The following is a 57,671-nucleotide window of genomic DNA, read 5'->3' as shown; positions in this document are numbered from 1 at the left end:
AAGGTCTGTAGTTAACATTCCTGGTAAATGTTTTTTATTTGGGTCATATGGATCGGGAACTGTAGGTTCTGCATTTTTTGCCACCCATTGATAAGCACCAGCAGGACTTTTAGTTAATTCCCATTCATATTCAAAAAGGTGTTTGAAGAAATCATGACCCCACTTTGTAGGAGTTGTAGTCCAAGTCAATTCTGGACCTCCGGTTAAAGTATCTGGACCTTTGCCGGATTTATATTTGTATTTCCATCCCAAACCTTGTTCTTCAATATCAGCAGCTTCGGGCTCAGGTCCCATTAATTTTGGGTCTCCTTGACCATGAGCTTTTCCAAAAGTATGACCACCGGCAATAAGTGCAACTGTTTCTTCGTCGTTCATTCCCATTTTTGCAAAAATATCACGAATATCTTTAGCTGCAGCCACAGGGTCTGGATTTCCACCAGGTCCTTCTGGATTAACATAAATTAATCCCATTTGAACAGCAGCAAGTGGATTTTCAAGTTCTCTATTTTCAGAATAACGTTTATCATCACTTAGCCATTTAGTTTCTGAACCCCAATAAATACTTTCATCTGGTTCCCATGCATCCTCGCGTCCGCCGCCAAATCCAAATGTTTTAAAACCCATCGATTCCATTGCGACATTTCCAGCAAGAATCATCAAATCTGCCCAAGAAATTTTATTTCCATACTTTTGTTTAATGGGCCAGAGTAATCTTCGAGCTTTATCAAGATTTGCATTATCAGGCCAGCTGTTTAATGGTGCAAATCTTTGCAGCCCGCCATTAGCACCGCCTCTGCCATCAGCCATTCGGTATGTACCCGCACTATGCCAAGCCATACGAATAAATAAAGGTCCATAATGACCAAAATCGGCAGGCCACCAATCCTGAGATTGTGTCATTAATTCTTGTAAATCTTTTTTAAGTGCATAATAATCAAGACTCTTAAAAGCTTCTCTGTAATTAAAATCTTTATCCATTGGATTGGATAAGGAAGAATTTTGCCTGAGTATATTTAACTTCAGGCGATTGGGCCACCAGTCTTCATTTTTTGTTCCCATTGTCCCCGGTTTTGGTATATGTACTGGACATTTGCTTCCGTTGTTGCTCATGTTTTACCTCTTTAATGATTAGATTAATAAATTTTTTATCCCTCTATTTTCAATTAACTTTATTACAATTATCACATAAATTATATTATAAATCAAATTGATTATCTTTATATGCTTATAAATAATTTTTATAAGAAATATGACACTTACTCAGCTTGAATACATAGTAGCAGTAGAAAAATTCGGTAACTTTTCAGAAGCAGCTCAAAGCTGTTTTGTTACTCAACCTACTTTGAGTATGCAAATCCAAAAACTTGAAGAAGAACTTGGTGCAATAATTTTTAAAAGAGATAAACATCCAATCGTTCCAACCGAAATCGGAAAAAAAATTATTGAGCAGGCAAAACATATTCTTAAAGAAAAAGAAAAGCTTCATATAATTCTCCAAATCGAACGAGGAGAATTTATTGGTTCATTGCGTGTTGCAATTATCCCTACAATTTCTTCTTACTTACTTCCAATGTTCTTAAAAAATTTTATAAAAAAATATCCAGATGTTGAATTGATAATTGATGAAGTAACAACAGATGAAGTTATTGCAGGTTTAGAAAAATCTTATTTTGATATTGGAATAATTGCACTTCGTTCTAGCAGTGAAAATTTATTAACAGAAACATTGTATTATGAACCATTCGTAGCTTTTCTTCCTCCCAACCACAGACTCATGAAAAAAAAGAAGTTGGACCAAACAGATTTAGATGTAAACGATATTCTTCTTTTAAAAGAAGGACATTGTTTGCGTGAACAAACACTTTCTATTTGCAGAACCAGCGAGAGCTCTTGGATTGAAAAAAGCAATAAAGTTGTTTTTGAAAGCGGCAATCTCGATACTTTGATTAAATTAGTTGAACAACGTTTTGGAATGACACTTCTACCTTATCTTGCAATTCAATATATCAAGGATAAAAGAAAGCTTAATCAAATTAAAGAGTTTAATCAGCCTGTGCCTAAAAGAGAAGTTGGATTTATTTATTCAAATACTTTCATTAAAAAACATCTTTTGAATGCTCTCAAAGAAGAAATTTTGAAAGTTATTCCTGATGAACTAAAACAAAATAAAGATGGGATGATAATTCATTAATTATCATCCCAAATCAAATTTACAATCTGAAAAAATACTTTATTTCTGTGTTTGCACAGTTTCAAAATAGTCTTGAATTAATCTGATACTTTCTTTTGCTGCAGCATTTATGTATTCTGCTGTTTCTCCCATAGACTGACGATTTGTTGCATCCATCTGCATTAATCTTAATCCTAATTGAGTCTGAAAGCTGTTCAATGCTATAACAATTTGACTCATATCTCCCATAATTTTATGAATTCTTTCTATTGGTCTAAATAGAAACAGCGAAACTAAATCTGCTATTCCAAAACCGCCCGCTATTAAAGCTTCAAGCTCTTTGATGTTTTCATCATAGGCTGCATAAAAAGGAACACTCAATAAAATAATGCCAATTGCAAACATTATTACAGACAATACCACAATTACCCAGTAGGTAACTGCAAGTTTTCTTCGTAAACTTTTCAAGTCAATTTTACCATCAATCATTGAACCCTGAAGATGACGCACAATAAATTCATTTGCTTTGCGACGCTGCTCTGCGTCCATTGTAACAATTTCACTTGCTACTTCTGTCATATTTCACCTCTTTTTTTATTAAACAAATAATTTTGAAAGCGGTGCAATTAATTTGCTGATTTCAATTGCTACATCACCTAAATCCTGAATACGCTTTTTTAATTCTGCTTGAGATAAATTAACCCGTGAAGCTTCTTTAACAATCGTGATTAAATTCTCGTATGTTTCAAGATCAGTTGCATCTGGAGTTATTTTATCAATTTCTTCTTTGGATAAACCAAGTAATTGTTTCAACTCTTCCTTGTATTTTCCTTCAAAGGCTTCTCTGTTTTCTTTGAGCTTTTGTTTAACTCTTTTTCGAAAATCATCAAGATTTTTACTCATTGATGCCTCCAGATTATTTAATTATATCACCAAACAGTTTATCAAACTGTTCAATTATTTTTTCAGTGTTTTCTTTTTTTGATTTTATTTTTTCAGTCAGTTTAGAAACAGCTTCCGAAAATGTTGAGAGTTTTGTGCTTATATTTTGTTGAAGATTTCCCAAGTTCATTTTCAACAATATTTCATTTTGAACATCTTTTACTTTTAAGACAGATGCAAGATGAGCTGTGACAATCGAATTTGCATATATTATTCTATTATATGCATCAATTAAATTTTGTTTTATCGAATCCCTTTGATGCAAAAGAGGTTTCAATTTTGAATTTCTGTAATCATCAATTTCATAATGCAGTTCTTCAAGAATGATTTTCGTTTTTTCTAAGTCAATTTCTTTTTCACCTTTTGAATTTTCTTTTAACAATTCATTTCCAAATTCATCCATAATTCTATCGGTTTGATATGGCACATAAACTTCATCAATAAACCTATTAACATCAGAAATTAATCGATTATAAAACACATCTAATAATTCAAGATGAGCTTTTTGCATCGCAGAAATATCTCTTCCAACAGTAACTGAAAGTTCAATCGATTCCTTCGGTATTGATGCACAAGCGGTAATAAGAAACACTGAGGAGAGAATTAAAGAAACATAAAATGAAATTTTTTCTTTACTCATTTTGACCCTCTAAATTCAATTGTGAATAAGTAAGAAAAGAACTTTTGGGAGGAAGCGCATTAATTTTTTGAATAAAATTAAAGAGAATCTGTTTTGTAATCAATAAATATTTTAAAAGGTTTCTTTACAATTATTTAACAAAATATTATTAACAACTATCATAAAAATGAAGTAATTTTAGTTTAGGGTGTATGAACTTTTGGAAAAAATATTGGGAGAAAATATAGATGGCTTATCAATTAATTAAAAAATCGGAATTTGACAGAGTAAGAAATTTCAATGGAAAGTGGGATTTAAAATTAAAACTGTTTGCTGATATGTGTCGTTTTAACACTTTTGTTGCAGTTAAAAAAGCAGGCTCAGGACATCTTGGCTCATCATTCAGTGCTATGGATATTATCACATACCTCTATCTAAATGAATTAAATATTCTCGAAGTTGGCATTAACAGCGAAGAAAGAGATATCTATTTTTCATCGAAAGGACATGATGTTCCTGGACTTTATTCACTCTTCTATGCATTAGGAATACTGCCTGAAGAAAAATTATTAATGCTCAGAAGATTAAATGGACTTGATGGACATCCTGATGTTCGCATTCCTGGTATTGAAGCGTGCACAGGTTCACTCGGAATGGGAATTTCAAAAGGAAAAGGAATGGCATGGGCAAAAAAATATAAAAATAAGTGCGGACATGTTTATGTTATGACTGGTGATGGAGAATTTCAAGAAGGTCAAATTTGGGAATCAATTCAATCAGCTGCACATCAAAAAATTTCTAATTTAACTGTAATAATGGACCATAACAAATATCAAACTGATATGCTAGTAGAAGATGTTAACAACATAGAAGATGTTGTAATGAAAGTAAGTTCATTTGGTTGGCATGTAGTAAGAATTAATGGTCATGATTACGAAGAATTAAAAAATACTTTCTCAAATCTTAAATATGTAACAGACAAGCCCAAAATGATTATTGCCGATACAATTAAAGGCAAAGGTATTTCTTTTATGGAAAAACCTTTTACCGAAACAATCTCTGGAAAAACTTATTACAGATGGCATAGTGGTGCTCCTGATGATGAAAATTTCACAAAAGGAATTATCGAATTAACAACATCAATAAATAATCTTGCAAAAGAACTCGGCATTGAAGCTATTGAAATTCCAGATAATCAAGTTGAAGGAAAGATTTCAACAAAGGCAGATAAAGAATTTGTGACAGATGCTTTTGGCGATGCACTTGTTGAACTTGCAAAAACAAATGAAAAAATAATTGTACTTGACGGCGACCTTTCTGCAGATTGTAAACTTAGAAAGTTTGAATATACTTTTCCTGAGAGATTTATTGAAAATGGAATTGCAGAACAAGATATGGTTTCAATGGCTGGAGGATTAGCAAGAATGGGATTACTGCCTGTCGTAAATTCTTTTGCAAGTTTTCTTGCTGCAAGAGCTAACGAACAAATTTATAATAATGCATGTGAGAAAACAAAAATAATTTATGCCTGTCATTTTGCTGGATTAATTCCTGCCGGACCCGGGAAATCGCATCAAAGTGTTCGTGATATATCATTATTTGGTGCTTTACCCAATGTTACCATAATTCAACCTTGTAATTCTTATGAAACAAAGAAAACTCTTCAATATTGTGTTAATGAAGCAAAAGAAAATTGTGTAATCCGTTTAGCAATAGGTCCATCACCCGAGACAATTCAACTGCCTGATGATTATGAATTTATTCCAGGAATTGGAACCGAACTAACTGATGGAAAAGATGCAATCATTTTTGCTTATGGACCTGTAATGCTGCATGAAGCTTTAACTGCTCATAGAATTTTGAAAAAAGTTAACTATGGATTAAAAGTTGTAAATATGCCCTGGTTAAATAAAATTGATTTAGACTGGATTGAAAGCATTACAAAAAGTTATAAAAATATTTTTGTATTGGAAGACCATTCAATCACTGGCGGTTTAGGAGATAGAATTTTAGAAGCACTTGCAGATGTTCATCATTTTCAGGGAAAAAGATTTGACATCATTGGACTTGATGATTATCCTGAATGTGGCACACCTCAGGAGGTATTGCAATATCATGGCTTGGATGGAATGTCAATAGCAAAAAGAATTTCTAATATTGACAATCTTGATAGCATTATTCAGGAAGAAGAAAAAAATTACAATGATTCATCGCCACAATGATTAAAAATTTCCCATTTTCTAAAAACTAAATAATAACATTTATCATAATTGATAAACACAAAATTATTTTACATTAAAAATGCAATTTTATTTTGGCAAAATTCTTGAAATAACATTGAGACAGTATTAATAAAAAATTATGGAGAAAAAAATGGTAATTACTGATGATTGCATAAGCTGCTCTGCCTGTGTTGATGAATGTGAAAACAATGCAATTTACAATGCAGGAGAAGAATATACGGTAAATGGTGAAACACGCCCGCCAATTTCTGAAGAACATACATTTATTGCACCTGAATTATGCAATAATTGTAAGTCATGTGTAGAAGTATGTGCTGTTGATGCAATTGTAGAGCAATAATATATTGCCCCCTCTATAAAAAAACCCGATTCAAATAAATGAATCGGGTTTTTTATTTATTAGATTAGACTTAATTTGCTTGTTCTAAATAAGGTTTGATTTTCGACATCAAATGATATTTTGGAACTGCACCAATTACAGCATCAACCATTCTTCCATTTTTGAAGATTCCAAGTGTAGGAATGCTCATAATACCGTATTGAGCTGCAACCCCATAATTTTCATCTGTATTAACTTTTACAACTTTTAATTTACCTGCATTTTCCTTAGCAATTTCTTCAACAATTGGTGCTACCATTCGACAAGGGCCACACCAAGGTGCCCAGAAATCTACAAGCACTGGAAGTTCTGATTCTAAAACTTCTTTTTGGAAATTAAAATCTGTTCCTTCAATAATATTGTTATTCATCTATAAACTCCTTTAATTTTTGCTGCTGATATGATGCAGCAATTTACATAAAGGATTCAAAATGAATATAACAGATTATGAATTTATTAACTGCTAAAATGCTAAAAATAAACTGGAAAAATTTTACACTTAATTGAATTACTGATTGTGAAATAAATTATAAATTTTTACTTAACCAACATTAATTTTATACTTTTGCTATACTTATTTGCTTTTATCGTGCAGATATAGATTTTTATAAGAGGGTGACATAAAGCATTTACTGATTCATCAGCAGACCCAACTGCCCATAAATTTGTTGGGCTGCTTCCACACAGGCTAACATATAAAACAGATTTGGCGGAGAGGAAATTGTATCTACACTCCACACATAATCCCTTCTTCCTGGCTGTGGTTCGGTTATTCCTTCTCCGCAGGAATTAATTATTACTATAACTATTATTGAAACTGCAAGGATGATTTTTTTCATTTGAATTGCCCTCAGCGCTCTTTTGTTTACTACTTACAAAATCTTTTTCCTTGTTATAATAATTAATGAAAAAAAATCAACTCTTATTTGAAATTTTATGCAATAAAGAAAAGTATGTTGTTATTTTATTAAATTAATTTTGATTTAGAATTTTTATAACCTCATTATGAATTGTGCCGCCTGTTGCTACAATGCTGTTCCCTTTCAAAGGATTATTTCCATAATAATCTGTTATTGTGCCGCCGGCTCCATTTATTACAGGTATTAATGCTGTTAAATCCCATTGACTCATAATTGGGTCAATCATTATATCAGCATAACCTGTTGCAACAAGATAATAACCATAACAATCACCCCAGGTTCTAAAAAGTTTTACTCTTCTAATTAAATTATTCAAGCCAGTTAGACTGCGATATTTCTCAAAGTTGTTATAGTCTGTAATGAGAAGCACCGCAGCAGAAACATCTTCACATTTTCTTACATTAACTTTATTCCCATTTAATTCTGCTGATGTATTATCTCCAATTAAAAATTCATCAAGAACAGGCAAATTAATTGCACCTAAAATTGGTTCATCGTTTTTAAGCAATGCAATCAAAGTTCCGAATAATGGTGTTCCACATATAAAACTTTTTGTTCCATCAATTGGATCGAGTATCCACTTATATTCTGCATCAGGATTATAATCGCCAAATTCTTCTCCAATTATACCATGGTCAGGAAATTCGCGCATGATTAATTGACGCATAATCTCTTCTGATTTTTTATCTGCAATTGTAACTGGTGATGAATCATCTTTTGTTTCAATAATTATTTCTTTGCGGTAATATTCTTTTATAATTTTTTTGCTTTCATCTGCTAAAAGCTTTACAAATTTTTTTAAGTATGATAGTTCATTCATTCTGCAACTCTTTATTTTTTCTAATTAATCAAATTACAATTCAAAATTATAGAATTATTTTTCTTATCCAAAACTCTTTATTTTAGCAGCACAAAAAATTAAAAATATGAATATCGTACAAGCAAACAGCGAAACAATAGCAAAAGCAGCCGAGATAATTCGCAATGGTGGTCTAGTTGCTTTTCCTACAGAAACAGTTTATGGTTTAGGTGCAGATGGATTAAATCCAATTGCAGTTGCAAAAATTTTTGAAGCAAAGAAAAGGCCTGCTTTTAACCCTCTTATCCTACATATATCACAAAAAGGATGGATAAAAAAATATGCAATTTATGATGATGAGAGAATCGATAAATTAATCGAAAAATTCTGGCCTGGTCCGCTTACTCTTGTTCTTCCCAAAACTGATGTTGTTCCTGACATTGTAACATCAGGAAATCCAACTGTTGCAATACGAATGCCCAATCATAAAGTTGCATTAGAATTAATTGAAAAAAGTAAAACTCCTATTGCAGCACCAAGTGCAAACAAATTTGGTCATTTAAGCCCCACTCAAGCTGAGCATGTTAAAAAAAGTCTTGGAGACAAAGTCGATTTAATTCTTGACGGCGGAAAATGTAACATAGGTTTAGAATCAACCATTATTCAGTTTGATGGAGGAAATTTTTATTTGCTGCGTCCTGGCGGTTTATCGAAAGAAGAAATTGAAGATACAATTAAATGCAGACTGCTCTTAAATTTAGAATCAACTAAACCTACAGCACCCGGACAACTTCCATTTCATTACTCGCCTGTTAAACCAATATTATTTTTGAATGAGGAAAATCTAAAGAAATATACTAACAAAAAAATTGGGGTTCTTTATTTTAATGAAGAAAAATTTCAATACAACTTTGCATCGGTTAAAATTTTATCACCATCAAAAGATTTAAGAGAAGCTGCAGCTAATTTATTTAAATCTCTGCATGAATTTGAAAAAGAAGAAATCGATGTAATTTTAGTTGAACCAATTAAAGAAGAAGGATTGGGATTGGCTATTATGGATAGACTCAAGAAGGCAATAAAAAAATATTCAGATAAGATTTAAAAATATTGTATATTTAAACTGAAACTTATATTTCTTTTAGGGTGCATTAAAAAAATATGAATACCAGCCGAAATCATAGTAATCGAAAAAATAAAAATCCCCACAAAACTAATTTTTTTGAATCCAAAGAAAACATTAAACTTCTAATACACGCCATAAATTCAGTTCATGAATGCATAAGTGTAACAGATTTAAATCATAATACAATTTTTGTTAATCAAACTTTTCTCGATACTTATGGATATACGCTTGAAGAAATTCTTGGGAAGAATACAGAAATTCTCCGCTCAGAAAAAAATGACCCAAAAGTTCTTAAAGAAATAAACGAAGCCACACAAAAAGGCGGATGGCATGGAAGGCTTATAAATAAAAGAAAAGATGGAAGTGAGTTTGTTATTGAACTCAGCACATCCGTAGTAAGAAATGAAAAAGGCGAACCGATTGCCTATGTTGGCTTGAGCAAAGACATAACAGAACTTGTTGAAACAGAAGAAAAATTACGCGAAGCCGAAAAAAAGTATAAAGAACTTTTTCTGGAAATTAAAGATGTTGTATATGAAAGCACAATTGAAGGAAAATTTGTTGAACTTAATCCTTCGGGAATGGAATTTCTTGGTATTAAATCTTTAGAAGAACTTAACAACATTAATATAATTTCTGACCTATATGTTAATCCCGAAGACAGAGAAAGATTCAAAAATGAATTAATCAAAAATGGTTTTGTAAAAGATTTTGAAATTGAGATAAAAAAATTAAATGGTGAAATTGCTGTTGTAAGAGAAACTTCTGTAGCCGTAAAAAATAAAGATGGAGAAATCATCGGTTACCGCGGAATTTTAAGAGATGTTACTGAAAGAAAAAAACAAGAGGCTCAGCTGAAAGAATTAATTCAAAAATTAGAAACACTCAATCAAGAATTAAAGAACTCAAATGCAGCCAAAGACAAATTTTTCTCTATAATTGCTCATGATTTAAGAAGTCCATTCAGTTCGCTTTTAAGTTTTTCTGAATTTTTATATCAGGATATTGAAGAATTAAGCAAAGATGAAATAAAATCTTTTGCAGAAAATATTAATGAAGCAGCAAAAACTGTATTTTCACTGCTTGAAAATTTATTGCAGTGGTCACGAATTCAAATAGGAACTATATCCTTCAATCCGAAAAATTTTCTTATTCACAATACAGCAAGTAAAGCTATTAATCTTCTTTTACACAATGCAGCTATTAAAAATATAGAGATAACAAATAAGATTAATAAAGAACATACTGTTTATGCAGATGAAGATATGATTTTTTCTGTACTTCAAAATTTGCTTTCCAATGCAATCAAGTTCACAGATGAAAAAGGAAAGATAATTTTTAATTCAGAAGAAAAAGATGGAATAATTGAAGTATCGATAAGCGATACAGGGATTGGCATGGATGAAAATGACATAGAAAAATTATTTAGGATTGACATACCATTTACTAAAAGTGGAACAAAAAATGAAAAAGGAAGCGGTTTGGGATTAATTCTTTGTAAAGAAATGATTGAAAAAAACGGCGGAAGAATATGGGTAAAAAGCAAACCTGGCAAAGGAACAACATTTACATTTTCACTTCCAAAAAACAAAGTCGACCAATCATAATTTCATGAATCATACTAATCAAATCACAACAATAATTTTAATCTTCTTTGAATCATAAAATTGAGGTTTCATATGCAAAAAGAATTGATACTCGAAAAAATAGAACAGGCATCAAAACTACTTTCAGAAAAAGAAATTGATATGTGGCTAATTTATGTTCGAGAAACAGGAAACATTAAAGATCCGATGATGGATATTCTGGTTGGAACTAATGCAACATGGCAATCGGCATTTATAATTACAAAAGATGGAAACACACATGCAATTATTGGTTCACTTGAATATGAAAACATGAAAGCTGTTGGAACTTATAAAAATATTCATCCTTATTTGAAATCGATTAAAGAAAAGTTGCTGGAAGTTTTAGACCTGATTAAACCAAATAAAATTGCAATTAATTATTCAAAAAATTCAAGTCTTGCAGATGGTTTAACTTATGGATTATATCTCGATTTATTAGATAATCTTAAAGAAACTGATTATATAAACAAGCTCGTTTCTTCAGAGGAACTTGTAGCAGCTCTTCGCGGAAGAAAAACTGCAAAAGAATTAGAACTAATTAAAGAAGCGATTAAAGAAACATTAAAAATTTTTGATGAAGTTAGCAGCTACATGAAACCAGGAATGACAGAAAAACAAATTGCATCTTTTGTTCATGACCTTGTAAAAGAAAGAGGATTTGAACTTGCATGGGATAAAGAATATTGTCCTTCTGTTTTTTCAGGACCAGATACTGCAGGAGCTCACTCTGGTCCTACTGACAGAATTATTCAGCATGGACATGTTGTTAACATGGACTTCGGATTAAAAATAAATGGATATTGTTCTGATTTGCAAAGAACATGGTATGTATTAAAGCCAAACGAAAATAATCCTCCTGATGAAGTTCAAAAAGGATTTGATGTTATAAAAGAATCAATTACAAAAGCAGCTAACGAATTGAAAGCAGGCAAAAAAGGCTGGGAGATTGATGAAGTTGCAAGAAATTATATTCAGATAAACGGCTACAGTGAATTTCCTCATGGGCTTGGACATCAAGTAGGTCGTTCTGTTCATGATGGAGGTGCGCTTTTAGGACCAAAGTGGGAAAGATATGGAAATCTTCCTATGCTTGAAATTGAAGAAGGAAATGTTTTTACAATTGAACCAAGATTGACAATTGAGAATTATGGAATTGCAACAATTGAAGAAATGGTTTATGTAACAAAAGATGGATGCGAATTTTTATCTAACAGACAAAATGAAATTTATTTGATTCGATAATTATTGCTTATCAAGTTTCCGATTCAGAATAATTATTATTCGATAAGATGTATAAGCAAAAAATGGTGCGGCAATTACATCAATTGTGTAATGAACGTGCTGAATCAAAACAAATAATCCAACTAAAACTGTTGAAATCAGAAAAATAATTTTTAGTTTTCTGTTTTTTGCAGCGAGAAAAAAGACAAACATAGTGGCTGTATGACCAGAAAAGAAAAGGTCTCTTAATAAAGTATTTCCCCCGCCAAAGAATTCAACAAAAGGGTCTTTAAGAGGAATAATTGTAACAGGAGCATTCAACGGCAGAAGAAAAATTGTTATTAATCTTAAAAGAGCTGTTAAACTATAAGATTGAATTGCAATAAGAAAATTGTCTGGATGAAAAGTAAGATGAACCAAAATAACTACTACTCCAGAATAAATCAGAACAAAAGTTAACCAGGTTATATCAATAGGTTTAAATAAACTTAAAATCGGATCGTTGAAAGAAAAACCGGTGCGGGTTTCGTTATATTCAAGAAATTTTGCAAGTGATAATAAAACTATTAAAAGCAAAAAAGATGAAACGAAAAATTTCGTTCTAAAATTTTTATCTATAAGTTTCGGCTGCCATATATTTTTTAAGTTTCCCAATCTGCTCAATTAATAATTATCAAATTTTTATTAACACAAATAAATAAAAAACTCTGCACATCTGTGTATTAAACACATGATGTGCAGTAAAAATTTGTCTAATTTCTTTGTAAATAATTATCCCCATCTTAATGATTTTTCTGCCACTGGGCATGATAAAATATATTTTCTCAAATCACTTAATTTTGCTGTAGCAAGTGCAATACATGAATCTGCAGCTCCATAATATAATCTAACATCATCACCATCTATAATCCAGCCGCAAGGAAATACGACATCATCAACATCACCTTCTTTTTCATAATGTTCTCTTGGACCAAAAATCCATTCATCACTTCTGCGCAGTACTTTGGTTGGGTCTTCTAAATCTAACAATACAAGACCAAGTCGATAAATTACTCCGCTTGCAGTTTTCTTTACACCATGATATAAAACCAGCCATCCTTCAGGAATTTGAATTGGAGGAGGCGACAAACCAATTTTATTTGCATCCCACCATGCACCTTCTCTTGCTCTAATCAAAATTCTATGTTCTCCCCAATGAATTAAATCTGGTGAAAACGAAATCCATATATGAGCTGCAGAGTAAGGAGTAGAAATTATGGGGCGATGCAGCATTGCCCATCGATTACCAAATTTTACAGGGAACAATGCTGCATCTTTATCTTCTGGAGGCAGAACAGCACCAATTCTTTCGAATGTTTTAAAATCTTCTGTCATTGCAAGAGAAACTAAAGGTCCGCCATGAGAATAAGCTGTATATGTAATTGCATATTTTTTCAATTCATCAAGATAAGTTATACGTGGATCTTCAATTCCCCAGATTTCTTCTGGATAATTAATCGGGTCTGGAGGCAAAGTTGGTTTTGAATCAATATCCCAATTTGTTTTTCCATCTTTGCTTCGAGCCACAGTAAGGTGTGATATTCCTCTTAAATCTTCTACACGAATAAGTAAAATTGTCTCTCCATTTACTGATACTGCCCCACAATTAAATACAGAATTAGCAGGATATGGTATGTCATAAATTGTTATTATTGGATTTCCTTCGTATCTATGAAATAATTCATGAGAAGAATTACTCATAACATCACTCCATTTTTTATATAATTTTCGAAGTATTATTCATAATTTTTTACATGTTCATAAGATTTAATCAGGTTTTCAACTCTATAAACTTCAGCAAGAGAAAGCAAGAATGATAAAGTAGATTCAGCACCTTCATTCATATTTACTCTGTCAACATGAAGAGCATCGTAGCAGCCGCCGCTTACAGGGTCATACAAAGCCAAACCTAAATCATTTCTGCCTAAAAACCATTCGAATGCAATTCTTGCTTTATTGTACCAATAATAATCTTCTGTAACTTGAAATGCATCCATACAAGCTGAAACAGTTTCATAAGCTGCTATTGGCTGTTGGTCAAAATCTGCTTTTGAACCATTGCGATTATACCAGCCATCTGAACCAATTGGTCTGAAATAACCTGCTTCTGTTGTTTGAAGTTCAACCAGCCATTTCAAAGATTCAATACCAATATCAAATGCCTTTTGATTATGAGAATAATTTCCTGTTAAAATTAGTGCTTGCGAAAGTCTTGCATTATCATAAACCAGATAATCTTCAAACCATTTCCATTGTTCATTTGAATTTCTTTCATAAAGTTCAATAAGTCTTTGAGTTAAATTTTCTTGAATCTGAATTGCAACTCTATCGCCACTCATCTTTTGCAGATATTCATAAATTCCGATTAAGCCAAATGCCCAAGCGCGAGGAGATGTAAGTTCAGTTAAAATTGGTAATGCTTTATTAAATAATTGAGTTGCCCACATTTGCAAATCTCGTTTTCTTGACCTATTGACACATGTTCCAAGTGCCCAAAGCGCTCTTCCTTGTGAATCATCAGAGCCAGCATCTTCTTTCCATTTTCTGTTAAAATCCATAAAGTTTCTAAATCTATTTTTCTTTTCATTAAATGAATAAAGAATAAATGCAGCGTACTTTTTAGCTAGTGATTCTATTTGTTCATCCATTAAACCAATTTCTTCAAGCAATATTGTTAAAAGAAAAGCTCGAGCATTATCATCAAGACAGTAACCTTCAGTGTATAATGGAATTGTAAATTTTGCATGTTGAATTATTCCAGTTGAATCAGTCATATTAAATAAATGATTGAATTTGAACTCGGGCAGCTCCATGCTCTGTTCATTCAAAGTTTTTACAGAAGAAATATTTTGCAGCTTTTCAAGTCGTTGACTTCTTGCTTTCTGAAATGATTCGACATATAAGTGAGCAATGTTATTCCATACCATTTCTCTTCCAAGCATATAAGCTTTTTTTCTCATTGCATGGCGTCTCGGTTCATCCTGAAGTAATTTAATAATCTCATCTGCTATTGCGTTTGAATCTGCAAAGGGAACAATTACACCACGATTATCATTAAGTAATTCTTCTGCATGCCAGTATGGTGTAGAAATAACTGCTTTACCACATCCGAAAGAATATGACAAAGTACCAGAAGTTATTTGAGCTTTATTTAAGTATGGTGTTATATAAATATCTGCAGCACCAATAAATTCTTTTAATTCTTCTGAATCTACAAACCGGTTATAGAATATTACATTTTTCTTGATACCTAAATCATGAGCTAATCTTTCAAGACTCATTCTATAAGATTCGCCATATTCTTTAACAATATTTGGATGAGTTGCACCAAGAACAATATAAACAAGATTCGGGAAAACAGATAATACTTTTGGCAAAGCTTTTAAAACATATTCAATTCCTTTATTAGGTGATAACAAACCAAAAGTTAAAATTACATATTTGCCTTCAACATTAAATCTGTCTTTATAAAAATTTGGGTCGACAAAAGGCATATCAGGAATGCCATGGGGTATTACATCAATAATTTCTTCAGGAGCATTATAAATTTCTTTAAGAAATGTTTTCCCTTTTTCTGTCATAGTTATTAAACGAGTTGAATAAGAAATTAATTCTTTCATTACTCTTCTCTGGTCTGGATTAGGTTCATTCAAAATTGTATGAAGTGTTGTTACCACAGGCATTCTTAAATTACGCAGAAAAGCTAAAATATGACTTCCTTCCACACCGCCAAAAATTCCATATTCATGCTGAAGACAAACAACATCAATGTTATTGAAGTTAAGAAAGTCAGCTGCTTTCTGATAAGTATTAATATCCTGTTTATTAATTACAAATCTAACTTCGGATGGATATTCAAAGTCCTGATCTCTATCGTTCAGAGCCAGAACTATACAATCTGTTTGAGGATATTGATTATTAACTGCATTTCTTAAATCAAATGTAAAGGTAGCAATTCCACATTTACGGGGTGGATAATTTCCAACAAACGCAATTTTCTTGAGTTTCTGTAATTCAGCCATAAATCAACTCCTCTTTTAGTTTAACAAATTTGAAAAGATAAATTAGGCATGAAAAAAATATTGGGCAGCGTTTTTAAAATTTAACATATTCCATGGTTCCCAAAATTTCTCCACACTTTAAATTTTATTTGGAAATAAAAATTTTATTCTGCTATAACAAATAAAATTTTTGATTTTTTATTCGATAATAATTTGAACAAATCTAAACAGTATTCGGGAAATACATGGACGTTCAAAAAAATATTAAAATTCTCCTTGTAGAAGATGCTGGTGTAATGCGCCAGATGGAAATCAAAACACTCAATGCACTTGGATTTAATAACATTATTGAAGCTGAAAATGGAAATAGTGCAATAAAAATTCTGCAGAATGACCCATCGGTTGAACTTATCATCAGTGACTGGAATATGCCTGAAATGGATGGATTTGAGCTTCTTAAGTGGGTAAGAAGTAATGAAAATACTAAAAATATTCCTTTCTTAATGGCAACAGGAAGAGGAGAAAAAAAAGAAGTTGAAAAAGCAAACGAGGCTGGCGTAAGCAGTTTTATTTCAAAACCTTTTAATAAAGATGAACTTCTTGAAAAAATTAATGAAGCCTTTGGCATCAAAGTTCAGGAAGAAATAAAAACTCGTTCTTTAGATTCAAGAATTACAAAAACAGGGAAAGCATTAATAAAAGCTATTCATATTCAGATTACAGACCACTTAACACTTGGTGTTCTAAAATATTTAATTAAAAAAGGGGAACTAAATCCAAAACATTTTGAATTGGAAACAGAATGTCTGCCAAGCTGGAACGCAGTTGCCAAAGCTCTTGAAAATGGTTCTGCTGATGCTGCCTTTATTCTTGCTCCGCTGGCTATGGACTTATACAATTATGGTGTTCCTTTGAGATTAATTTTATTTGCACATAAAAATGGAAGTATTTGTGTAAGAAACAAAACTGGAGATGATGAAAAAGGAATAGAATTCTTCAAAGGAAAATCATTTTATATTCCTCATACTATGTCAATTCATAACATGCTTGCACATGCATTTTTCAAGAATGTTGGATTAAATCCTGGAGTAACTGGGCAAAAAAATGTTGATGTAGAATTTGAAGTTGTAGCACCAATCAAAATGCCTGAATTTTTATCTGGTAATCCTGATGCATGTGGATATCTTGTTGCAGAACCAATCGGCACAAAAGCAATTGCAACTGGAATTGCTGAATTGGAATTTTTATCAAGTGAGCTATGGGAAAATCATCCTTGCTGTGTTCTGGCAATGCAGGCTGATTTCATCGAACGCTTTCCTGAAGCTGTTAAAGAATTTACAGAAATGCTTGTTTATTCTGGAAAATTTATTTCTCAAAAGCCAGCTCTTGCCGCAGAAATTGCTGTTGAATTTTTAGATCCTAAAAAAGAACTTGGGCTTACAGTTCCAATTCTCAAAAATGTTTTAACCGAACCAAAAGGAATTAAAACAAATAATCTTTATCCAGTAATTAAAGACCTTGATTTTATTCAGCATTATATGCATGATAAAATGGGAATTGGTACAATAATCGACTTAAATAAATTTGTAGATAAGCGTTTTGCAGATGCTGCTTGTTCTGATAAAGATAAAGCTGAGGCAAGAAGTTATATTAGTGAAATTGACCTTGCAAACAATGCAAGAAAAATTATAAATAAAGAAGAAACAACTTTAACAGAAGGCAAAACAAAAGCTCTGTTAAATATGGAAGGAAAATATCTAAAGTTTTCTTTAGGAACAGAACATTACGGCATCGAAATCCTAAAAATTATTGAAATTATTAGAATGATAAATATTACACCTGTTCCAAATACTCCCAAATATGTAAAAGGTGTAATAAATTTAAGAGGAAACATTGTACCTGTTGTTGATTTACGACTAAAACTTAATATGCCCGAAAAAGAATACGATCCAAAAACAAGAATTGTAATTGTGGAAGATAAAATTGATGGATTGCAGGTAAGAGTAGGTTTAATTGTAGATGAAGTTGAGGCAGTTTATGATGTTAAAGCTTCTGAAATTGAAGAACCGCCCGATTTTGGAAAAGACAATCAAGATGAATATATACTCGCACTTGCAAAAACAGATACTGTAATTTTCATTCTGCTAAATTTATCTGTAATATTAAAACCAGAGAACAAAAGAAAAAACTAATTCAAAAAGATCTGTCATATATTCAATCATTTTCATTATAATTGAGTATTCAATTATGAATATTCTTTATGCATCCAATCATACATGTTTTTATTGGCAGTTTATTGTTAAGTATTGCACATGCTTTAATTCCAAGTCACTGGTTGCCGCTAATTGCAATTGGCAGAACAGAAAAATGGAGTGAAAAGGAATTACTAACAATTACAACAATAACGAGCATCTCCCATATATCAAGCACAATTATAATTGGAATTATAATTGGATTTGCTGGCTATAAATTGTCCGAGTCTTATTTTTTCATTACAAAAATTATAGCACCGGCAATCTTAATTGCACTAAGCATAATTTATTTTTACTTAGAATACAGACACAATAAAATAAGAACATCTCATCATAAGCATCATCACATTGATATTGAAACGATTATTCAGAAAAAGAAAAATAAGAAATCAATAATTCTGTCCCTGGTAGTTGCAATGTTTTTTTCTCCATGTCTTGAAATTGAAATTTATTATCTAACAGCCAGCCAATTAGGATGGACTGGAATATTCGTAGTTTCAGCAGTTTATTTTATTGTAACTGTCGCTGGCATGTTATTTCTTGTTTATTTAGCTTCGAAAGGAATAAGCAAATTAAAATGGAATTTTCTTGAACATCATGATAAATTAATTACAGGATTAGTCCTTTTCGTTGTTGGTTTATTAGCTTTATTTATTGAATACTAAAATCATTTCATCTTTCTGATTCTTATCTCACAATCTTTTTTGTCTTTCAGTAATTCCAGCAATTCATTCAAATCGCTGTTACCATAATGATAGGGATAAAATATTTTGGGATTAATCATTCTAACTGCATCTGCTGTCATTTGTGGAGTCATTGTATAAGGCAAATTCATGGGAAGAAATGCAATGTCAATATTTTTTAATTCCTTCATTTCAGGAATGTTTTCAGTATCTCCTGCAACATAAACTCTTTTATTACCAAATGTAATTACATAACCATTGCATTCTCCTTTTACATGGAATGGATTTCCATCATTATTTTTATGAACGATATTATAAGCAGGAACAGCCTCAATTTTAATTCCTTTAACAAATTTTTCTTCACCATTTCTGATAACATTACCAGAATTCAATTGTTTATAACATAATTCGGTACACAGCAATTCTGTATCCTTTTTCGTTATTGTATCAATTGCTTTTTTATCAAGATGGTCGCCGTGATGATGTGTAATTAAAATAATATCAGCTTTAGGTAGTTTTGAATAATCTGCATATCTTCCAACTGGGTCTACATGAATTACTAAATCATTAAAATTAAACATCAATGTGCCGTGACCTATGAAAGTAATTATTAAATCTCCTTTTGATGTTTTTATTGTGTCTTTTTCAAAATTATTTTGTGCAGTTATAAAGTTTTCGATGCTGAAAATTAAGATTAACAAAAAAATTTTCTTAATCATTTTACCCTCTATAATTATTTTGAGTTAAATTTAATAGGCAATTGAATTGTAAAAATTGTTCCAAGCATATCGTTTGAAACGAAAGTAACTTTTCCTTTCAAGTATTGTTCTATGATTAGTTTGACGCTGTAAAGACCCAAGCCTCTGCCCTTAGCTCCCTTTGTGCTGAATGAACGCTGAAACAATTGCAGCTGCACATTTTCAGGTATTACTTGATTGTTATGAACATTGAAGTATACAAATTCATGATTGCAGTAAGAAAATATTTTTACTGTATCACCTTCACCTGAAGCTTCGAGAGCATTTTTAATTAAGTTGCCAATAGACCTTAACAACAATGTTCTGTCACTTTCAAAAACATTGCATTCTGCAGGATATTCAACAACAATATTTTTATTTATTGCAAGTTCATGATTTTTATAAACTTCGTGCACTGCTTTAAGAAAATCGATTGTAGAAATTTCTTTTATGTCGACTCCTAATTTTCCATCCTCTGCATTTCTCAAGTCTCTTTGAGAAATTATTTCATTAAGAAGCTGCTGAGCTGCTTCGTTAAGTGCTTTTATTAATTCTTTTTTTCCTTCATCATCTTTTTCATCGGTTAAAAGTTTTATAATGCCGTCAATTGCACTTGCTGTATTTAAAATATCATGGAAGAAAATTCTTTCGAGTGCTTCTTTTCGTTTGAGACTTGAAATATCTTTCACTGCAAACAAAGTAAATTCAGAGTCCTTAAATGTTATTGGTTGAGTATTAACCAGAAATTCATAAGAAAATTCTTTTCCATTTAAGATAGCTGTAATTTTACATTCCTCTTCGGATGGAATTTTATTTTCATTTGTAAATTTTATTGCCTTTGCTGCACCGCATTCTCTGCAAAATTGAGAAGTGCCGCAGCCTGCCGGCATCGCATAACTATGAATGCAATTTAATGCCTCGCCAATTCTCATTCCTAAAAGTTTATTTGCATCAGAAATTTTAAATGTTTCAACTGCTTTTTTATTAAAAGCAACAATCTGACGGTTTTTATTTATTATCACAGCTAATTCAGGAAAGCCTTCAAGAATCTGGCTTATAAGTGGATTAAGATGAAATATCAAATAGTCTTTGATTATATCATCTGCGCTTGAGCGCTCAGGCGTATCAAAGTAAGTTTTAATTTCCTGGTTTTCCATCATCTCTTAAAATAATACCTTGCTCCAATTGCCAAATCTAAATTTAATTCTGTTGCTGGGAAAAGGTTAAAGACAGGAACAAACTCTATAAAAACATCAATAGGTAAATTATCACTCAGCCAAACTGCGCCAATCACACCTCGAGCACCGAGTGAATTATCTTCATTTTCAATGAAACGCATTCTAACACCAAAACCATAATAAATTGGAATTTTATAATTTGATTTTATCAAATCATAATTATGATATAAATAATCCGCATGTAAAGATACGGCATTGTGTTTTTTTACAAAAGAATAAGCTAATCCACCATCAAAAGCATTTTTATTATTTAACCAGTATTTTGCGCTAAAACCTGTTGGTTCGCCTATCATTATTCCTAATCCAAAACCTTTATCTTGTGCAAAAGTATTATTTAATACAAATAGAACTGAAATAAGAAAATATATTTTCTTCATATTTCCACAAAATCCATTTTTTTTGATGCAAGAATTAATAAAAATTATCATAAAAAGGAAGAACAATTTAACCCTGTCTTCAATAAAATAATTAATCAATTATTGTTAAATTTCAGCACATAAATTTAAAAAGAGGAACAAATGAACAGCACTTCATCAATTGAAGAATTAGTCAAAGAATACTCGGATAAATTTGATTATAATAAAAAGGAAACTGTAATTATTCTGGCTGCAGGTCATGGCAAAAGAATTAAATCGCAGACATCAAAAATGCTTCATAAAATTTGGGAAATTCCAACCGTAGAACGCGTATACAATGCATGTGCAAAAGGCTTGCCGGAATCAAATATTATTGTTGTTGTTGGAATTAAAGCAGAAGATGTAATCAAAACCGTGGGCAAAAAAGATTCTTTAATTTATGTATATCAAGAAGTTCAAAATGGAACTGGACATGCAGTTCAAACTGCACTTAAAAATATTGACGCTTCAAAGTATGATGGTACTGTTTATGTTTTCCCTGGGGATATGGGATTAATTGATGCAGAAACTGTTCAGTTCTTCAAAGAAGAGTTTGAAAAATCAAATTCTGATATGATAGTTCTTACCGGAATTTATGAAGGTGATATTCAAAATAATTACTACGGAAGAATAATCAGAGTTAAAGAGAAAGATGCAAAAGGAAATAGAGTTCTTAAGTTAAAAGGAAATGTAATTGAAATTCTTGAATACAAAGATATTCTCAACCTTGATGACAAAAAGAAATATAAAATTAAATACAGAGGAAAAGAATTTACTTACACAAAAAAAGAATTGCTCGAAAACAGAGAATTCAACAGTGGTGTTTATGCATTTAAATTTAAGCCCCTTGCTGAGTTAATAAATAAATTAGAAAGCAATAATGTTCAGAATGAAATTTATTTGACTGATTTAATTGGATTGTTCAATAAACATAATTATTCTGTTGCAGCAATAAGTCCAAAGCAGCAATATGTTTTGATGGGATTTAATAATAAATCAGTTCTAAAAGAAATGGATGCTATTGCAAGAAAGATTGCTTATGAAAAATTAAAAGACATAATTCTAATTGATGACCCTGATGATTTTTTTATAGATGATAATGTAATAGAAGATATTTTAAGAATGGACAAACTTGGCGAACCTCTCGACATCAAAATCGGCAAAGGTGTTTACATTGGTAAAGGTGCAAAACTTAACTACAATCTTCACCTGATGAAAAATGTTTACATCTCAGGCAATATAAATTTTGGCAAAAATGTAACAGTTAGAGAAAATGCACATCTATCATGCTTCACAAATCAAACACTTATAATTGGAAATAATGTTGAAATCTTCTGGGGAGATGTTATCAAAGGAAATGTAACAATTGGGAATAACTGTTCTATTGAATCTGGTGTTAGAATTACTGGAAGCGATGAATTTCCTGTAAAAATAAATAATAATGTAACAATAAAAGGAGTTACTTATATATTTGGTTCTATAATAGATGAAAATATTTTTATTGAACATTCTGTATTAATTAAAAAACTTATTCAGAAGCCATCAGATTTTACGGGAGATAAATTTAAGGTAAGATTTTATTTGCCAGAAACTGAAGGAAGAGAAGCAATTAAGGATTTAATACAAAATTAAAAAAGGGCTGCTAAAAATTTTTTTTGCAACCCTTAAATTTTAAAAATGATGTGATTATTTTTCTGCAGATAAACTGTTTACATATTTTGTAATTGCAGATTTCTTTCTTGCAGCGGTATTTTTATGAATTCTTCCTTTAGCTGCTTGTTTATCCAGCGTTGCAACAGCTTCTCTTAAATATTTTTCTGCAAGTTCTTTATCCTGCGTGCTATAGACTTTTTTAACCAATGTTTTAATCTTAGATAATGCTGCTTTATTTCTTAACGTTCTTTTAATTGTTTGTCTGATTCTTTTCTGAGCTGACTTATGATGCGCCATTAAATTTCCTAAATTTATTTAAAAACGTGTGTAAATATACTTTGAACTTAGTTTGAAATCAAACTTTTTTATAAATTTTTATGAAACTTTAATCTCATGTCCATTATTCTTATTTTTTCAAATAAAAAAGAGAATTTATGCTTAGAGTAAATGAAATATTTTATTCGATTCAAGGAGAAAGTTCAAGGGCTGGATTACCCTGTGTTTTTGTGCGATTAACTTATTGCAATTTGAGATGTTCTTATTGTGACACAGCTTATGCTTTCTACGATGGAACAGATTTCACAATCGAAGAAATTATTGATAAAGTTAAGCTATACAATTGTAATTTAGTTGAAATTACTGGGGGTGAACCACTTTTTCAAAAAGAATCTCTTGAATTGATGAAACGCCTTTGCGATGAAGGCTTTGAAGTTATGCTTGAAACCGGGGGAAGCCTTCCTATTGAAAATGTCGATAAACGAGTTATGATTATAATGGATTTAAAATGTCCTTCAAGCAATATGATGAAAAAAAATCTTTACGATAATATTAATTATCTCAAACCAAACGATGAAATAAAATTTGTTATTGGAACAAGAGAAGATTATGAATGGAGCAAAGAAATAATTTCTAAATATAATTTGGATAAAAAATTCACAGTTTTATTTTCAGTTGTATTTGGACAATTAGAACCAGTAACACTTGTAAACTGGATTTTAGAAGATAGATTAAACGTAAGATTTCAACTTCAAATGCATAAATATATTTGGCATCCAGAAACTAAAGGTGTATAATGAGAATAGCAAAAGAATTTTCATGGGAAATGGGTCATCGTTTAACATTTCATAAAGGGAAATGTAAAAATTTGCATGGTCATTCATACAAATGCATGATTGAAATAAGCGGCACACCCGATTCTAACGGTATGGTGCTGGATTATTATGATTTAGCAAAAATTGTTAATCCTATAATTGATGAATTAGACCATTCAATTATGGTTTATAATGAAGATAAAGAATTAATTTCTGCTCTCGAAATGTTGAATTCAAGAAAAGTAGTTGTAAATTTTGAAACGACAGCAGAAAATATTTGCCTTTATTTAATTGATAAAATCAAGTCAGCTTTGCCTGAAAATATCACTTCGTTAAAAGTTAGAGTTCTTGAAACAGAAAATTCTTATGCAGAAGAAGAGATAAAATTGTAAAGAAATCCTAACGATGTTTGTCGGAACGAAGCAATCTCTATAATTTTAATTTCTCACAATGCAGCAAAGTTTTTCTTTGTGTCCTTTATTCTTTGCGCGCCTTAGTGAAAAATTATTTTTTGAGATTCTTCAGTAACCCCGCCTTAGGCAGGGTTCCTTCAGAATAACAGAAAAATCTTAATGTCGTTATGAGCGAAGCGAAGAACCTTATAAAAAGTTTAGTAATTAGATTCTTCGTCGCCTTCCAGAGTCGGAGTTATCAAAAATGACTTCTTAATTCTTAAACTAAAATCTCTGTGCTCTTGGCGTTCACTGCGGTTTCATCTCAACCAGATTGATAAGCAAAAATACCAACAATTTAAATGCGGTAATTTTTATTTTTTGTTAACTACTTTCAAAATCAATTTTCTATAAAAATTATTCACCTTTAATTTGTTTTACTATATCAACAATTTCCGGAAGTATTTCACCTGCTTTGCCAAATATTGAATAATCGGCATATCGAGTTAAATCTGTTGGTTCAATATTAATTTCTACAACAAAAGAACCAGCCTTTTTTGCTGTCATTGGGATATAAGCTGCAGGATAAACTACTGCAGAAGTTCCTACAACAAAACAAATATCACTTTTTTCTGCTGCCTGTTCTCCGCCGCTGTATTGGTCATGTGGAAGCATCTCACCAAACCATACAACATCTGGACGAATTAATCCGCCACATTTTTTGCACTTTGGCACACCGCTGCTTATTTCAAGTTCAGGTGAATTGTAAAATGTTTTGCAATCTATACAATAATTTCTTTCGATGTTGCCATGCAGTTCAAAAATTTTTGTTGAGCCAGCACGGCGATGCAGATTATCAATATTTTGTGTAACAACTGTAACGTCATAATATTTTTCTAATTCTGCAATTGCAATATGTCCTGCATTAGGTTTTGTATTATTAATGATATTTCTTCTATGTTGATACCATTCCCATACCAAATCAGGATTTCGCATGAATGCATCAAAGCTTGCAAGTTCTTCTGGCTTCATTTTATTCCAGATTCCATCACTGCCTCTAAAAGTTGGAATACCGCTCTCAGCAGATATTCCTGCGCCAGTGAAAAAGACAACTTTTTTTGCTGTGCTTAACCTTTCAATAAATTTTTTCTCGAAATTTAATTTCATTTTCCCTCAATTTCTTTTAATAATTTTTTGGCTTCTTCTTTTCGAACATTATCATCTTCATCTTCAATCGGACTGTCAATTGCTTTCTGGAGCATTAATCTTGCAGTTTTATAATCTTTCTCTCGAATTAATGAAATTGCATAATCAACATAGAACATAACATAGTTTGGTTTCAATTCAATTGCTTTTTTGTATTCTTTCAATGCAATTTCATTATCAGCCCACCCCAAGCCAAGAACAGAACGAGCAGGTTTCCATTTTTCACTTGTCTTTGCATGAGTTCTTGCAAGCACATAATGTGCTACAGCCTGAATATCATTTCCTCCATTGTTAAGCTGAATTGCCTTTTCTAAATCTGATTTTACCGAATTAACAACACCAGCAACCGAAAATACACCTTTGAAAAGAGCAATTCTTCCATTCGCAATTGCACGACGCAAATAAGTTACTGATTTATCCGGTGCAGCTTTAATTGATTTTTCAGCATATTCAAGTGCTTTCTGATATACAGAGAGTTGTGCATCTTTTTGTTCACTTGTATTTGCTGGCATATGTTCACCAATGTCAACATAAGCTCGACTTATCTTCCATAAAATTTCATAATTGTTTGGGTCAAGCTTTTCTGCTTTTTTATAAAATTCAAGTGCCTTTTCATTATCAAATTTTTCATAATAACTATCGCCCTCTTTAATTAATTGTTCTACTGACTGGGCTAAAATTTGAGCCGCAAAAAAAGTAACAGCAGTAAAGAAAATAATAATAATTCTTTTCATGAATTTTCCTCCTCTTCAGATTCAGTTATACTGGAATCTGAACTTTCTTTATTGTTAGATTCAAAAAATTCTAATTCTGGAATATAAAGAGCTGTATCGGCAAGTTTTATGAATTTAGTCCATCTTTTTCCAAAGGAATTAATTCCCACATTTCTATTTTTTTCTGCCTGAATTGCATTTTTATACGCATTTGTTTTTGCACTTAATTCATCTGCATGATAAAGAACAATTGCCTCAAGTGTTTTTGGAATCACAGGTGAAGCATACTCAAGTTTTCCTTGATGACTGAGTATTAGATGTATGAGTTGATTTTTTAATTCTTCCGGAAAATTTTCAATTTCATCAATTGCTTTTTCTACTGCCATTGCACCAATCATTATATGTCCAATTAATCTTCCTTTATCTGTGTATTCGAATGAAGGAGTAAGTGTTAATTCTTCTGTTTTTCCAAAATCATGCAGCAAAGCCCCTGCAATCAATAAATCTCTATTAATTTCTGGATGAATAGTGCACATCAAGTCACATATTTTTACAAGCTCAAGTGTATGTTCGAGTAAACCGTGTAAATAAGCATGATGCCAGTTTGCACCTGCAGGCACATTATAGAAATTATTAAGATTTTCTCCAGCAAAAATTTTTTCAAGTAATGTTTTTAAGAATTCATTATTAATCGAACCAATAACATCGTTAAATTCTTGCTTCATATCATTGAGGTTGCGAGGTGAAACTGGAATAAAATCTTCAATGCTTACATTGTCACTTTCATTTGCAAAACGTATTCTTTTGATTTTTATCTGAGGCGAACCATTAAACTCTTGTAGCACGCCGTTTACTTTGACAATTTTATTTTCAGAGATTCCCTGCAAAATATCATTAAAGTTTTCCCATAGATTTGCTGAAATTATTGTTGATTTATCACGCAGCTCAAGACTTAAATAAGAATTTCCATTTTTAGTTGTTTTTGTTTCATATTTATTTATTAACAAAAAAAGAGTGAATTCTTCTTCTTTATTTAATTCACTTAATGATTTTTGATTCAACATAATTTTGCCTGATTAGATTAATTTAACAACACTTTCAATCGGAAGACGAACAAGAACCGAGCGCTGAAGTAAATCTACAGAAACAGCAAGCCATTTTTCTTTGCTTACTATTTTAATTTTTCCAATAATGCCTTTAAAAGGTCCATCAATAATTCTAACAGATTCTCCTGCTTCAATTTTGTTTACAACAAAAACTTCGGGATTGCCATTCAACATTATTTTCAAATTTTCTATTTGATAATCTGGAATTATTGAAGGTTTGCCATTGAAACATATAGTTCTTACGATTGAAGACTGCTGCAATGCACACAATCTTTCTTTTTCATTAGCGTGAACAAATATGTATGACCTAAAGAGCGGTTCGATTACCTTTTTTTTACGGTCTCGCCACTGCCTTACAGTTTCTATGACTGGTAAATAATAATCAATTCCTGCAGATTCAAATTGCTGTTGAGCTTTAAATTCATGATGAGGTTTTGTGTAAAATGCATACCAGTGTTTTAGTGTTAGATTTAATTCATCCATACAAGCCTTCTTTACTGAAGTATTAATGAATCTTTAATTGCATTTATAAGTTTTTCAGAATCGATTGGTTTTGGAATAATTTTATCTACTCCCAGTTTTGAATAAGATTTTATTATTTCATCATCAAGTTTAGCTGAAATAACAATTATTGGAATAGATTTATTTGTTTCTTTTTTGTAAACAGCATCAACAAATTGAGTCCCATTCATCAAAGGCATATCATGGTCAGTAATGATTACAGTAGGCATAATATTTTTCAACATTGTAATTGCATCGTAACCATTAACTGCAGTTTTGATTTCAAAATATGGCAGATGATGTTCAATTATTCTTTTATAAAGTGAAACTATTGCTTCGTCATCTTCTACAATTAAAAGAATATTTTTTGCTTCCGGAACAGTAATATGAAATTCACTGCCTTCACCAACTTTGGAATAGAACCAGACCTCGCCGCCGTGTTTATCAATAATTTCTTTAACAAGAGTTAATCCAAGACCACTTCCTTTTTCTCCTTCTGTGCCAGCCATAATAAATTTTTGGTCTATCTTAAAAAGTTTACTCTGTCCTTCTTCTGGAATCCCGGTTCCTTGATCAGCCACAACAATTTCAATAAATCCTTCTTTAAATTTTTGTGAATAAATTTGAACTTCTTTCCCAGGTGGAGTAAATCTTACAGCATTGCTCACAAGATTTAATATTGCCTGACTTATTAGTCTTTCATCAGCACACATATACAAATTAGAGGGAATTTCAATTTTTATTTCAATATTTTTTCTTACAGAAATTGGTGTAAGCGATATTATTGAATTTGCAACTGTCGATTTAACATTTAGCCTTGTTGGTTCTACTTTTATTCTTCCCGTCTGCAGTCTCGACCAATCAAGCAAGCAATTAATCAAATTAAGTTCTGTCTTTGATGCTTCATAAATATATTTTAAATATTCATTTCTTTCTTCTTCAGTTAGTTCTTTTTCATTCAATAAAATTTCAGAAAATCCAAGCAATGTTGTAAATGGTGCTCTTAAATCGTGCGAAACAATCGAAATAAATTTATCTTTGGCTGCATTCAGTTCTTTCAGCTTTTCATTTTGTTCTTCTAACTCCTGTTGCTTCTCTTTTAACGATGTTAAATTAATAATCATGCTATGCCTTTGAGAAATTAAACCCTCATTGTTACGAATTACTTTTAAAAATTCTTTTAGATAGATTTTTTTTCCATCTTTTGAATGAATTATGTATTCAAGTGTTACAGAGTTTTTTGTTTCATCAGACTCAAGTTCAAACAATACATTTCTAATTTTGCTGTAATAATCTTCATCTATTAGAGAATGAAGTTTTTCAGGAAAGCTGTCCAATTCATCTGGAGTATAGCCAATTATCTGTTCGATATTCTGGGAATAATAATTTTTATGACCCTCATCTAAAAATTCGACAATAAAAAAAATATCATTTTGTTCGCTTGCGAAATAAGAAAGTGTATTAGTATCAATAAAGTTATCCATCGTTAAATAGCATGTGTCTGTATGTCAAATATAAAAAAAACTATACAATGTAACACACAGCGTATGGAACATTTTTCAGTAATTATCATCAATTGGTTGTCTGGTTGGAATATGCAGTTCATCCATTTTTCTATATAAAGAAGATAAACCAATTTCAAGAGCCTTGGCTACTTCTTCTTTATTGTAATTATATTTTTTCAATGTTTTGATGATGTGTTCTCTTTCAAAATTATGAAGAGCTTCTTTGAGTGAATCCGGATATTCATATGTTTCTGTATTCCCCCTGATATATTCTGCAAGGTCATCAACGGTAATCATATCTTTCTTACAAAAAATTACAGCACGTTCAATTATATTTTCAAGTTCTCTTACTCCACCACGCCATTCATGTGCCATTAAAATTTTCATCGTATCATTATCAACGCCTATAATTTTTTTGCCCATCTCTTTAGAATATTTTTCAATAAAGTGATTAACAAGAAGGGGAATATCTTCTTTTCTTTCATTCAAGGTAGGAAGATTAATTTCAACAACATTGAGGCGATAGTAAAGGTCTTCTCTAAATTCTCCTGTTTTTGTTTTTTCGTAAAGATTTTGATTTGTTGCTGCAATAATTCTTACATCCGTGCTTACTGGTTTAACACCGCCTACAGGAATAAATTCTTTATCCTCAATTGCTCTAAGCAGCTTAACTTGAAGATTTAATGGAAGTTCGCCAATTTCATCAAGGAATAAAGTTCCACCATCAGCTACTTTGAATAAACCAACTTTATCTTCGGTTGCACCTGTAAAAGCACCTTTTTTATGTCCAAAAAGTTCGCTTTCGATTAAGTTTTCTGCAATTGCTCCGCAGTTAACAGGAAGAAAAATTTTGTCTTTTCTCTTGCTGTTGTAATGAATTGCTTTAGCAACAAGTTCTTTCCCCGTTCCACTTTTTCCAGTGATTAATACATTGCTGTTTGTAGGTGCAACCTGTGCAATAATTGAAAAAACTTTTTTCATTGCATCGCTTTTGCCAATTAAATTTGTAAAGTCGTAATCTGCTGATATTCTCTGACGCAGAGCTTTATTTTCAAGAGCAAGTTTTTTGTAATCAAGAAGTCTTTTAACACGAATAATTAAGTCATCAAATTCTATTGGTTTAATTAAATAATCATAAGCACCGTGCCGCAATGCTTCAATTGCAGTGTTTACTGATGCATAAGCAGTCATAATAATAAAAAAAGTTTCTGGTGAAATTCTTGAAGCTTGTTCAAGAAGCTGCATGCCGTCAAGTTTTGGCATTTTTATATCTGTAATTACAATATCAAAGTTTTCTTCTCCTTTTGCATTTTGAATTTTCTGCAGAGCTTCTTCGCCATCACCTACTGCTTCAATTGTAAAACCTTCTTCTTCGAGCACCATTTTCAATGAATCACGAATTGGCTTTTCATCATCGGCAATTAAAATTTTTGCTGACATATTTTCCCCTCAACTATTTTGTTTAATAGGAATTTTAACTGTGAATGTGCTTCCTTCATTTAATTTACTTTTAACTAGAATTTCTCCATTGTATTGTTTGATAATTCCATAACTTACAGATAACCCAAGACCAGTTCCTTTGCCAACTTCTTTTGTTGTAAAGAAAGGGTCAAAAATCTTTTCCATTGTTTTTTCATCCATGCCGCAGCCATTATCTGTGATATCAACATAAATATATTCTTCATCATAATTTGATTTTACTGTGATGATTCCATTTCCTTCGATAGCATCAAGTGCATTAATAAGAATATTTACAAAAACCTGAAGAAGCTGGTCTGCTGCAACATTAATTTGAGGTAAACTTTTTTTCAAATCAGTATCAAACTTTACATTTCGAACACGCTTGTCGTACTTCACAATACCAAGGGCAGTTTTAATTATATCAGTTATATCATGCATTGCTCTTTCATAACTTGGTGGTCTTGAAAAGTCAACAAGCTCTCTAACTATTTTTGAAATTCTATCGATATTTTCTTTGATGTAAGATAATTGTTCGGTGATAAAAGGGTCCTGACTTTTTCTCTGAAGTATTTGAACAAGTGAAGAAATTGATGCAAGTGGATTTCCAATTTCGTGAGCAACACCAGCAGCAAGTTGACCAATTACTGCTAATTTTTCCGATTGGTCAATTTGTGCCTGAAGTTTTTTGAATTCGGTAAAATCTTTAATTATAATCGACCTTCCTGAGTAATCACCTTTGCTTCCAGGCAATCTCGACACACTCAATTTTACACTTAGTATTCTTCCATCTTTTGTTTTTCTTTCTGTTTCTAAAATTTTTGTTACACCTTTTTTTACTTCTTCCTGAATTTGTCTTAATTCTTCTTGATATTTTTCTCCTTCGGGTAAAAGAAATGAAGATGGTTTTCCAATAATTTCTTGTTCTGTATATCCAAAAATTCTCTCTGCACCTTTATTCCATGCAATGAATCTTTCATTTTCATCAACCATCATAATTGCAGAATCTGAAGTATGCAAAATATTTTTCAGATATTGCTGATTAAGTTCAAGTTTGAAAGCTAATCTGTCTCTTTCGTATCTTAATTCTTTCATCTTAGCTTCTTGATGCAGCATTGCATATCGAACAAGAACCTGTTCAATTATTTCATCTATGAATCCAAGTAAAATTATTGGGTCGGTTGGACTCGCAATTTCTTTTTCAATAATGTTCAATACCGCATACCTTCCCTGACTAAACATCTGACTTACTTCAAGCAGATTTAAATTCGTTCTTGAAAATAAAGTATAGATGTCAATCAAATATTGGTCGGCTATTTTATAATCACCTTGTTCTAAGACATCAATAAATGTTGTGATGCTGCTTTCTACAAAAGTTTTAATTTGTGCATTTAACAATTTATCTTTAAAAAGCTGGATAAGCTTATCAGCCCAGTTTTCGGCAACCTGGTTAAAATGTTTTCTAAGAAATTCAATTAATAATTTTTTCATTCATTAAATGATTGGTTAATGGCAGAATTAATAATAAATTTCAGAAGATTATAATTACTTTAAGACAAAATTAAAGAAAGCCTTTCTCAATTGAAAGGTTGAAATCTATCAAGTTAGAATTTTTAGATGGAACTGATTCATTTATTATAAGTATAAAACACAACTTTTTTAAGAAAGAGGACTTTATGAAACCATCAATTTTATTTCTATTAATTTGGAGTTTGATCAATCAAATTAACGCTTCAAATGAACAGTTCATTAAAGCAAATATTACAAGCGTAAAAGTTTTCTTAAGAGGGGCAGAAATTACTCACACAGCAAAAGTTAAACTTGAAAAAGGAAAATCAGATTTAATTATTACTGATGTTGCACAAAACATTGACCCTAACAGCATTAATATTTCAGCAAAAGGAGAACTTGTAATTCTTTCCGTAAACCAGAAAGTTGATTATTTAAAAATCCCGGAAAAGAGCAAACAAATTAAAGTGCTTGAAGATTCTTTGGAAATTCTAAATAAAATTCTATCTTCAAAACAAAATGAAATTGAAGTTCTCAAAGCAGAAATTGATTTATTATATGCTAACAAAGAAATAGGAAGCAAAGAAAAAGGTGTTACTGTTAATGAACTGCAAAAATTTAGTGAATACTTTAGAAAAAGATTGACCGAAATTAAAAATAAAACAACAGAAATTTCACTCGATATCAAGAACATTCAAAAAAATATTGAAAGACTTACTAAACAGCTTAATGAACTAAACAACAACATTAACAAACCTGTAAATGAATTAGTAGTATCTATTTCTGTAAAATCAAAATGCGAAGCAGAATTTGTTATTTCTTACTTAGTAAACGATGCATCATGGCAGCCCGTTTATGATATTCGCGTCAATAAAATTGACTCGCCTGCAATTCTAAATTACAAAGCAAGCATAAAACAAAACAGCGGTTTAGATTGGGATAATATTGATATTGTTCTCTCTACAAGAAATACAATTCAGAATAATAATAAACCAGAACTTTATCCCTGGTTTGTAGATTTTGAAAAACCCATGTTAAGAAAAGAAGTTGGATTATCACAAAAAGTTTTTTCGCCAATGTCCAATGTAGTTGAAAGTTCAGCCGAATCAGAAACACTTGCAGATTATTTTGAAGTTGCACAATCTCAACTTTCAGCAGAATTTGTTCCTTCAATTAAATATTCTATTCCATCTGATAATAAAAGCCACATAATTGAATTACAAAATTTAACAATACCTGCAAAGTATGAATACTATGCAGTTCCTAAACTAGACAACAATGCTTTTCTTATTGCTTACTTAAGCAGCTGGAGTGAATTCAATCTTTTGCCGGGTGAATTAAATATTTATTTTGAAAATTCTTTTGTAGGGAAAACATATATCAATCCATTTACTTCAAAAGATACATTAACAATTTCCTTAGGAAGAGACCAAAACATATCCTGTTCAAAACAGATAATTAAAGATTTTACAGAAAGTAAATTTTTAAGCAATGATGTTGAAAGAATATTTGCTTATGAAATAAAAATAAAAAACAATAAAACTATACCCATCAAATTAATTGTTGAAGACCAAATCCCAATATCAAAGAATGAACAAATAAAAATAAAACTAATTGAGTTAGATAAAGGTTTACTTTTTGAAAATGAAGGGAGAATAAGATGGATGATTGAATTAAATGGATCAGAATCTGCAACCAAAAAATTGATTTATTCGGTTCGATATCCTAAAGACAAGATAATTCCTAATTTATAACTTCAGATTTTTCAAATGAAAAAATCTTTGATAAAATATTTTTGTTCTTTTTCTTAAAAGGTCTGAAAGCATAAATAAATTGCTTGAAATAATTATCGGGGAAATAAGTTTTCAAACCGTATTCTTCTGCTTTCTCTGGTGGAAGATATGCTGTATTAAAAATCCAATCCCAGATAGCAAGTTTTGTGGCAAAATTTTTATTACGTCCTTTTCCAGTTGTATGATGCCATCTATGCATTTCTGGGCCATTAAAAATCATTTGCAGCTTTCCTGTTTTTACATTGATGTTCGAATGAATATACATACCCCAAACTGCGCTAATTACGCCTTTGTATGCAGCAACTTCTGGAGGTGAACCAAGAAGAACAATAGGAAGAAATTCTATAGTTTGATTAATCAATATTTCAAATGCATGAGAACGGGAGCCTGAAAGCCAATCAACTTTTTTGGGTGAATGATGTGCTTCATGCAGCCGCCACAAAAATTTATTTTTATGCTGCCACCTGTGCATCCAGTAAATATAAAAATCATGTGTTATCAGATAAAAAATTAATTGAAGCCAGATTGGAACATTAGCAAACAATCTTAATCGAGATATGCCGGTAATACTGTCAATTGAATTTATGATAAATGTGAAAATGAAAATTCCAAGTATATAACTTTGTGCAATTGTATATAATGCGAGGTCATCAAAAAATCCTTCTCTAAAAATTTCCTGACCTTTATTATACGGGAAAATTCTTTCCAGAATTACAAACAGCAGAGCAGCAGAAATAATAATCAGATAGGATATTATTTCATAATTTTCTAAATGCATATTTAGTTCTTAAATTTTCATTAAGAACAAGCTGATTGTAAAATAAGTTTACATTGAGCTATAAAATTATTCAATAATTGCAACCCAGCCACCACCAGGGGCAAGTTGAATTTCGAGTTTGTCATTTTTTGTAATGGTTCTTTTAATCACTTTATAATCATTTGCATTTCTATCGGCATTTATTCCATCCTGATAAATTGTAATTGCATGTTCATTTTCATCATTAATAAAAGAGAAATCAACATTTAATTTTCTTGGAGTCCAGTTTGTCATTGCTCCAACAAACCATTTATTACCATTTTTTCTTGCTATCAATACATATTCAGAAACTTTTGCATCAAGAACTTTAGTGTAATCCCATACAGTCGGAACTTTAGATAAAAATTCCATGCATTCTTTTTCTTTCAAGTAGTTTGTTGGAGAATCGGCAAGCATTTGCAATGGGCTTTCATATACAACATACATTGCAAGTTGATGACATCTTGTGCCTTGACTCATTGGCTCAGTAAAAATGATTCTGAAATTTTCTTTTGTGCCATTGCGCATTGCACCAGGAGTAAAATCCATTGGCCCTGCAAGCATTCTTATAAATGGAATTGTAACAGTATGTTTTGGAGTTACATTTTCACTCCATTTATTATGTTCAAGACCAAGCACACCTTCACTTGTAATTACATTTGGAAAAGTTCTGTACAATCCTGTTGGTTTATATGCACCATGAAAGTCAACAAGGAATTTTCTTTTGGCAGCTTCTTTCGCAACTTTATAATAATAATTCACCATCCAAGCATCATCTCTTTGCATGAAATCAACTTTGATTCCTTTGATACCCCACTTTTCAAATTGATTCATTGCTTCTTCAAATTGGTCATCTAAAGTTTTCCAGATTGTCCACAAAATAATCCCAACATTTTTTTGTTTTCCATATTCAACAATTTCTTTTACATCAATGTCAGGGTTCAATTCTAATAAGTTTCCCAATTTATACCAGCCTTCATCAAGTATGACATACTCAATTCCATATTTTGAAGCGAAGTCAATGTAATATTTATAAGTTTGTGTATTAATTCCAGCACGAAAATCTACTCCATAAATATTATTTGCATTCCACCAATCCCATGCTACTTTTCCTGGTTTAACCCAGGAAAAATCAATATCACTTGGATGAGGTTTTGCAAGTTTATAAATCATTGTACTTTCAATTAGCTGACCATCATAATCTGTAATTACAAAAACACGCCATGGAAAATTTCTGCTTCCATTTGTTTTCACAAGATAATTTTCTCGCTCAATCACATAAATATCTCTGTCGTTTTTTGTTTCTACTTTTGATGGATAATTTGGGAAAAGTCCAACAAGTTTATATTTTGATTCATCATTTCCATGCAAATACATTCCGGGATAATCTTCAAGGTCGGCTTCTGTAATTGCACATTTGACATTTTCGTCTATCTCAATCAATGCAGGCAAAGAACAAAATCTTTTTGAATTAATTTCACTTATATTGATATATTTATACAATCTTTCTGAATGGGACATGAAACTTTCTTCTTCTGGAAAATAAATTTTATAATCTTCAGTAAAATTTGCTTCGAACTGTTCTGAATAAACTGTTATTTCATTTTTAAAATCTGTTTTAAATCTATAAGCAGCTCCATCATCATATACTCTAAATATCACTGAATAATTATTTTTCAAATTAAGAGTGAGTTCATTGTAATTATCCTTAATTGCATCAAACTTTTGTTTAACCACTGGCTTTAATATTTCATTAACAGTTTTTGTTTTAGAATTAATTAAAACTGGATTACTGCCAAGAATTAAATCATCTGATAACTTAAGTGAAATTTGAGATGGGGCTATAATTTGCCTGCCGTTTTTGAAAATAGAATAAGTGATAATATCAGAGATGTTAATGGTTACTTTTAAGCTTTTATTTGGAGATTGAACAACAAATTCTTTTGCAAAGAATTGGCTTGCAAAAATCAGCAACATTAAAATAAACTTTTTCATTTTAACCTCCGGTGTTTACAATTTCTTTATAAAATCTTCTTAACTTTTTCATGCTGCTAAGTTCGCTGTCATAAACTTTTTTAATTCCATCCCCAAGAGCTTTCTCAATATCACGAATATCTTTAACCAAACGAAACATGCCGCCAATTTCAACCGAAGCTGCCTGATCTGTTCCCCACATTGCACGATCTAGTGTTATGTGTCTTTCAACAAATGTGGCACCGAGTGCAACAGCTGCAAGCGTTGGTGCCAATCCTGTTTCATGACCTGAATAACCAATTGGAACACCAGGAAATTTTTCTTTATATGTCTGTATAACTTTTAGATTAAGTTCATCAACACTGCATGGATATGTTGATGTTGACTGTGCAATTAAAAGATTTTCGGTTCCAAGCAATTCTACAGCTTCTTCAACTTGTTCAAGAGTTGACATTCCGGTAGAAAGCATTACAGGTCTATTTGTTGATTTAATTTTTCTTAGAAGATTTTCATCTGTTAATGATGCAGAAGCAACTTTGTACATAATAGGATTAAACTTTTCAAGAAAATCAACTGCTTCAACATCCCATGCAGAAGCAAACCAGTCAATTCCTCTTTGTTTGCAGTAAGAATCAATTTCTTTGTATTCATCATATCCAAATTCAATTTTACGACGATATTCAATGTATGTTATTCTTCCCCAAGGTGTGTCTCTTTCGATGTTCCATTGGTCTTTTGGAACACATAGTTCAGGAGTTCTTTTTTGAAATTTTACTGCATTGCAGCCTGCAAAGATAGCACCATCAATTAATTTCTTTGCAAGTTCTACAGAACCATTATGATTAATTCCAATTTCAGCAATAATGTAAACTGGTTCTCCTTCGCCGATGTAATGTTTTCCAACTTTAATTTTATTTGGTTTCATTTTTTCCCACTTTTTAATTTGAGTTTAGCTTGAATAATAAGTTCTGCAAAATCTCTAAATGCACCATTACCACCTTTGTTTTTAGTTATATAATCTGCAGCATTTTTTGCAAAATCTGTTGCATCATTTGGACAAGCACTTAATCCAACTCTTTTCATAATTTCAATATCATTTGTATCATCACCAATGTATGCAACTTCTTCGATAGAAAGATTTTTTCTCTCAAGTATTTCATTAAGAATTTTATCTTTTTCCAATACTCCAAGATGAAGTTCAGTTATTTTTAGTTTTTTTGCTCTGCTTTTAACAATTTCGGTATCTTCTCTTGTAATAATTCCTGTTTCAACATTCACAAGGCTTCTCAATCTTTCTACACCCATTCCATCTCTGATAGAAAACCTTTTCATTTCTTCTCCCTTTGCAGAGTAATAAACTCCTGTATCTGTAAGAACACCATCAACATCAGTGAGAAGTAATTTAATTTTGGAAGCTCGTTTAAGAAGTTGTTTTTTTGAAAGTTCTTTTTTTGCCATAAGATTTTTAGAATTATTTGAAAATTTTTATCAGGAAAGATTCATCACCATGCAGTCCAGCCGCCATCTACAATTAAATTAGCCCCTGTCATGTAAGACGAAGCATCGCTTGCGAGAAAAATTAGTGCACCTCTATAATCATCCGCTTTAGCCATTCTTCCAAGCATAGTTTTGCTTGAATATTTCTCAATAAAAAATTCATCTTGAGAATTTTCCACACCGCCTGGAGTTAAAGTATTGACTCTTACACCATCTTTCCCCCAGTATGCAGCAAGATATTTTGTAAACATAATTACAGCTCCTTTTGTAGCAGAATATGCAGGAGGTTTGTAAAAAGTTTGCTTGCCGTCTTTATTTTTATATAAAGATTGGTCTGGTGCAGTAATTCCATATGTTGATGCGATATTAATTATACTTCCATATTTCTGCTGTGCCATAACAGAACCAATAATTTGAGAACAAAGAAACACACCTGTCAAATTAACATCAACAGATTTTTGCCAGAGTTCTAATGGATAATTTTCAAATTTTGATAGCTCTAATGCAGCTTTTGGATTTTCAAACATGTCATTAATTGCTGCATTATTCACAAGAATATCGATATGACCAAATTTTTCAATAACCTTATCTCTTAATTTTTTTATTGAATCTGGATTTGTAACATCAAGATAAATTCCTAATGATTCACTTGGAAGTGTTGCAGCAAATTCTTTGCACTTGTCTTCATTTAAATCGGCAACCACTACATTTGCACCTGCTTCGCTTAATGCTTTACAATGTTCTTTGCCAATTAAGCCAATTGCACCTGTAACAATTGCAACTTTATTTTTTAAAGAGAATAATTCCATAGAATTACTTTTTTGGTTTCATATTAAAGTTATCTACTTTTCTAAAGACTGGTTGAACTGGTTCGCCTTTTAGCATTTGTCTTAAGTTATTTTTTTCAATAGCTTGTTTTAATATTGACAAAGATTCTTCAAGAGCAGAGAGTGTATAATCAATATCTTCTTCTGTATGAGAAAAAGACATATTATGAAATCCTTGCCAAAGAACTCCGCGTTTAATCATTTCCTGCTGCATTAAAGATTTTTGAAGAAGCGGGTCTCCTGCTTTTTCATCAAAAGTTGCCATTGAACGCCAATTGTAACCAATTGCTCTTGTATAATCCATTTTTAATTTTTGTGCAATTTCATTGTAACCATCTTTTAACTTTTTCCCGATTCGATCAAGATATTGAGGAACATTTTTTTCTTTAAGTTCTTCTATAGTTGCTTTTGCTGCTGCAAGAGAAAGAGCTTCGCCGCCAAAAGTTGTGTAGAAGAAAACATTTTCATCAAGCAAATCCATTATTTCTTTTTTGCCTGTTAAGATTGCAATTGGCATTCCATTAGCAACTGCTTTTGAATAAGTTGCAAGGTCTGGAGTAATTCCAAAATATTCCTGTGCACCGCCAAGTGCCATTCTAAAACCAGTCCACATTTCATCAAAAATCAAAACAACATTTTTCTCTCTGCACAAATCTGCTAGTTTGTGCAAAAAATTATCTTTAGGTTCCTGAAATACAACAGGTTCTAAAATTACAGCTGCAGTATCATCATCAATTGAGTTTTTTACAGAATCAATATCATTATAATTAAAAGTGTAAGTTAAAGATTGAACAGCTTCTGGAATTCCGTGATTTCTTGCAGTAACAGAGATATACCAATCATGCCAGCCATGATATCCGCAGCACAAAATTTTGTTTTTGCCTGTGAAAGCTCTTGCCAAGCGAATCGCTGCGCTTGTAACATCTGCCCCGGTTTTGCTGTATCTTATAGCTTCTGCATTTGGAATAATTGAGTGAATAAGTTCTGCAACTTCAACTTCGAGAGGATGCATCATCGAAAAAGTAATTCCATCTTCAAGCTGCTTTTTAATTGCTTCGTCAACTTTTGGATATGCATAACCAAGTGAAAGCGGACCAACAGCCATCATAAAATCAATATACTCATTGCCATCTACATCCCACACATGCGAGCCTTTCCCTTTAACAAGATATTTTGGTGCTACACCATTAATCCACTGAGATGGACCTTTTGCAAGTGTTTGAGTAACGGATGGAATTAACTGAAGTGCGCGGTTGTAATACTCATTTGATTTTGTAATTGCAGGATAATCATTTGATAAACTTATTTTATTTGCCATTGTCCATTTATTTTTTGTTAATAATTATTTTCATCATTGATTTCTAATTTTCTCTTTTTTTTGTAATCCTCTATATTCTTTAATTCATCGAGATAATTTTCATACCAATATTTTCCAATATACTTTTTATTAATCTCATAAATCTCTGGTTTTTGTTTCAACAAATTAATAATATCATAAAGCCCGAATGGATAATTTGGTTCGTAGAGCTCTTCATAAACTCTTTTTATGAATTGATAATCTTCTTCAAAGTCAATTGTCCATCTGTGAACTGTTGAATAATCTAATCCTGTTTCCCATGTAACATTTCCAATTTTAAATTTATCTGGATTTTCCCAGATGTATGGAGTTGTATGTTCCCTTTCAAAATCTTTTTTTGCTTCTTTCCATGCTTTTTCAAGAGCAGAAAAAGAAATTACTTCAACATCATTTCCATCCGGATATGTTGCAGGATGAAGATTACTCACATAATCATATTTATCAGAATTATCAATGTAATATTTAATTACTGCATCAATCACATGCGGGTCAATCAATGGACAATCTGAAGGAATTTTGACAACTGCATCTGCATTGTAAAATTTTCCCGCTTGATAATGTCTATCAAGTAAGTCTGTTAAATGTCCTCTAAAGCAATTGAGATTATTTTCCAGACATAGCAATTCAATCTGGTCATCTTCTGAATTCTTTGATGTTGCAACAACGAGTTCGCCAATAAATTTGGATTGTTTTACTCTTTCAATCATTCGAATCAACAGTGGCTTTCCGAGCACTGGCAACATCACTTTACCCGGAAGTCGCGTAGAAGACATCCTTGCTTGAATTATAGTTACAATTTTCATTTTATATTTTATTATTTGATGTCTTCACAAAACGAAGAATAAAAATCAAACAGTCTTAAGTTCATAATGTTCATGAATTTCTTCAAGCGAATAATCTTGTGATTCGATAAGATGAATTCCAATTCTTGCTATTCTTTCTGCAGAAGTTCCATTATTTTGAATCGGCATTAATTCTTTCAATTCATCAATATTGAACGAAGAATAAACTTCTTTGCCTAAAGCAAGTCCAATGTAAACAACAGATGAATATTTTGTAATTAATACATCACAATTAGCAATCATGTGATTTGTATTTCCATTTTGAAATACAATTGCACCAGGTGCATATTTATTTATTTCACGAACTGCTCTATCATATTTTTCATTTGGATGGAGTTTGAAAATTAATTGACGGCCATTGGCAATTTTCAAACATTGCTTGATAAACTTCTTTCTGTTTTCATACTTAAAAGTTTCTCTCATATCCGAAGTTGCAACAAGAACATAATTTTTATAAGGGAAATCATTATTCAAATATTGTCTTGCATTATCGAAATTAGGAATTCCTGTTACAATAATTTTTTCCGGCTTTGCACCTTTTCGAATAAATAATTTTTTATATCCTTCCGAAGCTACACAAAACACATCGTATAAGTTCGACATTCCCATTGCAGCAGTGCTTGCAGTCCATCGTGGGAAATTGAAATACTTAACAAGATAAAATGCAAAATTCTCCGGGTCAGTCATTCCTTCCTGAACAAGAATTATTTTTTTGTTTCGAATATTTTTTGGGATTATTAAATCTGCGCATGTATAGACTAAATCATAATCATTTCTTAATCCTTTGTAATCAACTTTCAATTGATTTTTTTTGAGATAATCTTCGGTTTGCTTTTTGAAATTGCCGCCAAGAATTGTAAAATCAAGAATTCCTTTTTTTGCAAGCCATCCTAAAAATCCATCACTGTAATATGGAGTAAAGTAACAATCATAATCCTGAAGATGCATTGAAATTTGATGCATCATTGTAGTTTGATTTAATGAACCACAGATGAATAAAATTTTCTTTTTCATATTAATCTGTTTTTAAAAAACAATATTAAAAAATTTTTGTTAATCTACTGTTACTTTAATATTAACATATGATTAACAAATTGTTAAGTCAGAATTTTTCAAAAAACAAATTTTAACTTGTTAATGATAAATTAATATTCCCTTAATATTCTCTTAACAATTGAATTATAAATTTCTTTCATGAAAAAAATAAAATTAGCACACATTTCAGATTTACATCTCTGTAAAGATTACAAAAAGCAAAATATTCATCGCTTCAATCAATTAATCAAACTTGCTACCGAAGAAAATATCGACCATTTAATTATCACCGGTGATATTTCAGATAACTCAAATGAAAATGACTACTTAATACTAAGAAAGATTCTTGAAACAAACAAACTCTATGATTCCAGCAAAACATCATTAGTAATTGGCAATCATGATATATTTGGCGGCATTCAGGTGATTAATGATATTTCCAACTTCCCTTTAAAATGCATGAAGACTAATTATCATAAAAAAGTTCTTCAATTTAAAAACTATTTCAAAGAACTTTTTGAAAACACAATCACAATCTCAAAAAATATTTTTCCTTATGCAAAAATTATCGGGAACATTGCATTAATAGGTCTCAATTCTATTGATAAATATTCTAAACTCAAAAATCCTTTTGCTTCAAACGGTAAAATATCGAAAGAGCAAAGAAAAGCATTAAAAAAATTATTTGATTTGCCTTTGATTAAAAGCAAATTGAAAATCATAATGATTCATCATCACTTCTATAAAAATAATGTAGAAGCTAAGAGTTCATTCAATGCGCTCTGGAACAGAATTGAAAGTTATACAATGAAATTAAGAGGAAAGAAAAAACTAATTAAATTGTTCAGAAAAAATAATGTAAAACTCGTACTTCATGGACACAGTCATGAATTAAAAGAATACAACAGAAAAGGAATAAAATTTATAAATGCAGGAGGTTCTGTAGAAAATGATGAAATATCAGAACCAGGCTTATTTATTATTGAAATTGATAATGAAAATATTAAAATTAGTTTGAAACTGGTAAAAGAGGAAGAAGAAAAAAATCAAAAAGAAAAATTTTATAATAAAGAAATTTTAGTTGCTTACACTTCCTAATTTCTCAAAATAACAAATCACTTTTTCAAATCTGAAAAGTAAAAACAATTTCAGCTCCGATTAGCTTGTTTATTATTTATTAAACATGTCTATTCAAAGAATAATCATCCATGATATTAAGGAAGCAAAAAGAATTAATGGCATAAATTATGCCTCGATAAGTATTCTATTAATTGGAATTCGTATGATTTTATTGAATAATAAAAAAACTTTCAAAGGCGGAGTTCATCCTAAAGCTTATAAGGAATTAACAGAAAATCTTCCTTTTGAAATATTGCCTGCACCAAAACAAGTTATTATTCCTCTTTCACAACATACAGGAAAGCCTGCAAGACCTTTAATCAAAAAGGGGAGCGAAGTTAAAACTGGAGAATTGATTGCAGAACAGAATGGATTTATCTCTTCAAACATTCACAGCTCAGTTACTGGAAAAGTTATAAAGATAGGACAAGCAGTTAATTCAACTGGATTATTGAGAGAGTCAATATTTATTGAAACTTATGAAACAGAAGAATTTATTAAACTTCCTCCGCTTGACATTGAAAAAGTTTCATCTGAAGAAATTATTCAAAGAGTTAAAGATGCTGGAATTGTTGGATTGGGCGGCGCAGCATTTCCAACTTATGTAAAACTTTCACCTCCGCAAGATAAAAAAATTGACTATGTAATTCTTAACGGTTGTGAATGTGAACCATACTTAACAAGAGACTACAGATTAATGCTTGAAAGAACTGATGATGTAATTTCAGGACTTAGACTTATAATGAAAGCTGTAAATGTAAACAAAGGGATTATAGGAATTGAGGATAACAAAATAGAAGCAATTCAAAAACTTGAAAAAGCTGTATCAAATTTTCCTGAAATTTCTGTTATTGCTCTAAAAACAAAATATCCTCAGGGTGCAGAAAAAATATTAATTAAAGCAGCAACAAAAAGAGAAGTCCCACCAGGAAAACTTCCATTTGATGTTGGCTGCATAATTCAAAATATTGGAACTGCTGTTTCAATTTATGATGCAGTAACAAAAGGGGAACCGCAAATAACTGCTGCATTAACAGTTTCAGGAAAAGGCATTAACCAGCCTAAAAATTTAATTGTAAAAATTGGAACACCATTGATAGATGTTCTAAACTTTTGCGGCGGAATTAAAAAAGATGCAGTGAAAATTATTGTTGGCGGGCCAATGATGGGATTTACTCAATATGATTTGTCTGTTCCAATTACAAAAGCAACATCTGGAATACTTGTTCTAACAAAAGAAGAAGCATTTAATTTTGATGAAACAAATTGTTTAAGATGTGGAAAATGTGTTGAAGTTTGTCCTCTAAATTTAATTCCAACTCGATTGGCTCGTTTAACTCAATTTGGAAGATATGATGAAGCAAAAAAACTTGGAATTGCAGTTTGTATGGAATGCGGAACATGCACTTATAACTGTCCTGCAAATATTCCTCTTGTTCAATGGATTAGATTGGGAAAACAAAAAATTGTAACCTTAACATAAATTTTTATTGCAGAAATAAGAATTTCATTATGGAAACATTAAACAAATTAGAATTAAGTAGCTCGCCTCATGTTCATTCTAAATGGTCAACAAAAAAAGTAATGTGGTTTGTTGTTCTTTCATTAATTCCTCCTTTAATCTCAGGTGTAATTTTTTTTGGTACCTATCAATTACTAATTGTTTTGATCTGTGTATTCTTTGCTGTTTCTACAGAAGCAATTATTAAAAAAATTAGAAGAAAGAAAATTACAATTGATGATGGAAGTGCTGTTATAACTGGATTACTGCTTGGATTAATTCTTCCTCCAAATTTTTCATTAACGGCAGCAGCAATCGGGTCAATATTTTCAATAGCAATTGGAAAAGAATTATTTGGAGGATTAGGTTTTAACATTTTTAATCCAGCATTAATAGGAAGAGCTTTTTTACAAGCTGCATTTCCAGTTGCAATGACTACATGGTCTAAACCAAATTTTTCTGTTGATACAATATCATCTGCTACTCCTCTTGCTGCTTACAAATTTGACAGAGTTCTAACTAAACTCGAACCAATGATTATTGGAAATATAAGCGGTTCAATTGGGGAAACATCTGCAATTGCAATTTTAGCCGGTGGAATTTTTCTAATTACTGTTGGAATAGTCAACTGGAGAATTCCAATTTCAATGATAATAGGAATGATTCTTTTCAGCGGAATATTCTGGATAATTGACCCAATAAAATATCCAAATCCATTATTTCATATTTTTGCTGGAGGTTTTCTGCTTGGAGCCTTTTATATGGCTACCGACTGGGTTACTTCCCCAGTTACTTCTAAAGGCATGTGGATTTATGGTTTTTGTATTTCACTTATAATTGTAGTAATAAGAAGTTTTGGTGGCTTGCCGGAAGGAGTAATGTACGCAATATTAATTATGAATGCATTTGTGCCTTTAATTAATCGTTTGACAGTTCCAAAAATTTTTGGAGAACAAAGCCGGAGTAAGCAGTAATGAAAAAGACTATTCAGATTGTAGCTGTTTTAACAATTATTGGAATAATATCAGGAGCATTGCTTACAAAAGTAAATCATTGGGCAAGCCCATTAATTGCAGCTAATAAAAAAGCAGAAACTGAAAAAGGAATTTTTCTCGTGCAGCCGGATGGAAAATCTTATGAAAAAATTAATACAAGTGATATTGAAATCTACAAAGTATTTGATAGCAATAAAAATTTAATTGGCTATTCCCTGGCTTTAGAAGGAAATGGTTTTCAAGGAAAAATTAGATTGATGGCAGGAGTTTCAACTGATTTAAATAAAATTACTTCTATTGAAATCTTGGAACAAGTTGAAACACCTGGATTGGGTTCAAAAATCACAGAAGAAAATTTCAAAAATCAATTCAAAGGACTTCAAACCTTGCCGCAAATTAATTGGGTTAAAGGGAAAATACCCGAAAATCCAAATGAGATTCAAACAATTACAGGAGCTACAATTTCTTCAAAATCTGTGGTTGCAATTGTAAACAGTGGAATTCAAAAAGCAAGAAGCTTAAAAGAAAGAGGCACTTTATGAAAAAACAAGTTTCTGTATGGCAGGAATTTACAAAAGGTTTATGGGAAATAAATCCTACATTCAAGCAAATTCTTGGAATGTGTCCAACACTTGCTGTAACTGTTTCTGCCATAAATGGAATTGCAATGGCACTTGCAACTACATTTGTTCTTGTATTTTCAAGCTTTTTAATTTCATGTGTTCGAAAACTTATTCCTAATCAGGTTAGAATTGCTTCTTACATTGTAATCATTGCAACTTTTGTTACAATTGCAGATTTAGTTATGAAAGCAAAATTTCCAGAACTAAGTAAAGCACTTGGTCCTTTTGTTCCATTGATTGTTGTTAACTGCATTATACTTGGCAGAGCCGAAGCTTTTGCATCAAAAAATTCTCCTCTAAGGTCTGTAATGGATGCACTTGGCAATGGTATTGGATTTTTAATTGCTCTTACAATTATGGGAAGTATTAGAGAATTACTTGGCTCAAGAACAATTTTTGGTTACCAAATTCTCCCAAATTCATTTGAGCCTTTGCTCGTAATGATTTTACCTGCAGGTGCTTTTATTACTTTAGGTTTACTTATGGGAATTGCAAATGCATACATTGAAAGAAAGAAAAAACTCGAGCATGAAATTGTAATCAATAAATTCAGAAAGAGAAATTCAGCTCAAATAAATTTATCTCATAATGCTGAATTAGCGGAGGAGTAAATGGACTTACTAATTATTTTTATATCAGCTGCTGTTGTAAATAATTTTGTGCTTTCAATGTTCTTGGGAATTTGCCCTTTTATCGGTGTATCAAATAAAATTTCTTCTGCTCTTTCAATGGGAATGGCAACAACTTTTGTTATGACTTTAACTGCTGTTGTAAGCTGGATTTTATATTTCAAAATTCTGATTCCATTCAATCTTGATTTTCTTCAAATACCTTCTTTCATTCTTGTAATTGCTTCTTTAGTTCAATTTGTTGAAATGGTAATTAAAAAAATTAGTCCGCCGCTTTATCGTGCACTTGGAATTTTTCTTCCATTAATTACAACAAATTGTGCAATTCTTGGATTGGCTTTAATTTTATCAATGAGAAATTATTCATTTCTTCAAAGTATATTTTTTGGATTAGGAGCTGGAACAGGTTTTACACTTGCACTTTTAATCATGGCTGGAATAAGAGAAGAACTTGAACTGGCAGATGTTCCAAAAGTTTTTCGCGGTGCACCAATTACATTAATTACAGCTGGACTTTTAGCTCTGGCATTCATGGGTTTTGCTGGAATGATTTAACATGAAAAAAAGTATTTCATACATATTAATTTTTTTCTTAATTGCTTCCTGCAGCAATCAAAAAACAATTAAGCGAACTACTATCGCAATGGGAAGCACCGTTGAAATTCAGGTTCGAGGTGTTAATGAGGTTCTTGCCAATAAAGCAATAAATGCGGGCTTCGAAGAAGTAAGAAGAATTGATACACTCTTTTCAACCTATATAATTGGAAATCCAATGTGGAAATTGAATAATACAGATGCAGATGAAATAATTGTTGATAAAGAATTTTTTAATGTATTGAAAAGATGTGATGAATTCTGGAAAGAAACTAATGGAGCTTTTGATGTTGCTCTCGGAAATTTAATTGAATTAATTGGCTTTGATAAAAATTCACCAGATATTCCTCCACCCAATAAAATTCAAGAAGTACTCAAAAAAATTGGCTGGAAACATATCACCTTAAAAGAACCAAATATTTTAATTAAGCCGGCAAATATTAAACTTAATTTTAATGCCTGCATTCCAGGTTATGCAGCAGATAGAATAGCAAATATTCTTTCAAATTATGGGATTAAAAATTATTTGATTAATGTTGGCGGAGAAATTTTTGCAAGAGGAAAAGATTGGAAAATTGGAATTCAGCATCCACGCAAAGAATTTGAATTACTTGCTTCACTTAATGTTGATGGAAAAGGTGTTTCAACTTCCGGAGATTATGAACAATTTTTTAGAAAAGGGAAAAAAACATTTACACACATTTTCAATCCTATTACAGGATATCCGGCAAATGAATGTCAATCTGTTACAGTCATAGCCGATGATGCAATGACTGCTGATGCCCTATCAACAGGAATTTTTGTTCTTGGTCCAAGAAAGGGAATTAAATTAGCTGAATCTTTAAAAAATGTAGAAGTAATGATTGTTGATTCTTCTGGTACAATTTATCAATCTTCTAATTTTGAAAAATATTTATCGAGGTAATTATGGAAATGACATTGATAATTGCTATTGCAACAATGGGAGGATTAGGATTTTTATTTTCAAGTGGATTGGCATTTGCAGATAAAAAATTAAGGGTAGAAGAAAATCCTTTAATAGGCAAAATTAATGAAATATTACCAGGAGCAAATTGTGGTGCATGTGGAAATGCAGGATGTTACGATTTTGCTGTAAAAGTTGTAGAAGGAAAAATTCAAGCAAATGGTTGCCCCGTAGGCGGCGAAGAAACAACAAAATTAATTGCAGAGATTCTTGGAGTTAAAGCCGGAGAAACCATTAAAATGATTCCAAGAATTTTATGCAATGGAAATAAATATAATGCTTCTAAGAAACCAGTTAATTATTCTGGACCTAAAAGTTGTGCAGTAATGTCAATTGTATCAGGCGGCGATAAACTATGTCAATATGGTTGTCTGGGAGGTGGAGATTGCGTAAATGCATGTCCATTTGGTGCTTTGATAATGAATACAAATGATGAAATGCCTGAAGTGATTGAAGAATTGTGTACAGGCTGCGGATTATGTGCAAAAGCCTGCCCCAGAAATCTAATTGAAATGCATCCTATTGAAAGAAATGTATTTGTTTTTTGTAAAAACCAAGATGAACCAAAACGAGCAAAAGAAGTATGCAAAGCTGCATGCATTGGTTGCGGAATATGTGCCCGCAAATCTGATGGCGGAATTGAAATGATTGATAATCTTGCTGTAATTAATTATGATAAATTAGATTTATCAAAAATTCCTTTTGATAAATGCAGCACAGGTGCAATTAAAATATTAAATTAATCGCTGATATTATAGATTAATAATCTGTCTATGTCAACTATTGTGTTTTTCAGAAGGATGAAAGGCTTTCAATAAATTTTTATTGAATTAGAATTATAGAAATTATATTTCATACAAAACATTGAATAATTCGATGAAAATAGTTGACATCTTAGCAGTTAAATTTTTTGAAACTGCAAGGAATGCAATGTTCTCAAATTTTTAGAGATTCTTCGTCCGCCTTTGGCGGACTCAGAATTACACGAAGTCTTTTATGTCAATGTTTTCGAGATTCTTCATCCACCTAAGGCGGATTCAGAATGACACAATGTTTTCTTTTTTATCCTAAGTATTAAACTTTTACGTCATTCTGAGGTAGTCCCGCCAAAAAGGCGGGACGACCGAAGAATCTATTTGTTTAATTGAGATTTTCAGAATGACTTTTGAATATTGTCTTTCTGAGGAGTCCGTCTTTAGCGGACTCAGAACGACATGAAATTTTTTATATCGATTAAAGAAAAACAGAGAAAATCTTATTAATCTGTGTTTATCTGTGTTCAAAAATATTGAAACCGCAAAGTTCTCAAAGAAAACTTTGCGGCTTTGCGAGAAATTAAAAATCATGAGATTACTTTTGGTCTATTATACTACAAAATACTTTGTGTTTTTCTGCGACCCATGCTTGCTTCACGCAGGATTATATTCAACCTCAAAACATAAAGAGAAATAAAATTGAATAATTATGTTCTCCGAAGAAATAATTGAAGAAGGAATCGTAATTTCATCATCTAATCCCGACAAAGCCGGGACTAATGGATTTGCAGAAATAGTCTTAACAAAAAATGCTAATTGTGAAAATTGCTCTGCGAAAATATTATGCACCACAAGAGATAATAATTCAAAAACTCTTAGAGTAATTGATAATTTCAATACCAAGCCCGGTGATATTGTCAAAGTATCAATTCAAGGGAGTGCCATTCTAAAAGCTTCGATTATAATTTATGGAATACCACTTTTAGTTTTTGTAGCTGGAATAATGCTTAGTTATTATTTATTTGATTTTAAAAATAGTGAATTCTATTCCTTTTTATCTGGGGTAAGTTGTGTTTTGATTTATTACTTTTTTCTATTTCTAAAGAATAAATTTATATCCCACAACGTTTATCCAAAAATAATTTCTGTTAACAAATAAATTATAAATTTATAAATCTTCTTTCATAAATTAACGAAATCTGCAAGTTATTTTTATCACTAAGGACACTAAGTTCATCACGAAGGAACATAAAGTTTTATCCTTCGTGTAACTTTGTGAAATCCTTAGTGGTCTTTGTGGTTAAATTTTTTCATGCAAAGCCGCAAAGAAAACTTAGCGTCTTTGCGAGAAATGAAAAATAAATTAAGAGTGTTTTGCAACAAGATTTATAGAGATTCTTCGTCCGCCTTTGGCGGATTCAGAATGACATGAAGTCTTTTATGTCAATGTTTTCGAGATTCTTCATCCGCCTTCTGGCAGACTCAAGAACGACAAAATGTTTTCTTTTTTATCCTAAAAGTATTAATAATTTTACGTCATTCTGAGGGAGTCCCGCCAAAAAGGCGGGACGACCGAAGAATCTATTTGTTTAATTGAGATTTTTAGAATGACTTTTGAATATTGTCTTTCTGAGGAGTCCGTCTTTGGCGGACTCAGAACGACATGACCGAAGAATTTAGAAGTAAATTCTCGCCAAGACGCAAAGATTAAAAGACGCAAAGAAAACTTAGCGTCTTTGCGAGAAATGAAAAATAAATTAAGAGTGTTTTGCAACAACATTTATAGAGATTCTTCGTCCGCCTTTGGCGGACTCAGAATGACACGAAGTCTTTTATGTCAATGTTTTCGAGATTCTTCATCCGCCCTTGGCAGACTCAAGAATGACACAATGTTTTCTTTTTTATCTTAAGTATTAATACTTTTATGTCATTCTGAGGGAGTCCCGCCAAAAAGGCGGGACGACCGAAGAATCTATTTGTTTAATTGAGATTTTCAGAATGACTTTTGTATATTGTATTTCTGAGAAGTCTCGATAAATCGGGACGAAGCAGCAAAAGCAAAGTAATTTACATTGATGAATAAATTAAAGATTGCTTTTCGCATAATTCAGAATTTACAAGGAATAAATAGAACAGATTTACAAAAAATTTTTTCTATAACATCTATCTTTTCACTTCTTCAAAAAAGTAACAGTAAATATTGTACCCACATTCTTTTGGGATTCAACAGTAATGGATGCATTATTCAACTCACAGTATTTTTTTACCAGTGCTAATCCTAATCCATTTCCTTCATATGGTCTTGAATATCCCTGTTCCTCTTGCACAAAGGGTTCAAATAAACGAGGTAAAAATTCTTCACTTATTCCAATTCCTGTATCTTTTACTTGAACAACTTTTTCTTTATTCTCATTTTCTTTAAGAATAATTTCAACATATCCTTCTTTGGTATATTTTATAGCATTGTCTATCAAATTCGCGAATATTTGTGTTACACAATATTCATCGACAAAAATTTTTGCATCTTCAATTTGATATTTTGTAATTAAACTCAAACCTTTGTTTTCTGCAAGTCTGAGATACTCATTATATAAACTTTCCAGAATATCATTTTTTAAGTCTATCAATTTTGGGTTTGTTTGAAATGAACCAATTTGTAATTCAGACATATTCAATATCTGGTCAATAGTTCTAATGATTCTAAACGAAGCAGAATCAATACTCGAAAATAATTGTCGATATTCCGGGTCTACAAGGTCATAAACTGATTCTTTAATAAGATTTGTGCTGCTTACAATAATATTTATTGGAGTTCTAATTTCGTGTGAAACCTGAGCAAGAAATTCAGTTTTAATTTTTTCTGCTTGTTCAGCTTTTTCTTTTGCTTTAATTAAAGCTTCTTCAGCTTTTTTTCTTTCGTCAATATCAATATGAACTCCTATAGCTCTAAGAGGTTTTCCTTGGTAATCTCTTTCAACAATTTTTCCAACATTTAAAATCCATTTCCAACTTTTATCTTTTGTAAGCATTCTGCACTCAACACTGAAGGTTTCGCTCTTTCCTACTTCATGTTCTTTAATTTTCTTTTTAACAATTTCTAAATCATCTGGATGAATTAAATTAATGTAGGCATTTAAATCAGATTGAATTTCTTCAAGCGAATATCCAAGCATTTCTGCCCATTGTCTGTTTCTGATTACTTCTCCAGTAACAAAATTTTGGTCCCATAGACCAATATTTGCACTTTGAATTGCCATATTGAGTCGTTCTTCACTTTCACGCAATGCTTTTTCAGCATTTCTCTTCTCAGTAATATCAATATAAATTACTTGATACAGTTTTTGATTATTCCAGATAATTTCTTTTCGATATACATCCAGAATTTTTATCTTGCCATCTTTTCTAATAATGCTAATTTCATAATGAGGAGTTTCAATTCCCTGCTTTCTTAATTCTCTTCTCTTCTTGAATTCTTCGTAACTTTCTTTTGTATAGCGGTTTGATACTGATGTGTTTATTAATTCGTCAAGACTGTCATATCCATAAATATCAAGCAGAGCTTTATTAGCATAAACTGTTTTTCCTTCTTCATTAACTATTCTAATTCCAACAGATGAATCATCAAAAGAATGTCTGAAGTTTTCTTCTGCCTGTTTTAATGCAAGTTCTGCTTTTTTTCTTTCTGTAATATCTATTAATGTTCCAACCACAGCTGGTTTATTTTGATGAACAATTCTTACACCATGCACTTCAACATCTATAACTTCACCTGTTTTCTTTAATCCCTTAAATTCATATCTGATTTCTTTGATATCCCCTTCAATTCTTTTTCTAATATTTTCGGTTACAATTGATCTATCATCTGGATGAGTTAAATCAAGTGGCCCAAGTTTATCAATTATTTCTTCAGCTGTATAGCCAAATGTTTTTGCAAGAGAAGGATTAACATATTTGAAAACACCATCTTGAATAAGATACACACCTGTAAGTGCTGATTCGGAAAGCTCTCTAAATTTTTCTTCACTTTCTTGTATCGCTTTTTGAAATTTGCGTTCTTCAGTTTGGTCACGAAAAACAAGCACTACACCGATAATATTTCTGTTATTATCAAATATTGGCGCTCCAGAATCTGCAATTGGAAATTCTTTTCCATCTTTCGAAATCAAAACTGTATGATTAGCTAAACCTACAACAATACCTTCCCTCAATACTCTTCGAACAGGATTTTCAACTTTATTTCTTGTTTCTTCATTTATGATATTAAAAACATCTTCAAGAGGTTTACCTTTTGCTTCTTGTTCTGTCCAGCCGGTTAATTGTTCGGCAATTGGATTCATTATCATTACCTGTCCTTCAGTGTCTACTGCAATTACAGCATCTCCAATACTATAAAGTGTAGTTCTTAGTTGAGATTCTCTTAATCTTAACGATTCTTCCATCAATTTTTTTTCTGTGATGTCTTCATAAGTTCCAAGCACACCTTTAATATTTCCTTCAGAATCAATTAATGGAACTTTACTTGTTCTAAGCCAGATTAGTTTACCATCAGGAGTAGTTTGTGGTTCTTCATAATTCAGTTTTGGCTGCTTTGATTCAATAACAAATTTATCATCAGCTCTATATAAATCTGCCTGTTCACGCCATCCCATTTCATAATCATTTTTGCCAATAATTTCGTCGGGTGAATTTAATCCAGAATCGAGTGCAAATGGTTTATTGCATCCAAGATAATTAAGATTAAGGTCTTTCCAGAATACTCTTACAGGTATTGTATCGAGTATCAGTCGAAGCATGTTTCGAGATTCTTTCAGTTCTTTTTCAGCTTTAATCCTTTTTTCTTCTTCTTTGAAATGTTTAATTGCAAAAGATAAATCCAGTGATAATTCTCTAAGTAGATTTATCTCTTCATTACTGAAATAATTTTTTTGATTTGAAATAAAATTTATTGTTCCTGCAAAATTTTCATCAATAATTAAAGGCAGGGAAGCAAATGAATTTAATCCAAGAGAAACCAGAATATCTTTCTTTTTTTCATCGGTTAGCTCATTGTTAACATCATTGCATACTAAACTTTCATTGGCAAAAAATTTCGCATCAAATAACTCATCAATAATTTTTTCTTTCAAGATATCAAAAAGTCCTGGTTTCTGCTCATTAAAAAATAACGGCTCAAGTTTCATAGTTTCCTGATTCAATAAACTTATCCAGCATACATCATAATTCCCTTCCTGAACTACAATTCTGCAGATATCTTTAAATAATTTTTCTTTTTCTTTTATTCTTACTATTGATTGATTAACATCACTCAAAACGCGATATAATCTATTAAGACTTTTAATAATCCTCAGACTTTTCTCTTCAATAATTTCTTCTTCTTTTTCTTTTGAGCGCCAGATTATATAAACACTTATCAAAACTAAAGACAACAAAAGAGCAATTATTATAAAAAATGATTCTGATTTAACATTAAGAGGTTGAATAATGTCTTCATGTTGATTAATGAAATGCAAACCGAGAAGAAGTAAAAGTGATAATATTATTAGAAAAAGAAGTCCAAATATTGCGCCCTCAAATATTTTTTTCTTATGCAGCATAATTCTATTTATTAGTTATTCTACATTTCAATTTGCCATAAAAATTATTTACTCATAACATTTATTAAATACTGATAAAAATTAATTAATTACAATAAAATTTATGTCAATTCTGTTATTATATAAATGAAAATAAGGGGGGCAGAAAGAAAGAATTTATTTTTTCAAAACTATGGCAGAATAATTACCCCCGCAAATCAATATAACAATAAAAATCAATTTAATATTTATTACATCTACATTATCGTATTAATGAAATTATTTTTTAATTAAAATGAACCAAAACATTATTTCATTAACAACATTTTTCTAACTGAACTAAAGTTACCTGCTTCAATTTTGTAAAAGTAGATTCCGCTTACGAAATCAGCAGCATTAAATACAATCGAATGATAACCAGCAGGCAAAATTTTGTTTATCAATGTTGCTACTTCTTTCCCCATTGAGTTATAAATTTTTAATGTTACATTTGCTTCCTCTGGTAAAGCAAATTGTATTGTTGTTGATGGATTAAATGGATTTGGATAATTCTGATATAATTCGTATTGAACTGGAATACCAGAATTTTCTTTTACACTTACTACTGGACTTGTTTTAACGGAAGTTGTATCATAAACAATATTGTGTCCATCAAATACAGCAATTATAATCTGAAATGTTTTATTTGCCTGGTCTTGAGTTGGCGTCCATGTAAACAATCCATTTTGAGTAATTCCTGCATTATCGGGAACTTTAACTTGAGCAAAAGTTAATTGGTCCCCTTCTGCGTCATATGCCTGATATTGGAATGAGAAAGTTACCGGTACATTATGAACCATTACAATTGTATCCTTAGGAATTGTTTTAGTAAATACTGGCGGTTGATTTGCATTAGCAACATTGATTATCAAATTTTTAGAATCTGTTGCATTATATTCATCCATTACCGTAAATGTAATAATATATGTTCCGGCTTGATTATAATTTGGTCTCCATGAAAATAAACCTGTCGATGTAACTTCAGCACCTAAAGGTAATCCTGTTGCAAAGAACAACAAAGTAGCACCTGAATCAGGGTCAGTGGCTGTTAGCTGCAAAGTGTATAATTGACCTTCATTTATATTTACTGGACTTGTAGTATTCAGATTTAATGTTGGAGGTCTATTAATATTTACAACTGTTATTAAAACAGCTAAAGTAACAGTATTAACTCCATCACTTGCAGTAAATATCACATTATAAGTTCCCTGCTGATTAAAATTTGGTGTCCATGTAAAAGTTCTTGTTGCAGCATTAAAATTAGCCCCTTGAGGCAAATTTTGAACACCATACGTTATTGGATCATTTTCCGGATCAGTTGCATTAATTGTAAAAGTTAATGTTTCTCCTTCATTAACACTTTTATTTCCTATTGCAGAAAATACGGGAGGATTATTGGTCGTACTTACTGTTGCTGTTCCATTTTGCCAGGTTACTTGCAAAGTTTGAGGACCAAACATTTTAGGATTAATATTTCCATTTCCATAATCAATATCACCAAACTCTAATGCTGTAGAACCACTATTTCTAAATTTTATTCTAATATTAAACAAAGTACCTGAACCAGTTAATGGATATGCACTTGCCCATGATACTCTCAAATAACCATTTAATGTATCAACTTTTATAGTTGGACTATTGCTTGCAAGCATTGTCCCTGTAGTACTAATTCCCATTATATATGCAGCACTCTTATTATAGTTTATCTGAAACTGAAATGATGTTACATTTTGTCCTGTTAAATCTGAAACAGTAATTGGAAAAAGATTTTCGCTATTAGGTGCTCCAACAGCTGTAGGCAATGAAATTACAACTTGTGAATAACTTAAACTATAGAACAATATTACAAAGAAGAATATTAACTTTTTCATTTCATTTCCTCTAATTTATAAATGATTTGTTTATTAATATAAAATAAAAATTATGTTTTCTCAAAAGGTACTATAATTTTTTGTGATATTTACCATAAATTTCTTCGTAGGAATGATCGAATAAATCCAGTACTTATTCACTTCATTTGAATAGTGGGAAATTGGAATGATGGAATATTGGAATAATGCGAGCGTGCCAATCTTTTTAGCTCTCCAAATTTCCTGCATTGGCTTACTCTACAACTTCTCTGCGCTTCTCTGTGATTTCTCTCTGTGGTTCTCCGTGTAACTTTTTTTACACTGAGAAACACTGAGTATGACACTGAGAACCACTGAGTTT

Annotated in this window: 52 protein-coding genes (1 of these 52 running past the window's edge); 21 read left to right on the top strand and 31 right to left on the bottom strand. The window is 31.3% G+C overall.

Annotated features, from left to right (window positions below; all coding sequences use genetic code 11):
- Positions 1-1,110, bottom strand: partial view of a catalase/peroxidase HPI gene (gene katG / locus AC27L2_RS03685; RefSeq protein WP_487210328.1) — the 5' portion only. The gene continues 1,080 nt to the left of window position 1, outside the view; 1,110 of the gene's 2,190 nt are visible here — the first part of the coding sequence; the start codon lies at positions 1,108-1,110; its stop codon lies off the left edge, out of view.
- Between the two features lie 139 nt (positions 1,111-1,249).
- Between katG and AC27L2_RS03680 the strand changes: the two genes are divergently transcribed.
- Entirely contained in the window at positions 1,250-2,191 is a 942-nt protein-coding gene (locus AC27L2_RS03680; RefSeq protein WP_487210327.1) for a hydrogen peroxide-inducible genes activator, read from the top strand.
- A 39-nt stretch (positions 2,192-2,230) separates the two neighbouring features.
- On the opposite strand, the gene AC27L2_RS03675 is transcribed toward AC27L2_RS03680, so the two are convergent.
- The 3 genes from AC27L2_RS03675 to AC27L2_RS03665 are packed head-to-tail and all read right to left on the bottom strand — an operon-like array spanning position 2,231 to position 3,752.
- On the bottom strand, positions 2,231-2,749 hold the full coding sequence (locus AC27L2_RS03675; RefSeq protein ID WP_487210326.1) for a hypothetical protein: 519 nt from the start codon (positions 2,747-2,749) through the stop codon (positions 2,231-2,233).
- Between the two features lie 18 nt (positions 2,750-2,767).
- On the bottom strand, positions 2,768-3,073 hold the full coding sequence (locus AC27L2_RS03670; protein WP_487210325.1) for a hypothetical protein: 306 nt from the start codon (positions 3,071-3,073) through the stop codon (positions 2,768-2,770).
- Positions 3,074-3,086: 13 nt separating this feature from the next.
- The gene (locus tag AC27L2_RS03665; RefSeq protein ID WP_487210324.1) at positions 3,087-3,752 is read right to left on the bottom strand and encodes a hypothetical protein; all 666 of its coding nucleotides are present in this window, start codon (positions 3,750-3,752) and stop codon (positions 3,087-3,089) included.
- Between the two features lie 227 nt (positions 3,753-3,979).
- Between AC27L2_RS03665 and AC27L2_RS03660 the strand changes: the two genes are divergently transcribed.
- Together AC27L2_RS03660 and AC27L2_RS03655 are read left to right on the top strand one after the other, a co-directional pair.
- Complete coding sequence (locus AC27L2_RS03660; RefSeq protein ID WP_487210323.1) at positions 3,980-5,953, top strand: transketolase C-terminal domain-containing protein; 1,974 nt, start codon at positions 3,980-3,982, stop codon at positions 5,951-5,953.
- A 151-nt stretch (positions 5,954-6,104) separates the two neighbouring features.
- Positions 6,105-6,314: a 4Fe-4S binding protein gene (locus AC27L2_RS03655; protein WP_487210322.1), complete on the top strand. Its 210-nt coding sequence runs from the start codon at positions 6,105-6,107 to the stop codon at positions 6,312-6,314.
- 70 nt (positions 6,315-6,384) lie between these two features.
- Here the strand turns inward: AC27L2_RS03655 and trxA are convergent, their stop codons facing one another.
- The 3 genes from trxA to hisN all read right to left on the bottom strand — a co-directional run bounded on the left by trxA (position 6,385) and on the right by hisN (position 8,093).
- Complete coding sequence (gene trxA, locus AC27L2_RS03650; RefSeq protein WP_487210321.1) at positions 6,385-6,723, bottom strand: thioredoxin; 339 nt, start codon at positions 6,721-6,723, stop codon at positions 6,385-6,387.
- A 259-nt stretch (positions 6,724-6,982) separates the two neighbouring features.
- Positions 6,983-7,192 (bottom strand): hypothetical protein, encoded by a 210-nt coding sequence (locus AC27L2_RS03645; protein WP_487210320.1) that lies wholly within the window; start codon positions 7,190-7,192, stop codon positions 6,983-6,985.
- A 133-nt stretch (positions 7,193-7,325) separates the two neighbouring features.
- Positions 7,326-8,093, bottom strand: a complete 768-nt coding sequence (hisN, locus tag AC27L2_RS03640) for a histidinol-phosphatase (protein ID WP_487210319.1) — start codon at positions 8,091-8,093, stop codon at positions 7,326-7,328.
- Between the two features lie 106 nt (positions 8,094-8,199).
- Between hisN and AC27L2_RS03635 the strand changes: the two genes are divergently transcribed.
- The 3 genes from AC27L2_RS03635 (at position 8,200) to AC27L2_RS03625 (ending at position 12,068) form a co-directional block, all read left to right on the top strand.
- A complete protein-coding gene (locus tag AC27L2_RS03635; RefSeq protein ID WP_487210318.1) occupies positions 8,200-9,177 on the top strand; it encodes an L-threonylcarbamoyladenylate synthase in 978 nt (325 codons plus the stop codon).
- Between the two features lie 56 nt (positions 9,178-9,233).
- Positions 9,234-10,805 carry a sensor histidine kinase gene (locus AC27L2_RS03630; protein WP_487210316.1) on the top strand — a complete coding sequence of 524 codons (1,572 nt, stop codon included), beginning with the start codon at positions 9,234-9,236 and terminating at the stop codon, positions 10,803-10,805.
- A gap of 72 nt (positions 10,806-10,877) precedes the next feature.
- Positions 10,878-12,068: a M24 family metallopeptidase gene (locus AC27L2_RS03625; RefSeq protein ID WP_487210315.1), complete on the top strand. Its 1,191-nt coding sequence runs from the start codon at positions 10,878-10,880 to the stop codon at positions 12,066-12,068.
- Here the strand turns inward: AC27L2_RS03625 and AC27L2_RS03620 are convergent, their stop codons facing one another.
- From AC27L2_RS03620 to AC27L2_RS03610, 3 genes are all read right to left on the bottom strand, one after another.
- Positions 12,069-12,701, bottom strand: a complete 633-nt coding sequence (locus tag AC27L2_RS03620) for a phosphatase PAP2-related protein (RefSeq protein WP_487210314.1) — start codon at positions 12,699-12,701, stop codon at positions 12,069-12,071.
- Between the two features lie 117 nt (positions 12,702-12,818).
- Positions 12,819-13,787, bottom strand: coding sequence for a glycoside hydrolase family 130 protein (locus AC27L2_RS03615; protein ID WP_487210313.1), 969 nt, complete (start codon positions 13,785-13,787; stop codon positions 12,819-12,821).
- Positions 13,788-13,822: 35 nt separating this feature from the next.
- Positions 13,823-16,108 (bottom strand): glycosyltransferase family 4 protein, encoded by a 2,286-nt coding sequence (locus tag AC27L2_RS03610; protein WP_487210312.1) that lies wholly within the window; start codon positions 16,106-16,108, stop codon positions 13,823-13,825.
- Positions 16,109-16,332: 224 nt separating this feature from the next.
- Between AC27L2_RS03610 and AC27L2_RS03605 the strand changes: the two genes are divergently transcribed.
- Positions 16,333-18,279: a chemotaxis protein CheW gene (locus AC27L2_RS03605; RefSeq protein ID WP_487210311.1), complete on the top strand. Its 1,947-nt coding sequence runs from the start codon at positions 16,333-16,335 to the stop codon at positions 18,277-18,279.
- 68 nt (positions 18,280-18,347) lie between these two features.
- The gene (locus AC27L2_RS03600; RefSeq protein ID WP_487210310.1) at positions 18,348-19,004 is read left to right on the top strand and encodes a hypothetical protein; all 657 of its coding nucleotides are present in this window, start codon (positions 18,348-18,350) and stop codon (positions 19,002-19,004) included.
- 2 nt (positions 19,005-19,006) lie between these two features.
- Here AC27L2_RS03600 and AC27L2_RS03595 read toward each other — a convergent pair whose 3' ends face one another.
- The 3 genes from AC27L2_RS03595 to AC27L2_RS03585 are packed head-to-tail and all read right to left on the bottom strand — an operon-like array spanning position 19,007 to position 21,374.
- Complete coding sequence (locus AC27L2_RS03595; RefSeq protein ID WP_487210309.1) at positions 19,007-19,741, bottom strand: MBL fold metallo-hydrolase; 735 nt, start codon at positions 19,739-19,741, stop codon at positions 19,007-19,009.
- Between the two features lie 14 nt (positions 19,742-19,755).
- Positions 19,756-20,916 (bottom strand): sensor histidine kinase, encoded by a 1,161-nt coding sequence (locus tag AC27L2_RS03590; protein ID WP_487210308.1) that lies wholly within the window; start codon positions 20,914-20,916, stop codon positions 19,756-19,758.
- Positions 20,916-21,374 (bottom strand): hypothetical protein, encoded by a 459-nt coding sequence (locus AC27L2_RS03585; protein ID WP_487210307.1) that lies wholly within the window; start codon positions 21,372-21,374, stop codon positions 20,916-20,918. The genes AC27L2_RS03590 and AC27L2_RS03585 overlap by 1 nt, the downstream gene beginning before the upstream one ends.
- 141 nt (positions 21,375-21,515) lie before the next feature.
- Between AC27L2_RS03585 and AC27L2_RS03580 the strand changes: the two genes are divergently transcribed.
- The gene (locus AC27L2_RS03580) at positions 21,516-23,024 is read left to right on the top strand and encodes an NTP transferase domain-containing protein (RefSeq protein WP_487210306.1); all 1,509 of its coding nucleotides are present in this window, start codon (positions 21,516-21,518) and stop codon (positions 23,022-23,024) included.
- 54 nt (positions 23,025-23,078) lie between these two features.
- On the opposite strand, the gene rpsT is transcribed toward AC27L2_RS03580, so the two are convergent.
- The gene (rpsT, locus tag AC27L2_RS03575) at positions 23,079-23,342 is read right to left on the bottom strand and encodes a 30S ribosomal protein S20 (protein ID WP_487210305.1); all 264 of its coding nucleotides are present in this window, start codon (positions 23,340-23,342) and stop codon (positions 23,079-23,081) included.
- A gap of 137 nt (positions 23,343-23,479) precedes the next feature.
- On the opposite strand from rpsT, the gene queE reads away from it, so the two are divergent.
- Positions 23,480-24,118, top strand: a complete 639-nt coding sequence (gene queE, locus AC27L2_RS03570; RefSeq protein WP_487210304.1) for a 7-carboxy-7-deazaguanine synthase QueE — start codon at positions 23,480-23,482, stop codon at positions 24,116-24,118.
- On the top strand, positions 24,118-24,528 hold the full coding sequence (locus AC27L2_RS03565; protein WP_487210303.1) for a 6-pyruvoyl trahydropterin synthase family protein: 411 nt from the start codon (positions 24,118-24,120) through the stop codon (positions 24,526-24,528). The genes queE and AC27L2_RS03565 overlap by 1 nt, the downstream gene beginning before the upstream one ends.
- 417 nt (positions 24,529-24,945) lie before the next feature.
- On the opposite strand, the gene AC27L2_RS03560 is transcribed toward AC27L2_RS03565, so the two are convergent.
- The 7 genes from AC27L2_RS03560 to AC27L2_RS03530 form a co-directional block, all read right to left on the bottom strand.
- Entirely contained in the window at positions 24,946-25,695 is a 750-nt protein-coding gene (locus AC27L2_RS03560; protein WP_487210302.1) for an SIR2 family NAD-dependent protein deacylase, read from the bottom strand.
- A complete protein-coding gene (locus AC27L2_RS03555; protein WP_487210301.1) occupies positions 25,692-26,468 on the bottom strand; it encodes a tetratricopeptide repeat protein in 777 nt (258 codons plus the stop codon). The genes AC27L2_RS03560 and AC27L2_RS03555 overlap by 4 nt, the downstream gene beginning before the upstream one ends.
- Positions 26,465-27,511 (bottom strand): 3'-5' exoribonuclease YhaM family protein, encoded by a 1,047-nt coding sequence (locus AC27L2_RS03550; protein WP_487210300.1) that lies wholly within the window; start codon positions 27,509-27,511, stop codon positions 26,465-26,467. The genes AC27L2_RS03555 and AC27L2_RS03550 overlap by 4 nt, the downstream gene beginning before the upstream one ends.
- 12 nt (positions 27,512-27,523) lie before the next feature.
- Entirely contained in the window at positions 27,524-28,036 is a 513-nt protein-coding gene (locus AC27L2_RS03545; protein ID WP_487210299.1) for a UpxY family transcription antiterminator, read from the bottom strand.
- A gap of 11 nt (positions 28,037-28,047) precedes the next feature.
- Positions 28,048-29,538 (bottom strand): hybrid sensor histidine kinase/response regulator, encoded by a 1,491-nt coding sequence (locus tag AC27L2_RS03540; protein WP_487210298.1) that lies wholly within the window; start codon positions 29,536-29,538, stop codon positions 28,048-28,050.
- 75 nt (positions 29,539-29,613) lie between these two features.
- Entirely contained in the window at positions 29,614-30,999 is a 1,386-nt protein-coding gene (locus AC27L2_RS03535; RefSeq protein WP_487210297.1) for a sigma-54-dependent transcriptional regulator, read from the bottom strand.
- A 9-nt stretch (positions 31,000-31,008) separates the two neighbouring features.
- Positions 31,009-32,508, bottom strand: a complete 1,500-nt coding sequence (locus tag AC27L2_RS03530; RefSeq protein WP_487210296.1) for a two-component system sensor histidine kinase NtrB — start codon at positions 32,506-32,508, stop codon at positions 31,009-31,011.
- Between the two features lie 185 nt (positions 32,509-32,693).
- On the opposite strand from AC27L2_RS03530, the gene AC27L2_RS03525 reads away from it, so the two are divergent.
- Positions 32,694-34,280, top strand: coding sequence for a DUF4139 domain-containing protein (locus AC27L2_RS03525; RefSeq protein WP_487210295.1), 1,587 nt, complete (start codon positions 32,694-32,696; stop codon positions 34,278-34,280).
- On the opposite strand, the gene AC27L2_RS03520 is transcribed toward AC27L2_RS03525, so the two are convergent.
- The 8 genes from AC27L2_RS03520 to AC27L2_RS03485 all read right to left on the bottom strand — a co-directional run bounded on the left by AC27L2_RS03520 (position 34,270) and on the right by AC27L2_RS03485 (position 42,626).
- Positions 34,270-35,097, bottom strand: a complete 828-nt coding sequence (locus AC27L2_RS03520; RefSeq protein ID WP_487210294.1) for a sterol desaturase family protein — start codon at positions 35,095-35,097, stop codon at positions 34,270-34,272. The two genes, AC27L2_RS03525 and AC27L2_RS03520, sit on opposite strands and share 11 nt — an antisense overlap.
- A 66-nt stretch (positions 35,098-35,163) precedes the next feature.
- Positions 35,164-37,110 (bottom strand): retaining alpha-galactosidase, encoded by a 1,947-nt coding sequence (locus AC27L2_RS03515; protein ID WP_487210293.1) that lies wholly within the window; start codon positions 37,108-37,110, stop codon positions 35,164-35,166.
- A 1-nt stretch (position 37,111) separates the two neighbouring features.
- Positions 37,112-38,014 carry an N-acetylneuraminate synthase family protein gene (locus AC27L2_RS03510; RefSeq protein ID WP_487210292.1) on the bottom strand — a complete coding sequence of 301 codons (903 nt, stop codon included), beginning with the start codon at positions 38,012-38,014 and terminating at the stop codon, positions 37,112-37,114.
- On the bottom strand, positions 38,011-38,547 hold the full coding sequence (locus tag AC27L2_RS03505; RefSeq protein ID WP_487210291.1) for a KdsC family phosphatase: 537 nt from the start codon (positions 38,545-38,547) through the stop codon (positions 38,011-38,013). The genes AC27L2_RS03510 and AC27L2_RS03505 overlap by 4 nt, the downstream gene beginning before the upstream one ends.
- 44 nt (positions 38,548-38,591) lie before the next feature.
- Entirely contained in the window at positions 38,592-39,395 is an 804-nt protein-coding gene (locus AC27L2_RS03500) for an SDR family oxidoreductase (protein WP_487210290.1), read from the bottom strand.
- A 4-nt stretch (positions 39,396-39,399) separates the two neighbouring features.
- Positions 39,400-40,731 (bottom strand): aminotransferase class III-fold pyridoxal phosphate-dependent enzyme, encoded by a 1,332-nt coding sequence (locus AC27L2_RS03495; RefSeq protein ID WP_487210289.1) that lies wholly within the window; start codon positions 40,729-40,731, stop codon positions 39,400-39,402.
- A 17-nt stretch (positions 40,732-40,748) separates the two neighbouring features.
- Positions 40,749-41,573, bottom strand: a complete 825-nt coding sequence (locus AC27L2_RS03490) for a cytidylyltransferase domain-containing protein (RefSeq protein WP_487210288.1) — start codon at positions 41,571-41,573, stop codon at positions 40,749-40,751.
- A gap of 45 nt (positions 41,574-41,618) precedes the next feature.
- A complete protein-coding gene (locus AC27L2_RS03485) occupies positions 41,619-42,626 on the bottom strand; it encodes a hypothetical protein (protein ID WP_487210287.1) in 1,008 nt (335 codons plus the stop codon).
- A gap of 180 nt (positions 42,627-42,806) precedes the next feature.
- On the opposite strand from AC27L2_RS03485, the gene AC27L2_RS03480 reads away from it, so the two are divergent.
- The 9 genes from AC27L2_RS03480 (at position 42,807) to AC27L2_RS03440 (ending at position 51,007) form a co-directional block, all read left to right on the top strand.
- Positions 42,807-43,745 (top strand): metallophosphoesterase family protein, encoded by a 939-nt coding sequence (locus AC27L2_RS03480; protein ID WP_487210286.1) that lies wholly within the window; start codon positions 42,807-42,809, stop codon positions 43,743-43,745.
- A gap of 85 nt (positions 43,746-43,830) precedes the next feature.
- Positions 43,831-45,249 (top strand): electron transport complex subunit RsxC, encoded by a 1,419-nt coding sequence (gene rsxC / locus AC27L2_RS03475; protein ID WP_487210285.1) that lies wholly within the window; start codon positions 43,831-43,833, stop codon positions 45,247-45,249.
- A gap of 29 nt (positions 45,250-45,278) precedes the next feature.
- Positions 45,279-46,241, top strand: a complete 963-nt coding sequence (locus tag AC27L2_RS03470) for an RnfABCDGE type electron transport complex subunit D (RefSeq protein ID WP_487210284.1) — start codon at positions 45,279-45,281, stop codon at positions 46,239-46,241.
- Positions 46,241-46,804 (top strand): RnfABCDGE type electron transport complex subunit G, encoded by a 564-nt coding sequence (locus tag AC27L2_RS03465; protein ID WP_487210283.1) that lies wholly within the window; start codon positions 46,241-46,243, stop codon positions 46,802-46,804. Before AC27L2_RS03470 ends, AC27L2_RS03465 begins: the two co-directional genes overlap by 1 nt.
- Positions 46,801-47,496, top strand: coding sequence for an electron transport complex subunit RsxE (rsxE, locus tag AC27L2_RS03460; RefSeq protein WP_487210282.1), 696 nt, complete (start codon positions 46,801-46,803; stop codon positions 47,494-47,496). Before AC27L2_RS03465 ends, rsxE begins: the two co-directional genes overlap by 4 nt.
- Positions 47,497-48,069, top strand: a complete 573-nt coding sequence (gene rsxA, locus AC27L2_RS03455; protein WP_487210281.1) for an electron transport complex subunit RsxA — start codon at positions 47,497-47,499, stop codon at positions 48,067-48,069. It abuts the gene before it with no gap.
- Position 48,070: 1 nt separating this feature from the next.
- Positions 48,071-49,033, top strand: a complete 963-nt coding sequence (locus tag AC27L2_RS03450; RefSeq protein ID WP_487210280.1) for an FAD:protein FMN transferase — start codon at positions 48,071-48,073, stop codon at positions 49,031-49,033.
- Between the two features lie 2 nt (positions 49,034-49,035).
- Positions 49,036-49,836, top strand: a complete 801-nt coding sequence (locus tag AC27L2_RS03445) for an RnfABCDGE type electron transport complex subunit B (RefSeq protein ID WP_487210278.1) — start codon at positions 49,036-49,038, stop codon at positions 49,834-49,836.
- Between the two features lie 721 nt (positions 49,837-50,557).
- On the top strand, positions 50,558-51,007 hold the full coding sequence (locus AC27L2_RS03440; protein ID WP_487210277.1) for a SoxR reducing system RseC family protein: 450 nt from the start codon (positions 50,558-50,560) through the stop codon (positions 51,005-51,007).
- Positions 51,008-52,019: 1,012 nt separating this feature from the next.
- Here AC27L2_RS03440 and AC27L2_RS03435 read toward each other — a convergent pair.
- Positions 52,020-55,442 carry a PAS domain S-box protein gene (locus AC27L2_RS03435; RefSeq protein ID WP_487210276.1) on the bottom strand — a complete coding sequence of 1,141 codons (3,423 nt, stop codon included), beginning with the start codon at positions 55,440-55,442 and terminating at the stop codon, positions 52,020-52,022.
- A 287-nt stretch (positions 55,443-55,729) separates the two neighbouring features.
- On the bottom strand, positions 55,730-57,331 hold the full coding sequence (locus AC27L2_RS03430; protein ID WP_487210275.1) for a putative Ig domain-containing protein: 1,602 nt from the start codon (positions 57,329-57,331) through the stop codon (positions 55,730-55,732).
- Positions 57,332-57,671 lie beyond the last annotated feature (340 nt).

The organism is Rosettibacter sp. KY25, assembly GCF_057554405.1.
Note: the sequence above shows the minus strand (reverse complement) of the source record. Positions and strands in the feature narration are given on the sequence as shown.

Coding starts and splice junctions, on each gene's coding strand:
- AC27L2_RS03680 (WP_487210327.1), top strand. CDS start 1,250: ATGACACTTACTCAGCTTGAATACATAGTAGCAGTAGAAAAATTCGGT.
- AC27L2_RS03675 (WP_487210326.1), bottom strand. CDS start 2,749: ATGACAGAAGTAGCAAGTGAAATTGTTACAATGGACGCAGAGCAGCGT.
- AC27L2_RS03670 (WP_487210325.1), bottom strand. CDS start 3,073: ATGAGTAAAAATCTTGATGATTTTCGAAAAAGAGTTAAACAAAAGCTC.
- AC27L2_RS03665 (WP_487210324.1), bottom strand. CDS start 3,752: ATGAGTAAAGAAAAAATTTCATTTTATGTTTCTTTAATTCTCTCCTCA.
- AC27L2_RS03660 (WP_487210323.1), top strand. CDS start 3,980: ATGGCTTATCAATTAATTAAAAAATCGGAATTTGACAGAGTAAGAAAT.
- AC27L2_RS03655 (WP_487210322.1), top strand. CDS start 6,105: ATGGTAATTACTGATGATTGCATAAGCTGCTCTGCCTGTGTTGATGAA.
- trxA (WP_487210321.1), bottom strand. CDS start 6,723: ATGAATAACAATATTATTGAAGGAACAGATTTTAATTTCCAAAAAGAA.
- AC27L2_RS03645 (WP_487210320.1), bottom strand. CDS start 7,192: ATGAAAAAAATCATCCTTGCAGTTTCAATAATAGTTATAGTAATAATT.
- hisN (WP_487210319.1), bottom strand. CDS start 8,093: ATGAATGAACTATCATACTTAAAAAAATTTGTAAAGCTTTTAGCAGAT.
- AC27L2_RS03635 (WP_487210318.1), top strand. CDS start 8,200: ATGAATATCGTACAAGCAAACAGCGAAACAATAGCAAAAGCAGCCGAG.
- AC27L2_RS03630 (WP_487210316.1), top strand. CDS start 9,234: ATGAATACCAGCCGAAATCATAGTAATCGAAAAAATAAAAATCCCCAC.
- AC27L2_RS03625 (WP_487210315.1), top strand. CDS start 10,878: ATGCAAAAAGAATTGATACTCGAAAAAATAGAACAGGCATCAAAACTA.
- AC27L2_RS03615 (WP_487210313.1), bottom strand. CDS start 13,787: ATGAGTAATTCTTCTCATGAATTATTTCATAGATACGAAGGAAATCCA.
- AC27L2_RS03610 (WP_487210312.1), bottom strand. CDS start 16,108: ATGGCTGAATTACAGAAACTCAAGAAAATTGCGTTTGTTGGAAATTAT.
- AC27L2_RS03605 (WP_487210311.1), top strand. CDS start 16,333: ATGGACGTTCAAAAAAATATTAAAATTCTCCTTGTAGAAGATGCTGGT.
- AC27L2_RS03600 (WP_487210310.1), top strand. CDS start 18,348: ATGCATCCAATCATACATGTTTTTATTGGCAGTTTATTGTTAAGTATT.
- AC27L2_RS03595 (WP_487210309.1), bottom strand. CDS start 19,741: ATGATTAAGAAAATTTTTTTGTTAATCTTAATTTTCAGCATCGAAAAC.
- AC27L2_RS03590 (WP_487210308.1), bottom strand. CDS start 20,916: ATGGAAAACCAGGAAATTAAAACTTACTTTGATACGCCTGAGCGCTCA.
- AC27L2_RS03585 (WP_487210307.1), bottom strand. CDS start 21,374: ATGAAGAAAATATATTTTCTTATTTCAGTTCTATTTGTATTAAATAAT.
- AC27L2_RS03580 (WP_487210306.1), top strand. CDS start 21,516: ATGAACAGCACTTCATCAATTGAAGAATTAGTCAAAGAATACTCGGAT.
- rpsT (WP_487210305.1), bottom strand. CDS start 23,342: ATGGCGCATCATAAGTCAGCTCAGAAAAGAATCAGACAAACAATTAAA.
- queE (WP_487210304.1), top strand. CDS start 23,480: ATGCTTAGAGTAAATGAAATATTTTATTCGATTCAAGGAGAAAGTTCA.
- AC27L2_RS03565 (WP_487210303.1), top strand. CDS start 24,118: ATGAGAATAGCAAAAGAATTTTCATGGGAAATGGGTCATCGTTTAACA.
- AC27L2_RS03560 (WP_487210302.1), bottom strand. CDS start 25,695: ATGAAATTAAATTTCGAGAAAAAATTTATTGAAAGGTTAAGCACAGCA.
- AC27L2_RS03555 (WP_487210301.1), bottom strand. CDS start 26,468: ATGAAAAGAATTATTATTATTTTCTTTACTGCTGTTACTTTTTTTGCG.
- AC27L2_RS03550 (WP_487210300.1), bottom strand. CDS start 27,511: ATGTTGAATCAAAAATCATTAAGTGAATTAAATAAAGAAGAAGAATTC.
- AC27L2_RS03545 (WP_487210299.1), bottom strand. CDS start 28,036: ATGGATGAATTAAATCTAACACTAAAACACTGGTATGCATTTTACACA.
- AC27L2_RS03540 (WP_487210298.1), bottom strand. CDS start 29,538: ATGGATAACTTTATTGATACTAATACACTTTCTTATTTCGCAAGCGAA.
- AC27L2_RS03535 (WP_487210297.1), bottom strand. CDS start 30,999: ATGTCAGCAAAAATTTTAATTGCCGATGATGAAAAGCCAATTCGTGAT.
- AC27L2_RS03530 (WP_487210296.1), bottom strand. CDS start 32,508: ATGAAAAAATTATTAATTGAATTTCTTAGAAAACATTTTAACCAGGTT.
- AC27L2_RS03525 (WP_487210295.1), top strand. CDS start 32,694: ATGAAACCATCAATTTTATTTCTATTAATTTGGAGTTTGATCAATCAA.
- AC27L2_RS03520 (WP_487210294.1), bottom strand. CDS start 35,097: ATGCATTTAGAAAATTATGAAATAATATCCTATCTGATTATTATTTCT.
- AC27L2_RS03515 (WP_487210293.1), bottom strand. CDS start 37,110: ATGAAAAAGTTTATTTTAATGTTGCTGATTTTTGCAAGCCAATTCTTT.
- AC27L2_RS03510 (WP_487210292.1), bottom strand. CDS start 38,014: ATGAAACCAAATAAAATTAAAGTTGGAAAACATTACATCGGCGAAGGA.
- AC27L2_RS03505 (WP_487210291.1), bottom strand. CDS start 38,547: ATGGCAAAAAAAGAACTTTCAAAAAAACAACTTCTTAAACGAGCTTCC.
- AC27L2_RS03500 (WP_487210290.1), bottom strand. CDS start 39,395: ATGGAATTATTCTCTTTAAAAAATAAAGTTGCAATTGTTACAGGTGCA.
- AC27L2_RS03495 (WP_487210289.1), bottom strand. CDS start 40,731: ATGGCAAATAAAATAAGTTTATCAAATGATTATCCTGCAATTACAAAA.
- AC27L2_RS03490 (WP_487210288.1), bottom strand. CDS start 41,573: ATGAAAATTGTAACTATAATTCAAGCAAGGATGTCTTCTACGCGACTT.
- AC27L2_RS03485 (WP_487210287.1), bottom strand. CDS start 42,626: ATGAAAAAGAAAATTTTATTCATCTGTGGTTCATTAAATCAAACTACA.
- AC27L2_RS03480 (WP_487210286.1), top strand. CDS start 42,807: ATGAAAAAAATAAAATTAGCACACATTTCAGATTTACATCTCTGTAAA.
- rsxC (WP_487210285.1), top strand. CDS start 43,831: ATGTCTATTCAAAGAATAATCATCCATGATATTAAGGAAGCAAAAAGA.
- AC27L2_RS03470 (WP_487210284.1), top strand. CDS start 45,279: ATGGAAACATTAAACAAATTAGAATTAAGTAGCTCGCCTCATGTTCAT.
- AC27L2_RS03465 (WP_487210283.1), top strand. CDS start 46,241: ATGAAAAAGACTATTCAGATTGTAGCTGTTTTAACAATTATTGGAATA.
- rsxE (WP_487210282.1), top strand. CDS start 46,801: ATGAAAAAACAAGTTTCTGTATGGCAGGAATTTACAAAAGGTTTATGG.
- rsxA (WP_487210281.1), top strand. CDS start 47,497: ATGGACTTACTAATTATTTTTATATCAGCTGCTGTTGTAAATAATTTT.
- AC27L2_RS03450 (WP_487210280.1), top strand. CDS start 48,071: ATGAAAAAAAGTATTTCATACATATTAATTTTTTTCTTAATTGCTTCC.
- AC27L2_RS03445 (WP_487210278.1), top strand. CDS start 49,036: ATGGAAATGACATTGATAATTGCTATTGCAACAATGGGAGGATTAGGA.
- AC27L2_RS03440 (WP_487210277.1), top strand. CDS start 50,558: ATGTTCTCCGAAGAAATAATTGAAGAAGGAATCGTAATTTCATCATCT.
- AC27L2_RS03435 (WP_487210276.1), bottom strand. CDS start 55,442: ATGCTGCATAAGAAAAAAATATTTGAGGGCGCAATATTTGGACTTCTT.
- AC27L2_RS03430 (WP_487210275.1), bottom strand. CDS start 57,331: ATGAAAAAGTTAATATTCTTCTTTGTAATATTGTTCTATAGTTTAAGT.